Below are 55,645 nucleotides of genomic sequence, written 5' to 3'. Positions count from 1 at the left end.
AGTCGCAGCAAGGCGCAATCGTCGAACATGATGGGAAACTACCGCACCAGCGTTGCGCTGTCAAGGACTATGATCCTATTTTTTGATCGCCGTCCGGTTTGCGGTCCGTCCGGCGCTCGGGATGAATCCTGATGCGAACCTATGTGGTCTTGCCTGGTGGCGCAAGAACAAATAAGGAACAACGGGGCCGACGAAGCGAAGCTGGGGAATAGTCCCCGAATTGCCGGCCGGCACCGTGACGCGGCGTCTGGAACATGGGAAGCGTCAGGCTGGATGTGAGCGCAAGGCGCCCCGGGCCATGGCTGCGGGGAAGGGGAGAACGACGATGGCAGGTAGCGTCAACAAGGTCATCCTGATCGGCAATCTGGGCCGCGACCCAGAGGTCCGCCGGCTGAACAACGGCGAGCAGGTATGCAACCTGCGCCTCGCCACCACCGAGACGTGGCGGGACAAGGCCAGCGGCGAGCGCAAGGAGCGCACCGAGTGGCACCAGGTCGTGATCTTCAACGACAATCTGACGAAAGTGGCCGAGCAGTACCTGAAGAAGGGCTCCAAGGTTTACGTCGAGGGCCAGCTCCAGACGCGCAAGTGGACGGACCAGGCAGGCGTCGAGAAATATTCGACCGAGGTGGTGCTGCAGCGCTTCCGCGGTGAGATGGTGCTCCTCGACAGCCGCGGCGGCGGTGGCGGCGGCGGTGGTGCCGATTACGGCGACGAGGGCTTCGGTGCGTCCGGCGGCTTCAGCGGTGGCGCCGTCGAGGGCCGTTCCAGCGGGGGGCGAGCGGAAGCGCCGCGGCGGTCCGCTGCGCCTGCGGGCGGTCGTCCGATGGACGATGACGAGATTCCGTTCTGACGTGCAGGGACAACGTGACCGGGCAACGGCGCAGCGCCCAGGCTGAAACGGGTTCGGTCCGCCTGCGGCGGGCCGAGGCCGGCGATCTCGATTTCGTCATCGCCACCGAACGCCTGCCCCACAATGAGCTGCGCATCAGCCAATGGCCGCGGGGGCGTCACGAGGCCTGTCTGGGCGATCCGGACTACGCCTATTGGCTGGTGCTCGATGATCAGGGCCGGCCTCTCGGCTACGCCATCCTGCGCGGCCTGACCGATCGCCACGGCAATATCGCGCTCCAGCGCATTTCGATCGCGACACCCGGCCAGGGCACCGGCCGTGCCTTCCTTGTCGCGCTCGCCGACTGGGCCTTCGCGGAAACGGCCTGCCATCGCTTCTGGTTCGACGTCTTCACCGACAATGCCGTCGCCCGCGCCCTCTATCGCGCCGTCGGCTTCATCGAGGAGGGGGTGCAGCGTGAAAGCATCGTCCGGGCCGACGGCCGAAGGGCGAGCCTCGCGCTGATGTCGACCCTGCGGCCGGAATGGCAGGCGCTGCGGGCTGCTGCGGTCTGACCTTCCGGGAGCACTGCAGCGGGCGCCTGACGAGACTTTTACGAGGGAAATGTAAAGCACATTGACATGCCGGATTATCAATGTAAAACACATTGATATCGCACCTGGACCCGACCATGACCCTCGCCCCGATCCTCGCAGCGTCCTTCGTCGTCCAGTTGCATGTGGTGACGGCTTTGGCCCTGATCCCGCTGACCGCCATCCAGTTCTGGCGCCCGAAGCGCGGTGACTGGCACCGCTGGATCGGTTGGGCCTGGGTCGTGCTCATGACGGTGACGGCGGTCTCGTCGTTCTGGATTCACGGCCTGAGGCTCGTGGGGCCGTTCAGCCCCATCCATGCGCTGTCGCTGTTCACTCTCGCGAACCTCTATCTCGGCATCCGGGCGCGGCGGCAGAACCGTATCATCGCGCACAGGTCCCACATGATCGGCATCGCCGCCGGCTGGGCCGTGGCAGGGCTCTTCACCCTGCTGCCGGGCCGCATCATGGGCCAGGCCGTCTTCGGCGGCTGAGCACCCGGCTTACGCGCGCAGCGCCGCCCTCACGCCGTCCATGACGAACTGCACCGCCAGCGCGGCGAGGATGATGCCGAGGAGGCGCGACACCACGGCGTTGCCGAGCGTGCCCAGCAGGGCGTTGACGGTCTCCGCCATGTTGAGGCAGGCCCACGAGACGAGGATGACCACGGCGAGCACGCCGATCAGCGCCGCCATCATCACCGTACTGCCGGCCGCCTGACCGGCGAGCAGCAGCGTCGCGGTGATCGCACCGGGTCCTGCCAGCAGCGGGATGGCCATCGGAAAGGCGGCGACATTGACGATGTGTTCCTTGTCGATGGCCTCGCGCGCCGTCTCGGTCTTGCGGCCCGCCCTCAGCCCGAACACCATCTCGAAGGCGATCCAGAATACCAGCAGGCCGCCGGCGATGCGGAAGGCGGGCAGCGAGATCCCCAGCATGCGCAGGAGCCAGTCGCCGAAGAAGGCGCAGGCCGCCAGGATCAGGAAGGCGATCAGGCAGGCACGCCAGGCGACCTGGCGACGCTGGGATGCCGAGAAGCCCGGGGTGACGGCCAGAAAGATCGGAACGAGGGCGATCGGCTCGACGATCACGAACATCGTGACGAGTGCGCTGGTGATGAATTCGACGGTCATGGGCGCCCCGTTTCGGTGTCCGGCGCCGACGATTGTGGGCGTTTGCGACCCGCGCCGTCCACAGTCCTGATGCCGATGCCGGCAAGACGTTGAATCTGCGAGATAATCCCGCGCGGGAATTCCGCCTTTGGGGTTGGAGATCAGCGCCGGAATCGGCTAGAACAGCCCATCCAGCGGGCGCCCCGCGCCCGCCCCACCGGAAGAGTTCTCTTGGCTGACGACGACGACAAGACGCCGGCGGGCGCGACGCCCACCGACCCGACCGAAATTCGCCCGATCTCGATCACCGACGAGATGCGGCGGTCCTATCTCGATTATGCGATGAGCGTCATCGTCAGCCGCGCCCTTCCGGACGCGCGCGACGGCCTGAAGCCCGTGCACCGGCGCATCCTCTATTCGATGCACGAGAACGGCTACGAGTGGAACAAGCCCTACCGCAAGTCGGCCCGCATCGTCGGCGACGTCATCGGTAAATACCATCCGCACGGCGACCAGTCGGTCTATGACGCCCTCGTCCGCATGGCGCAGGACTTCTCCATGCGGGTCGAACTCATCGACGGGCAGGGCAATTTCGGTTCGGTCGACGGCGATCCGCCGGCGGCCATGCGCTACACCGAGGTGCGGCTCGAGAAGATCGCCGACCAGCTCGTCTCCGACCTCGACAAGCAGACCGTCGACTTCCAGGACAACTACGACAATTCCGAGCGGGAGCCGAAAGTGCTCCCCGCCAAGTTCCCGAACCTTCTGGTCAACGGCGGCGGCGGCATCGCCGTCGGCATGGCGACCAACATCCCGCCGCACAATCTCGGCGAGGTGATCGACGCCTGCATCGCGACGATCGAGCGGCCGGAGATCGAGGTCGAGGAACTGATGGACTATGTGCCGGGTCCGGACTTTCCGACTGCCGGCATCATCCTCGGCCGCACCGGCATCCGGCAGGCCTATCTGACCGGCCGCGGCTCGGTCGTCATGCGCGCGCGCACCTCCATGGAGACGGTGCGCCGCGAGCGCGAGGCGATCATCGTCACCGAGATTCCCTATCAGGTGAACAAGGCGCTGATGCTCGAGCGTCTCGCCGAGCTGGTCCGCGAGAAGCGCGTCGAAGGCATCGCCGAGTTCCGCGACGAGAGCGACCGCGAGGGTATGCGTGTAGTCATCGAGCTGAAGCGCGACGCCGTCGCCGACGTCGTCCTCAACCAGCTCTTCCGCTTCACCGCCCTGCAGCAGAGCTTCGGCTGCAATTTCGTCGCCCTGAACGGCGGCCGTCCCGAGGTCATGAACCTCAAGGACCTGATCGTCACCTTCCTCGCCTTCCGCGAGGAGGTCGTCTCGCGGCGCACCAAGTTCCTGCTCGGCAAGGCGCGCGACCGCGCCCATGTCCTGTGCGGCCTCGCTATCGCGGTGGCGAACATCGACGAGATGATCCGCATCATCCGCACCTCCGCCGACCCCGCCTCGGCCCGTGAAGCCCTGATGGGCCGTGACTGGGATGCGCGCGACATCGCCCCGTTGATCCGCCTGGTCGACGATCCGCGCCATCCGCTCAACGAGGACGGCACCTACCGCCTGTCCGAGACCCAGGCGCGTGCCATTCTCGACCTGCCGCTGCGCCGCCTCACGGCCCTTGGCCGGGACGAGATCGGCGACGAGCTGAAGACGCTCTCCGATGAAATCCTCGACTATCTCGACATCCTGCGCTCGCGTCTGCGCATCATGGCGATCATCACCGACGAGCTGAAGGCTGTGCGCGACGAGTTCGCCACCCCGCGCAAGACCGAGATCGTCGACGGCATCGGCGAGTTCGAGGACGAGGATCTCATCGCCCGCGAGGACATGGTCGTCACCGTGTCCCATGCCGGCTACGTCAAGCGCGTTCCGCTCTCGACCTACCGGGCCCAGCGCCGCGGCGGCAAGGGCCGCTCCGGCATGCAGACGAAGGACGAGGATTTCGTCACCCGGCTCTTCGTCGCCAACACCCACACGCCGATCCTGTTCTTCTCCTCCAAGGGGCAGGTCTACAAGATGAAGGTCTGGCGCCTGCCGCTGGCGGCACCCCAGGCCCGCGGCAAGGCCTTCGTCAACATCCTGCCGCTCGAGCAGGACGAGCGCATCACCACCATCCTGCCGCTGCCGGAGGACGAGACCACCTGGGGCGATCTCGACGCCATGTTCGCGACGACCCGCGGCACCGTCCGGCGCAACAAGCTCTCCGACTTCGTCCAGGTGAACCGTGGCGGCAAGATCGCCATGAAACTCGACGAGGGCGAGGGCATCGTCGGCGTCGGCGTCTGCACGGAATCCGACGACGTGCTGCTGACCACGGCTCGCGGTCAGTGCATCCGCTTCGCAGTGCCGGAAGTGCGCGTCTTCAAGGGCCGCGATTCCATGGGCGTGCGCGGCATCACGCTGGCCGAGGACGACCGTATCATCTCGATGGCCATCCTTCGGCACTTCGATGCGGTGTCCGAAGAGCGCTCGGCCTACCTCAAGATGCGCCGCGCCATCGCGGGCGAGGCCAGTGCGGGCGAGGAGACCGGCGAGGACGAGGAGACGAACGGATCGGGCGAATTGGCCGCCGAACGCTATGCGGCCATGTCGGCGGCCGAGCAGGTCGTGCTGACCATCTCGGAAAACGGCTACGGCAAGCGGACCTCGTCGTTCGAGTACCGTATCACCGGCCGCGGCGGCAAAGGCATCGTCGCCATGGCGGTGAACGACCGCAACGGCCCCCTGGTGGCCTCCTTCCCCGTCGAGGACCGCGACCAGATCATGCTGGTGACCGATGGCGGCCAGCTCATCCGCTGCCCGGTCGCCGGTATCCGTGTCGCCGGCCGCGGCACCCAGGGCGTCATCGTCTTCGACACCGACGAGACCGAAAAGGTCGTCTCGGTCGAGCACATCTCCGACGAGGGCGAGGAGGAGGGCGACCTTCCCGAGGCCGAGGGCGAGGGCGGCGAGCCGGCTGCCACCTAGGGCGAAGGACGCGGCAAGTCGTGCGTTATGCCCGGGCTGGTCCCGGGCATCCGCGGTTCTGGATGCCCCTGCAAGGAGCTGCTGCCGAAAGCATTGGCAGCGGTGACCGGGGGCCTACTCCACCTGCGTCCGCAGGATGGCCAGCGCCATCGCCTGGGCCCGCGGCACGATGCTGTAGATCTCCAGATATTCCTCCACCGTATGGGCGTTGCCGCCGACCGGGCCGACGCCGCAGATGGTCGGTGTGCCGACACTCGCGGTGAAGCCGGAATCGGCGCAGCCGCCGGAGAACTCCCCGTCGAGCGTTGCAAGCCCCACATCGCGCGCCGCCGCCTGGTAAGCGGTGAAGATCGCCTTCGCCTCCGGCGTCTGGACGACGGGGAGGAACTCGCCCTTGATCTCCAGCTTGGCGGTGGTGCCGGCCACCGTCGGCGTGTCGATGATGCCGCGGATGGCATCGAGGGTTCGTGCCCTGTCGGCCGGATCGATATAGCGCAGATCGATCTGCCCCTCGGCGTGGGGAGCGGTGGTGTTGACCGACTGGCCGCCGGAGACCAGGCCGACATTCAGGGTGATGCCCTTGTCGAGATCGGTCAACGCGTGAATCTGAACCACCTTGTGAGCCAACTCTCCGATAGCACTGATACCGCTCGTGAAATTCCCGCCGGAGTGGGCGGCTTTTCCATAGACGTCGAAGCGCATGAAGACGCCGCCCTTGCGGCCGGTGGTGACGTTGCCGGAGGGTCGTCCCGGCTCGGAATTGTAGACCGCTCGCGATGCACGGCCCTCCCGTTCGATGATCGGCCGCGACGACGGCGAGGCGATCTCCTCATCCGAGGTGATGAGCACCCGGATCGGGCACGGCATGCCGCCCATCGCCTTGAAGGCGGCAGCGACGAAGACGTTCATCACCAGCCCGGCCTTCATGTCGGCGACGCCAGGTCCGTGGGCCCGGCCCCCCACGATGCTGAAGGACCGTCTTGAGACCTCACCTTTAGGAAAGACTGTATCACGATGGCCCATCAACAGAATCGGCTTCTCGTTTGATCCGGGTTCTGCGACCAGCGCATGGATCGCGTCACCATAGACGTCATGATGCTCCCGCCAGGCCGTGATGCCGTGTTCCTCGAAGAAGCGCTCGAACCGGGCGCCGACGGCGTCCACACCGGTCTTGTCGTAGGAGCCTGAATCGATGTCGACGACCTCGCGCAGCAGGTCGACCATGGCGTCCTTGTGCGCCGCGAGCCATTCGGTGATGCGGGTTTCGGTCGGTGCGGTCATGGCGTGTCCTCGACGAAGCGGCGGTGCAGGTGCCGCCATTCTTCCAGCCTCAGGCCTTGCGAGGCAACCGATCCGCCGCATGCGCCCCATGATGGACCACGTGTCCGCCTCGGGTTCGCTTGCGCCGGACCCCGGCCTTCGCTAAGCCTCGCCGGTCCTGTCGCGGCGGAGCCCCATGACGAAACGCATCGCGCTTTACACGGGTTCGTTCGATCCGGTCACCAACGGCCATCTCGACGTCATCCGCCATGCCTGCCGCCTCGCCAACGAACTGGTGGTCGGGGTCGGAGTCCATCCCGGCAAGGCGCCGATGTTCTCGTCTGACGAGCGTCTGGCCCTTCTCGAGACGGTTTGTGCGCCGATCGCCGCCGCCGAGGATTGCGGCTTCCGCACCATCACCTTCGACGATCTCGCGGTCTGGGCAGCCCGTCGTGTCGGCGCGAGCCTGTTCATCCGCGGCCTGCGCGACGGCACGGACCTCGACTACGAGATGCAGATGGCCGGCATGAACGCGGCCATGGAACCGGGCGTGCAGACGATCTTTCTACCGGCCTCGCCCACGGTCCGCCCCATCACCGCCACGCTCGTCCGCCAGATCGCATCCATGGGAGGCGACGTGACCTCCTTCGTTCCCCCTGCCGTGGCCGAGGCGCTCGGCGCCAAGATCAAGCGCCGCGCCTGACCGCGCGCGGTCCCGTTCCAACCGGAGAGACGTCCCTTGAAGCGCCGCACCTTCCTCGCCAGTTCGCTGGCCCTTGCCGCCGCCACTCCCGCCGCTGCCCAGGCCATCCGCCTGCCTGCCGGCGCCGACCCGGAAAACACGCTTGTTATCGAGCTGAAGGACGGGCCGGTCATCATCCGCCTGCGGCCCGACCTCGCGCCGCGCCACGTCGAGCGGATCAAGACACTCGCCCGCCAGGGCTTCTATGACGGCATCGTCTTCCACCGCGTCATCGAGGGCTTCATGGCCCAGACTGGCGACCCCCAGGGCACCGGCATGGGCGGCTCGCCGCTGCCCAATGTCCAGGCCGAGTTCTCGCGCGAACCCTTCGTGCGCGGCACGCTCGGCATGGCCCGGTCGCAGAGCCCGAACTCGGCCAACTCGCAGTTCTTCATCATGTTCGCCGAGGGCTCGTTCCTCAACAACCAGTACACGGTCTTCGGCAACGTCGTCTCCGGCATGGAGGCGGTCGACAAGATCAAGCGCGGCAACCCCTCCGCCAACGGCACCGTGACGCAGCCGGACCGCATGGTCCGCGTCCGCGTCGCCGCCGACATCCGCTGAATTTCTTCCCGCATACCAACACAGGAGGCCTGGATGGCCCTGGACGCAGAAAACACCATGATCCTGGAGACGACCAAGGGTCGCGTCGTCATCGCCATGCGCCCGGATCTGGCGCCCGGCCATGTCGACCACATCAAGAAGCTCGTCCGCGAAGGCTTCTATGACGGCATCGTCTTCCACCGCGTCATCGACGGCTTCATGGCCCAGACCGGCTGCCCGCAGGGTACCGGCACGGGCGGTTCGAAATATCCGGACCTGAAGGCCGAGTTCAACGCCGAGGCCCATGTCCGCGGCACCACCTCGATGGCCCGGGCACAGAACCCGAATTCGGCCAATTCGCAGTTCTTCATCTGCTTCGACGACGCCCGCTTCCTCGACAAGCAGTATACCGTCTGGGGCAAGGTCGTGGACGGCATGGACAATGTCGACGGCATCAAGCGCGGCGAGCCCGTGCGCGATCCCGACAAGATCGTCGTCGCCAAGATCGCGGCAGACGATGCCGCCACCTATGGCGAGATCATCGCCAAGCTCTGATTTCCCATGGTAGGGACGCGGCGCCCGGAGCGATCCGGGCGCCGTTTTCTTTTGGCAGGAGCCTCCGGCCCCGATGCGCGTCGACCTCTTCGACTTCGACCTTCCGGCCGAGCGGATCGCGCTCCGGCCAGCAAGCCCGCGCGATGCCGCGCGGCTGATGGTCGTCGGACCGGGTGGGGCGGTCGCCGACCGGATCGTCCGCGACCTGCCGGACATCCTGCGCCCGGGCGATGCGCTCGTCTTCAACGATACCCGCGTCATCCCCGCCCAGTTGGAGGGCATCCGCGAGCGGGCAGGGCAGGTCGCCTCGATTTCCGCCACCCTTCATCGTCGCCTGGCGCCCGATCGCTGGCTCGCCTTCGTCAAGGGCGCGAAGAAGCTGCATCCCGGCGACGTCGTCCGCTTCGGCGAGACGCCGGAGGCCTGCCTCCTCTCGACCGTCGACGCCAAGGTCCTGTCCAAGGATGACGATGGCGTGGTCTTCGCCTTCGAACTCGCCGGCGTCCATCTCGACGAGGCCATCGCCCGCGTCGGCCATATCCCGCTGCCACCCTACATCGCCTCGAAGCGGCCGGAGGATGCACAGGACCGGGCCGACTACCAGACCGTCTATGCCAGGGACGAGGGCTCGGTCGCCGCGCCCACGGCGGGCCTCCACTTCACCTCGGAACTCCTCGAGCGGCTCAAGGCACGCGGGGTCAGCCTGCACTTCCTCACCCTGCATGTCGGCGCCGGCACCTTCCTGCCCGTCAAGAGCGAGGACACGGCCGGCCACCGCATGCACCCGGAATACGGGCACGTGACGGCGGAGACCGCCGCTGCCCTCAACGCCGTGCGCGCCGCCGGTGGCCGCATCGTCGCCGTCGGCACCACGTCGCTGCGGCTCCTTGAAAGCGCCGCTGCAGAGGATGGCATGATCCATCCCTTCGCCGCCGAGACCTCCATCTTCATCACGCCCGGGTACCGCTTCCGCGCCGTCGACGTGCTGATGACCAATTTCCACCTGCCGCGCTCGACCCTTTTCATGCTGGTCTCGGCCTTCGCCGGGCTCGACACGATGAAGGCGGCCTATGCGCGCGCCATCGCCTCGGGCTACCGGTTCTATTCCTATGGCGATGGCTCGCTTCTCTTCCGCGAGGATGCGCGATGACCGGTTTTTCCTTCGCCATCGCGGCCCGCGACGGCGCCGCCCGCACCGGGACCGTGTCGACGCCGCGCGGGGCGATCCGCACGCCCGCCTTCATGCCGGTCGGTACCCAGGCGACGGTCAAGGGCATGTATATGGATCAGGTCAGGGCGCTCGGCGCCGACGTGATCCTCGGCAACACCTATCATCTCATGCTCCGCCCTGGGGCCGAGCGGATCGCGAAGCTCGGCGGCCTGCACCGCTTTGGCGGCTGGACCGGACCCATCCTCACCGATTCCGGCGGTTTCCAGGTCATGTCGCTGGCCAAACTGCGCAAGCTCACCGAACAGGGCGTGACCTTCTCCAGCCATGTCGACGGGTCGCGCTTCGACCTGACGCCGGAGCGCTCGGTCGAGATCCAGGGCCTGCTCGGCGCCGACATCCAGATGCAGCTCGACGAATGCGTGGCGCTTCCCAACGAGCGCGCCGCCATCGACAAGGCGATGCAGCTGTCGCTGCGCTGGGCCGAGCGCTCGAAGCGCGCCTTCGAGATGCAGCCTGAGGGCAGGGCGCTGTTCGGCATCGTCCAGGGCGGTGACCAGCCGGACTTGCGCGTGGCAAGTGCCAGGGCGCTCGCGGCCATGGACTTTCCCGGCTATTCCATCGGCGGCCTCGCGGTCGGCGAGCCGCAGGATGTCATGCTCGCCATGATCGAGGCGGTGATGCCGCACCTGCCGGACGAGAAGCCGCACTACCTGATGGGCGTCGGCACGCCCGACGATCTCCTCGCCGCCGTCGCCCGTGGCATCGACATGTTCGACTGCGTCATGCCGACGCGCAACGGCCGCCACGGCCAGGCCTTCACGCGTTTCGGCAAGGTCAATTTCCGCAATGCCCGCCACGCCGAGGATCCGCGGCCACTGGACGAGGCCTCGTCCTGCCCGGCGGCCCGCGACTATTCGCGTGCCTATCTGCACCACCTCGTCCGTACCGAGGAGATGCTCGGCTCGATGCTGATCACCTGGATCAACCTCGCCTATTACCAGAAGCTGATGGCCGGCGCCCGCGCCGCCATCGCGGCGGGGCGCTACGGCGACTACATGGCCGAGGTGAGGGACGGCTGGGCGCGCGGCGACATTGCCCCCTGGCAGGGCTGACCGCGCCCGTCACACGATTTTGAAATCCGAGGGTTTCCACGGCATTTTCGGATAGCTCGGATCCATCGTCTCCAGCGTGTCGCGGACGATCGCGGCGACGATCGCGTTGCGCGCCCATTTGCGGTCCGCCGGCACGATATGCCAGGGCGCGTGGGCCGTTGAACAGCGGGAGAGCGCGGTCTCATAGGCCTTCTGGTAGGCGCCCCAGAGCTTGCGGTCTTCGAGGTCGCCGGCGTTGAACTTCCAGTTCTTGGTCGGGTCGTCGAGCCGCTCCTGCAACCGCTCGGCCTGCTCCTCCTTCGAGATGTGGAGCATGAATTTCAGGATCACGGTGCCGTTCTGCGTCAGCATGCGCTCGAAAGCGTTGATCTGGTCATAGCGGGCTTCGATCACGTCCTTGGGCGCCAGGTTGCGCACCCGGCCCACCAGCACGTCTTCGTAGTGCGAACGGTTGAAGAGGCCGATCGTGCCCCGCCGCGGCGTCGCCATATGCACCCGCCAGAGGAAGTCGTGCGCCAGGTCCTCCTCGCTCGGACGCTTGAAGGCGGTGACGGTCACGCCGAGCGGGCCGGTGGCGTTGAAGACGCCGCGGATGGTTCCGTCCTTGCCCGACGTGTCGGTGCCCTGCAGAACCACGAGCAGCGCGCGCTTGCCTTCGCCGTAGAGGCGGTCCTGCAGGCGGTCGATGGCGTCGACATCCTCGGCGAGGCGGGCGCGCACTTTCGCCTCGTCACCGAGAAAATCGACCTGGCGCGGATCGATGGATTCGAGCGCCACCTCGTCGTCCGGAGACACGACGAGATGCTTCATGTGCTTCGGGCAGGAATGCGTCATGGTTCACCTTGCGAGAGGGGGGCGTAATGGTCCCGCGTCCGCCGCATCAGCGCAAGCGCACCGCGTGCATCCGCCGACGGGTCTTCCGGTGTTCCCCACCCGGGCGCGCCTTCGCGCGACAGGGAGAACGGATCATGCGCAAGACGATCGCAATCACCGCCACGGCGCTGGCTCTGACCATCGGGAACGCCATGGCGGCGGAGGACTACGCCTCATGGCCATTGCTGCGTGACCCCTTTCCCAGCACCGGCGGCGGCGGGATCATGATCGGCGGCTACGACCCTGTCGTCACCGACGGGCGCTGCACCACCGGCTTCACCGCCACCACGCCGGACGGCACGGTCTATCGGAACAGGGTGGAATTCGATGCCGAGCCGCACCAGGGCGGTATCCTCTGCACCAACGGCCGCTGGCGGTCGGAGGACGGCAGCGCCACGGGAACGACGCCCTTCCGCGTCTTCATCAGGGACGGCGTCCGACGGATGGCGATGGAATGATGGTCAGGCGCGCTCGGTCCTGATCCGCCGCCGTCGCTGGATCGGAGCGATCGCGGCGCGGCCGCCGAGCCAGCCGACGAGGAAGCCGATGACGGTGGTCACGAGCCCCTCCGTGGTCACCGGGACGGCGGGCTCGAAGTTCTGTGCGGCGCGGCGGGCGATCTCCGGCTCGTAGCTGCGGGCGAAGGTGGCGAGGCGCCAGAACGGCCCCGCCTCCTGATAGGACTGCAGCTGCAGTTCCAGGCGGGCCGCGCGGGCGGCATCGTCCCGGATCTGTTCGCCGCGCTGGCGGACGAAGATGTCGGGGTTGGCGAGGAGCCGGCCGAGCCCGGTGTCGCGGTCCATCTGCATGCGCGCCGCGTCGGCGTCGAACTCGCGGATGATGCGGTTGAGTTCGTCCACCGCACCGCCGAGCCTCTGGCGGTACTGCTGGGCGAATTCAGGCACCTGGGAGGCGACGACGCCGAGCACCAGCGCCAGGAAGAAAACGATTCTGCGGAGGATCATGCGGGTATCTCGGGTCTCTCCGTGACCAGCGGGGGCGGGCAGGGCGCCTGGCACATGAGCAGTGCCGGCAACTGAACAAATACCGTCGTCATGCGTTCCGGTTCTACCGCCAAGAGCGGCAAACGACTGCTTTCGCAATCGTCACGACCATCCAAGGAGAATCTCATGACCAGCAGACGAATGTTCTTCGGAACGATCGCGGGTTTCGCCGCCCTCGCCACCGCCGGCGGGCTGTCGGGCGTCGCCCATGCCGCCCCCTTCGAGGCCGCGCCGATTGCCGGCGCTCCGGTCGAGATGCAGTCCGAACAGACCCCGCGCGGCCGTGTGCTGCGCCGTCGCAGCCGCGGCGCCTATCGCCGTGACTGGCGCAACCGTCGCCAGCGCGGCCGCTACTGGCGCCGCCGTGCCTATCGTCGCGGCTGGTAACAGCCCATGCGAGGCTCGCGCCGACAGGCGCGGGCTTCGCCGTTCCGGGGCGGGCAGGGGGCGCATGCCTCCCGTCCGCGTCGCGATGCCACCCGCCGTTGACTTCGCCGCGGCAATCCGCCAAACCCCCCGCCGGATGGGCGGGTAGCTCAGCGGTAGAGCACGTGACTTTTAATCATGTGGTCGAGGGTTCGATCCCCTCCCCGCTCACCATCCGCCCTTTTTGAACCGCTGAGCCTCCGACCCTAGAGCGAGAAGCCGCCGTCGACGATGTGGATGGCGCCGGTCGTATAGGCTGCCTCGTCCGAGGCGAGATAGACCGCGAGCATCGCCACCTCCTCGGCCGTGCCGAGCCGCCCGATCGGCTGGCGGTCGATGAAGGCCTTCCGCGCATCGGCCTCCGACTGGCCGGTCGAGACCGCCAGCGCCTTGATCCGCTCGTCGAGCGAGGGCGACTGGATGGTGCCTGGGCAGATGGCGTTGGAGCGGATGCCGCGGCGGATATAGTCGATCGCCACGGATTTGGTCAGACCGATCACCGCCGCCTTCGACGCGCCATAGGCGTAGCGGTTGGGAACGCCGCGGACCGACGAGGCCCCCGAGGCGATGTTGACGATGCAGCCGGAGCCCTTCTCCAGCATGCCCGGCAGGAACGCCCGGATCGTCCGATGCATGGATTTCACGTTGAGATCGAAGGAGCGGTCCCAGTCCGCCTCGCTCGTGTCGAGGACGTTGCCGTGATGGACCCAGCCCGCGGCATTGATGAGGATGTCGATCGGCCCGGTCTTGGCCGCCAGCGCCTCGACGGCGCGGGTGGAGGTGACGTCGAGCCTCAGCTTCTTCGCCTTGGCGATTCCCTCGAGCTTGCCCTTGTCGAGATCAGTGGCGATCACCTGAGCGCCCTCGGCGACGAAAGCCGCCGCGATGGCCCGCCCGATCCCGTGTCCCGCCGCGGTGACCACCGCAACCTTGCCCGCCAGCCTCTTCGCCATGCCGTCCTCCCGTCGTCGCCGTTCTTTGCGGCTCAAATCGATTGAAGTCGTGGCATGCCGCCGGCGGCCCTGTCCAGCCGCCAGCTATCCGCCAAAACGCTGGGAGAGTTGCAGATCGAAGGTCCTGAGATCGCCGAGCACGCGCTCGAGCAGGGTCGGGTCGCGCAGGCGCAGTGCGGAATCGATCACGTCGAGTGCCGCGGCGATCGCCTCGGCCTGCCGGCGGAACTCGCCGTTTCCGATCGGGTCCAACGCCGCGAAGGCCTCGCAGCGGCGCAGCGCGAAGCGATAGACGGCTGCCTTGGCGATGATGTCGCCGCGCGTCTCGCCGCGGGACAGATCGGCGGGCTGGCGCCGGTGGACCATTAGCGCCTCGATGGCCTCGCTCGATTCCTCGAGGCATTCGATCAGCCCGTAAAGCCCGATGCTGCGGCGCATTCCGATCCATTCGCGCTTGAGCGGTGCCAGTTCCTCGAGCGCGCTGTCCGGTCGCCCCAGGGCCAGCACCTCGGCCGCACGGCGCAGACGGGCGCGTCCACCCTTCATCACCTCGGCGAAGAGGTTGACCCGCGCAGCGATCGGGGGCGGCTCGGCGGCCGTCAACGCGGCGGTCTCGTCCCACATCGCGATGAGTGCCTTGAGGGAAGCTGCGGCCTCCTCGGGGCGTCCGTTCCTCAGGCTGACCGTGGTTGAGCGATAGAGCAGTTGGGCCTGCGTGAGGCCATTGATCAGAGCCGTCGTCGTCCGCGCCTCCGCGAAGGTCGCGAAGACGATGAAACAAAGCCCGATCAGGGCAGATGACAGGCGGGAGCTGAAACTTGTCGACACGAGTTGCACCTTATCCCACATCTTCAGGTCCCGGCCAGCAGCGCGTCAACCTGGTCGCGGCGCGGCATGCCCTTGCGGCCGCCGAACACGGTGCATTTCAGTGCGGCCGCGGCATTGGCGAAGCGTACCGCCAAGGCGAGCGGTTGGCCTTCCGCCAGCGCCACGGCCAGAGCCCCGTGCCATGTATCACCCGCGCCCAGCGTATCGACAGACCGGACAGGGAAGGCCGGCTCGTGTCGGACCGATCCCCCGTCCATGTACCAGGCGCCGCGATCGCCGTCGGTGACGAGGAAGACGTTGGCGGCGTTGCGGGAGGCATGGGTGAGTGCGGCCGCCAGATCCTCCATGCCCGTCAGGTCGCGCAGGGCCGGCGCGGAAAATCCCACATGGGTCGGAAGGCCCAGCACCTCGGGGCGCGACGGCCGCCGGTCCGCGTCGAGGACGGAGGGCAGGCCCGCCGCGCGGGCCAGCGGCAGGAGCGCGAGCGCCGCCTCGATCCAGCGTGTTTCCGCATAGGCGGCATCCGCCCCGCGCAGAACCCCCGCGTCGATCCAGCTGGCATCCGAGGGGATGTCGGGGTCGGAATAGCTCACCACCAGCCGCTCGCCGTGGCGGTCGATGATCACGGCCGAGACCGGCGAGCGATAGCCCGGGCAACGGCGCACCAGCGCGCAGTCGACGCCGTCGCGCTCCAGCTCCTCGATCATCATCGCGGCGAAAGGATCATCACCCAACCGCGCGACCAGCGTCACGGCTGCGCCGAGCCTCGCACAGGCGGTGGCGGCATTGCCGGCGAGCCCGCCGCCCGAGGTCACCATGTGGCTGGAGCGGAATTTCAGCGGGACGGTCGGAATGGCGTCCAGCGCATAGATGATGTCGAGCGTGGTGATGCCGGCACAGACGATGCGCTTGGCGGGACCGGGCGTCATGCGTCGGGTCTCGTCCCGACATAGACGGCGCTCGCACCGATGGCGATGCCCGACACCGCGATGCCGATCGCCGGGGCTGTGAGCCAGACGAGGCCCCAGGACAGGCCCATGGAAACGATCGCGATCACCTTGTAGCGCGGAGCGATGGCGCCGCGCTCGCGCCAGGTCCGCACCTGCGGGCCGAAGCGGGGATGGTTGAGGATCCACCATTCGAAGCGCGGCGAGGAGCGGGCAAAGCACCAGGCCGCGAGGATCAGGAACACCGTTCCCGGCAGTCCCGGCAGGAAGACGCCGATCACGCCGATGACCGTGAACAGGCAGCCGGCGAGAAAGACCAGGAATCGGAGCGGTCGGGCGAGCATGTTCAGCCGGCCTTGATAAGGCGGATCGCCTCGTTGCGTCCGAACAGGTAAAGCAGATCACGCAGCGCCGCGCCACGGGGAGAAGCGAGGTCCGGATCGGTCTCGATCATCAGCCGGGCATCGTTGCGGGCCGTCTCCAGCAGGGGCCCGTGGTGCTCGAGCCGCGCCAGGCGGAACCCGGGCATGCCCGACTGCTTGGTGCCGAGGAGATCGCCTTCGCCGCGCAGGGTCAGATCCTCTTCGGCGATCCGAAATCCGTCTTCGGTCTCGCGCATGATGTCGAGACGACGGCGCGCCGTTTCACCCAGCGGCCCCCGGTAGAGCAGGATGCAGGTCGATGCCGCCGCGCCGCGGCCGATCCGCCCGCGCAGCTGATGAAGCTGGGCGAGGCCGAAATGTTCGGCATGGTCGATCACCATGATCGATGCTTCCGGCACGTCGACCCCGACCTCGATGACCGTGGTCGCGACCAGCAGCCGGCTCTCGCCTGCCGAGAACCGGGCCATGGCGGCATCCTTGTCGCCGCCCTTCATCTGGCCGTGGACGATGTCGACCGCCACGCCGAAACGCTCCTGCAGCATGGCGAATCGTTCCTCCGCCGCGGCGAGGTCCGGTGTGTTCTCGTCGGGCTCCTCGTTCTCGGCGACGAGCGGGCAGACCCAGTAGACCTGCCGGCCCGCATCGAGCGCCCGGCCGATCCCGTCCACCACCTCGGCGAGCCGCTCCATGCCGATGACCCTCGTGTCGACCGGCTTGCGTCCGGCCGGCTTTTCTCTCAGCTGGGAGGCTTCCATGTCGCCGAAATAGGTCAGGACGAGTGTCCGCGGAATCGGCGTCGCCGTCATCACGAGAAGGTCTACCGCCTCGCCCTTGGCCGCCAGCGCCAGCCGCTGCTGCACGCCGAACCGGTGCTGCTCGTCGATCACGGCGAGACCGAGATCGGCGAACCGGACATGGTCCTGGAACAGCGCATGGGTGCCGACGACGATGTGGATCGCCCCCGATGCGAGGCTGGCGAGGATCTCCTCGCGCTCGCGACCCTTTTCCCGGCCGGTGAGGATGGCGACTCTGAGGCCCGCCGCGGCGGCAAGCGGCGTCAGGGTCCGCGCATGCTGGCGGGCCAGCAGCTCTGTCGGCGCCATCAGGGCGGACTGCCGACCGGCCTCCGCCGCGGCCGCCATGGCCATCAGCGCCACGACGGTCTTGCCCGAGCCGACATCGCCCTGCAGCAGCCGCAGCATCCGTGTCGGTGCGCTCATGTCGGCGGCGATTTCGGCAATGGCCGTCGTCTGCGATCCCGTCAGCGTGAAGGGCAGGGCGCCGACGATCCCCGCGCGCAACGACCCGTCGCCGACGTTGCGCCGTCCGGCGGGGCGTTTCAGGTTGGCGCGCACCAGCCCGAGGGCGAGCTGGTTGGCGAGGAGTTCGTCATAGGCGAGCCGCGAGCGCGCCGGGCCATCCGGCGCGAAGGTCTCGGGGCTGTCCGGCTGATGCACCCGGCGCAGGGCGGTGGCGAAATCCTGCCAGCCCTCGCGCGCGAGCAGCCGCGCGTCCAGCCATTCCGACAGCGCCGGCAGGCGGGCAAGGGCCGCCTCGGCGGCGCGCCTGACATGGCCGGATCCCAGCCCCTCGGTGAGCGGATAGACCGGCTCCATCAGCGGCATCAGCGCCGCCTGGTCAGGCGCCAGCACCCGGTCGGGGTGCACCATCTGCCGTATCCCGTCAAAGAGCTCGATCCGGCCGGAGACGATCCGCGTCTCGCCGACCGGGCACATCTGCTCGATGCGGCTGCGATGGGCGTTGAACCAGATCAGCGTCAGGTCGCCGGTCTCGTCGGAGACCAGCACCTTGTAGGGCGCGCGCGACTTTCCCGGTGGGGCCGGGCGGTGCTTCTCGACGAGCACGGCGAGGGTCACGATGGCGCCCGGCACGGCTTCCGCCAGCGTCGGGCGGGCGCGGCGGTCGATCAGGCCGCTCGGCACGTGGAACAGGAGATCGACGACGCGCGGCGGCCCCTCCACGGCGAGAAGCTTCGCATAGAGGCCTTCGAGCTTGGCGCCGACACCTTTGAGGGTCGTCAGCGGCGCAAAGAGGGGATCGAGTCGGGCGGGACGCATCGCGGCAATCTAGTCTGCGGCGGCCTTTGCTGACAGGCCGTGGCGCCGCGCGGCTTGTAAATCGCTCGCCGCCTTTGCTAGGGGTGCGCTGCACCGGGTTTCGTCCGAAAGGGCCTGCCCGGCTTTTGCCGTTAGCTGCCCTGCATTCGCGCCTGCTCCGGGCCCGCCTGCGGAGCGTAGAAGCGCTGCAACCCGATACGAGGCCCTGTCGATGACCGGAACCACCCGTTCCTCCGCCGATCTCGATCCGCGCCGCCGGAAGATCCTCTTCCGGTCCTGGCACCGCGGCACGCGCGAGATGGACCTGATCATGGGCCGTTTCGCCGACGTCCATATCGGCGATTTCACCGAGGCCGAGCTCGACGATTTCGAGCGGCTGATCGAAGTGCCTGACCGCGATCTTTTCGCCTGGGTCACCGACAAGGCCGATACGCCCGGCAATTACGACACCAGCGTCTTCCGCGCCCTCAAGACCTTCCATTCCGAGGGCCGAGGAGCCTGGGTCGGCTGATGGCCAAATCTCCTACAGCGAGCGGTCGTTCGCCTGCCGACGTCGTCGCCTCGCGCGGCCGCCTTACGCTCGCCGGCGTCCCGCCGGGCTATGACGCGCTCGTCATCTCCGACCTCGCCCGCCAGCTCCACGCCAAGGGCAACCAGGCCTCGCCGGAACTCCTGGTGATCTGTCACGACGGCCCGCGCATGCAGGCGATGGAGACGGCGCTCGCCTTCTTCGCTCCCGGTATCGAGATACTCTCTGTCCCCGCCTGGGATTGCCAGCCCTATGATCGCGCCTCGCCGAATGGCGCGGTCATGGCGCGGCGGATGCTGACGCTGTCGCGCCTCGCGCGCACGACCGGCCGCGCGACCCCCGCCATCGTCCTGACAACGGTCAACGCGGCGCTGCAGCGCGTGCCGGCGCGCGCGGTCCTGGCAAAACAGTCGCTGTCGGCGGCGCCCGGCAACGTCATCGCCATGGCCGACCTGCAGGTCTGGCTGAAGACCAACGGCTATCTGCGCACCTCGACCGTGCGCGAGATCGGTGAATATGCGGTGCGCGGCGGCATCCTCGATCTCTTCGCGCCGGGTCTCGATGCACCGATCCGCCTCGATTTCTTCGGCGACACGCTGGAATCGATCCGCTCATTCGATCCCGAAACCCAGCGCACCACCGGCAACCTGCGGCGCCTCGATCTCGTGCCGACGGCGGAAATGCAGATCACCACCGAGACCATGGTAAAGTTCCGCCTGTCCTATGTCCGCGCCTTCGGCGGCTCGACCAAGGGCGACGCGCTCTACGAGGCGGTGTCGGAAGGCCGCCGCCATCCCGGTGTCGAGCACTGGCTGCCGCTATTCCACGACCGCCTCGACACGCTCTTCGACTACCTGCCCGATTCAGGAATCGTCCTCGACGCCCAGGTCGAGGAGGCCGCCCGCGAACGTCTGACGACGATCGCCGACTATTACGACGCCCGCAGATCCGCGCTGGAACAGGATTCCAGCGCTTCCTACAAGCCGCTGCCCCCTGACGCACTCTATCTGACGGCGCAGGACTGGGACCGCCAGCGCGGCGGCGAGGCGGTGGTCAAGCTCTCGCCCTTCGCACTCGCCGGCGCCTCCGACGGGGCGATGATCGATCTCGAGGGCCGGCGCGGCCGCTCCTTCGCCGCCGAGCGGGCCGACGAGAACGCCAATGTCTTCGACGCCGTCGCGGCCCATGTGGCGTCGCTGCGCAAGGACAAGAAGCGCGTCCTCGTCGCCGCCTGGTCGGAAGGCTCGCGCGAGCGCCTGCAGCCCATTCTCGAGGATCACGGCCTGAAGGCCCTGCGGCCGGTCGCCAGTTGGTCGTCGGCACAGGCGTTGCGCGGCGACGAGATCGCGCTTGCCGTGCTCGGCGTCGAGGAGGGGTTCGAGACGCCGGATCTCGTCGTCATCGGCGAGCAGGACATTCTCGGTGACCGTCTCGTCCGCGCCCAGAAGCGCCGCAGGCGGGCGCAGGATTTCCTCTCCGACGTGACCAGCCTGTCGGCCGGTGACCTCGTCGTGCATGTCGACCACGGCATCGGGCGCTTCATCGGCCTGAAGACGGTGTCCGCGGCCGGTGCGCCGCACGACTGTGTCGAGCTCCACTATGCCGGCGGCGACAAGCTATTCCTGCCCGTGGAGAACATCGAGCTCCTGACCCGCTACGGGTCCGAGGATGCCGAGGCGCAGCTCGACCGGCTCGGCGGCGGTGCCTGGCAGTCGCGCAAGGCGCGCCTCAAGAAGCGCATCCTCGAAATGGCCGCCGGCCTCATCAAGATCGCCGCTGCCCGGGCGCTGCGCGAGGCGCCCAAACTGGTGCCGCCGGACGGTGCCTATGACGAATTCGCCGCCCGTTTCCCCTACGAGGAGACCGAGGATCAGGCGGGCGCCATCGACGCCGTGCTCGAGGACATGGGGTCGGGACGCCCGATGGACCGTCTCGTCTGCGGCGATGTCGGCTTCGGCAAGACCGAGGTGGCGCTGAGGGCCGCCTTCGCCGCGGTGCTGAGCGGCAAGCAGGTCGCGGTGGTGGTGCCGACGACGCTGCTCGCCCGCCAGCACTTCAAGACCTTTGCCGAGCGCTTCAAGGGTCTGCCTGTGACCGTGGCCCAGGCCTCGCGCATGGTCGGTGCAGCCGATCTCGCCGCCGCCAAGAAGGGCCTGACCGACGGCACTGTGGACATCGTCGTCGGCACCCACGCGCTGCTCGGCAAGGCGATCGCTTTCAAGGATCTCGGCCTCGTCATCGTCGACGAGGAGCAGCATTTCGGCGTGGGCCACAAGGAGCGGCTCAAGGAACTGCGCGCCGAGGTCCATGTCCTGACCCTGACCGCGACGCCGATCCCGCGCACCCTGCAACTCGCCATGACCGGCGTGCGCGACCTGTCGATCATCGCGACACCGCCGGTCGACCGCCTGGCGGTGCGCTCCTTCGTGACGCCCTTCGATCCGCTCATCATTCGCGAGGCGCTGCTGCGCGAGCGCTACCGCGGCGGTCAGGCCTTCTTCGTCTGCCCGCGGATCGAGGACCTCGCCGAAGCCGAGGCCTTCCTGCGCGAACATGTGCCCGAGGCGAAATTCATCGTTGCCCATGGCCAGATGGCTGCCGGCGACCTCGAAGACCGGATCGGCGCCTTCTACGACGGCAAGGTCGACATCCTGCTCTCCACCACGATCGTCGAATCCGGCCTCGACATCCCGCGTGCCAACACGCTGATCGTCTGGCGTGCCGACATGTTCGGCCTCGCCCAGCTCTACCAGCTGCGCGGCCGCGTCGGCCGGGCGAAGACCCGCGCCTATGCCCTGTTCACGCTGCCCGAGAAGAAGCCGGTGACGCCGCAGGCCGAGCGGCGCCTGAAGGTGCTGCAGTCGCTGGACACGCTCGGGGCGGGATTCCAGCTCGCCTCGCACGACCTCGACATCCGCGGCGCCGGCAATCTCCTTGGCGACGAACAGTCCGGCCATATCCGCGAGGTCGGCTACGAACTCTACCAGCAGATGCTGGAAGAGGCGGTGTCGATGATGAAGGCCGGCCTCGTCGATGAGATCGTCGAGGACAAGTGGTCGCCGCAGATCACGGTCGGCACGCCCATTCTCATTCCCGAGACCTATGTGGAAGACCTCGGGCTGCGATTGTCGCTCTACCGGCGCCTCGGCGACCTCGACACCGACGAGGCGATCGACGCCTTCGCCGCCGAGATGATCGACCGCTTCGGGCCGCTGCCGCCGGAAGTCGAGCATCTGATCAAGGTCGCGGTCATCAAGGCCTATTGCCGCCGCGCCAATGTCGAGAAGGTCGATACCGGACCGCGCGGCATAGTGATGGCTTTCCGCGACCAGAAATTTGCCAATCCGGCGGGTCTGGTCCGCTATATCGGCGAACAGGGATCGCTGGCCAAGGTCCGGCCGGACCAGAAGATCGTCTTCATCCGCGACTGGCCGCGGGCCGACGATCGCCTCAAGGGTACGGCCGTCATCCTGCGCAACCTCGTCAAGATTGCCGAAACCAAGAAGGCGGCGTGAAGGTGCCTTTATCAGATCAGGGCGGCCTGAGGCCGTCGGGACGGCGGCGTCGGTGGGATCGTCAGGGCTTTGTCCACCACCACTGGCAAGACCGTGCCCGCGCGCCTATTTTGGGGCTAGCCTCCAGCGGTATGGCTCGGCATGATTCCCGCAGTGCAGGCGTCCATATCCGCCATGGAATGGACATGGATCGAACCGGCTATTCAGGCGTGGCGTCAATGCGGCACGAATTCACGACAATGACACGAGACGCAAGAGCGGGCAGGGGCATGACGGGGGTGGTCTCGCAAGGCGCCGCCACCGTCGCGATGGCCGGAAAACGCGACGAGCGCGATCAGGACCCCGGCGGGCCGGGCACCTCGGTCATCGCCAAGACGCGCCCGCAGACCAAAAAGCCGAGCCTCTACCGGGTTCTGCTGCTGAACGACGACTACACGCCGATGGAGTTCGTCGTGCACATCCTGCAGAAATTCTTCAACAAGAGCACCGACGACGCGACGCGCATCATGCTCCACGTGCACCAGCACGGCGTCGGCGAATGCGGCGTCTACACCTACGAGGTGGCGGAGACCAAAGTGACCCAGGTCATGGACTTCGCTCGCAAGAACCAGCATCCGCTGCAATGCGTGATGGAAAAGAAATGAGTTTTGTGAGCGCCGGTTTTCCGGCACTCTTGGGCGCTTCGGCGCACAGCGAAAGTTGACGAGGTTCCTTTGCCTTCATTCTCCCGCAGCCTTGAACAGTCGCTTCATCGGGCTCTCGCGCTCGCCAACGAGCGTCGCCACGAATATGCGACTCTCGAGCATCTCCTGCTCGCCCTGGTCGACGATCAGGACGCCGCGGCGGTGATGAAGGCTTGCAGCGTCGACCTCGAGAAGCTGAAGAAGAGCCTCGTCGGCTATGTCGACGCCGAGCTCGAAAATCTCATCACCGATGGGTCGGAGGATTCCAAGCCCACCGCCGGCTTCCAGCGCGTCATCCAGCGCGCCGTCATCCACGTCCAGTCCTCCGGCCGCGAGGAGGTGACCGGTGCCAACGTGCTGGTCGCGATCTTCGCCGAGCGCGAGAGCCACGCCGCCTATTTCCTGCAGGAGCAGGACATGACCCGCTACGACGCGGTCAACTACATCAGCCACGGTATCGCCAAGCGGGCGGGGCTGTCCGAGGCGCGGGCGCCGAAGGGCGCCGACGAGCCGGAAGAGGCCAAGGAAAAGGCAACCGACGGCGACAAGAAGAAGGGTGACGCCCTCGACACCTACTGCGTCAACCTCAACAAGAAGGCGCGGGAAGGCCGTATCGACCCGCTGATCGGTCGGGACAACGAGATCAGCCGCACCATCCAGGTGCTCTGCCGCCGCCAGAAGAACAATCCGCTGCTCGTCGGCGACCCCGGCGTTGGCAAGACCGCCATCGCAGAGGGTCTCGCCAAGCGCATTGTCGAGAACGACGTGCCGGAGGTCCTGAAGGACGCGACCGTCTTCTCGCTGGATATGGGCACGCTGCTTGCCGGCACCCGCTATCGCGGCGATTTCGAAGAGCGGCTGAAGCAGGTGATCAAGGAGGTGGAGGCCCACCCCAACGCCATCATGTTCATCGACGAGATCCATACTGTGATCGGCGCCGGCGCCACGTCGGGCGGGGCTATGGACGCCTCCAACCTGCTGAAGCCGGCCCTCGCGCAGGGCACGCTGCGCTGCATCGGCTCGACCACCTACAAGGAATACCGTCAGTATTTCGAGAAGGACCGGGCGCTCGTCCGGCGCTTCCAGAAGATCGACGTCAGCGAGCCGACGGTGGAGGATTCCATCGAGATCCTGAAGGGCCTGAAAACCACCTTCGAGACCTATCACAAGCTGCGCTACACCAACGAGGCCATCAAGGCGGCGGTGGAACTGTCGGCGCGCTACATCCACGACCGCAAGCTGCCGGACAAGGCGATCGACGTGATCGACGAGAGCGGCGCGGCCCAGATGCTGGTGCCCGAGAACAAGCGCAAGAAGACGATCGGCATCAAGGAGATCGAGGCGACGATCGCCACCATGGCGCGCATTCCGCCGAAGACCGTCTCGAAGGACGACGCCGAGGTTCTGCGCAACATCGAGACGACCCTCAAGCGGGTGGTCTATGGCCAAGACAAGGCGATCGACGCGCTCTCGGCCTCGATCAAGCTCGCCCGCGCCGGCCTGCGCGAGCCGGAAAAGCCGATCGGCAATTATCTCTTCTCCGGCCCGACCGGCGTCGGCAAGACCGAGGTCGCCAAGCAGCTCTCGAAGGTTCTCGGTATCCAGCTGCTGCGCTTCGACATGTCGGAATACATGGAGCGGCACACGGTCTCGCGGCTGATCGGCGCGCCGCCCGGCTATGTCGGCTTCGACCAGGGCGGCCTGCTCACCGACGGCGTCGACCAGAACCCCTATTGCGTGCTGCTGCTCGATGAGATCGAGACGGGCCCTCCGGACCTTTTCAACTTCATGCTGCAGATCATGGACCACGGAAAGCTGACCGATCACAACGGCAAGCAGGTCGATTTCCGCAATGTCATCCTGATCATGACGACCAATGCGGGCGCCGCCGATCTCGCCAAGCCGGCCATCGGTTTCACCCGCAACAAGCGGACCGGCGACGATTCGGAAGCGATCAACCGGCTCTTCGCGCCTGAATTCCGCAACCGCCTCGACGCCGTCATCGCCTTCGGCCACCTCTCCAGCGAAGTCATCGGCAACGTCGTCGAGAAGTTCGTCCTCCAGCTCGAGGCCCAGCTCGCCGACCGTCAGGTGACGATCGAGCTGTCGCCCGACGCCAAGGAATGGCTGATCGAGCGCGGCTATGACGAGCAGATGGGTGCGCGGCCGATGGCCCGCGTCATCCAGGAATATGTCAAGAAGCCGCTCGCCGAGGATCTTCTCTTCGGGCGCCTGAAGAACGGCGGCCATGTCAGGGTCATCGTCTCCAAGGACGAGGAGGGCTTCCCGATTCTCTCCTTCGACTACCCGGCAGGCCCGGTCACCCCCAAGGCCGAACCGGTGGCGCCCGATGTCCGGCGCATCGCCAAGCGCGCGGCGGCCAGGAAGGCCGCCGCGTCGAAAGCGAAGCGCAAGCCGAAGGGCGGCGGCGGGGCTCCCGCGCCGTCCGAGCCGCGGCGACCGTCCGGTTCCGTGCCGAAGGTCCCGCTCAAGGCGGATTGACCCGCCACACAGGCGCATCCGGAGCCCGGCCTGGTCCCATCGACCGCGCCGGGCTCTGTCGTTCGGCAGGGTGAATGCCCCGCATGCGTCATCGCTCTTGCCATGAGCCGGCGTCTGGTCGAGTGATCGATGCCTGATGGACCCTGAACGCGCCCTTTCGCCACCGCTGACCCAGGGCGCCTATTACCGCCGCGGGCTGCGCGCGGCCGTGGCGCTTCCAGCCGTTATCCTCGCCGCCACCTTCATCGGCATCGGGTCGGTCTGCGCCGATTACGGCATGCCGCTCGCCTGGGCGGTCCTCGCCACCGTCCTGATCTGGGCCGGTCCGGCCCATCTCATCCTCGTCGGTGGTCTCGGCTCGGGAGCGTCCTGGCTCGCGATCGCCCTCACCGTCGGGCTTTCCTCCGTCCGTCTGCTGCCGATGGTCGTCTCGTTGCTGCCCTATCTGAGGCTGCAGAACCGCCATCCCGTCATGGCGATCGTCTGCGCGCATCTGGTCGCCATCTCGATCTGGGTGGAGAGCTTGCGCCTGCTGCCCCAGATCGACGGCGAGGGCCGCGTCCCCTTCTTCCTCGGTCTCGGCACCGGCCTGCTCGCCTCCGCGACCACGGCGACGGTCGTCGGCTATGGCCTGGCCGGGATCATCCCGCACGCCTTCGCGGCCGGGCTGCTGTTCCTGACGCCGATCTTCTTCCTGCTGTCACTCTTCGCCACGGCCCGCGTGCTCTCCGACCAGCTCGCCATCGGCTTCGGCTTCTTCGGCCTGCTGCTGGGAGCGCTGGCGGGTGACGGACTCGAACTGCTCTATGCCGGTCTGGGCGGCGGAACGCTCGCCTATGGGCTCGCCCGGCTCAAGCGGGCGAGGGACGCCGCTTGACCCTCTTCGGCTCGGATCTCACGCCCTATATCGCCCTCATCCTCGTCGGCTTCCTGCCGAGCGAGATCTGGCGCTGGATGGCGCTGGTCGTCGGCCGCGGCCTCGACGAGAACTCCGAGATCCTGATCTGGGTGCGGGCGGTGGCCACGGCGACGCTCGCCGCCGTCGTCGCCAAGCTCGCCTTCTTTCCCGCCGGCGCCCTTGCGACGCTGCCGCTCGGCTGGCGGATCGGGGCCTTTGTGGCCGGGGTGGCGGTCTACTGGATCGGCCGTCGCTCGGTCCTGTTCGGGGTGCTCGCCGCCGAACTCGTCATCGTCGGCGGCGCCATGTGGCTGGGGCTGAGATAATCACCCGCCCGCCTGCATGGCCTCCAGCGCCGCCCGGATGGTGGCGGCATGGGTGGCCAGCACTTCGGCATTCTCCATCGCGCCGGTATGCGGCCGGAGCGCGACACCCGTCCAGCGCGGCAGCACGTGGACATGGATGTGGAAGACCACCTGTCCGCCGGCGCTCTCGTTGAACTGCTGGATGGTCAGTCCGTCGGCCGCCATGGCGCGCTTCACGCCCTTGGCGACGAACTGCACGGCGCGGGAGAGATCGGCGAGATCGTCGGGATGGATGTCGAGGATGTTGCGGGCCGCCGTCTTGGGGATCACCAGCACGTGGCCGTCGGCGCGCGGCATGATGTCCATGAAGGCCAGCACCTTGTCGGTCTCGTAGACCTTCTGGGCCGGCATCTCGCCACGCAGGATCTTGGCGAAGACGTTGTTGGGATCGTAGGCGGTGGACGACATGAAAACACCCTCGCGAACCGGTCCGCGAGGGTGTCGCAATCGCGAGGCGCGGCGTCAAGCCGCGCGACCGGTCACCAGTAGTAGCGCCGAACGAAGCGGCGGCGCACGAAGCGACGGCGGACGAAGTAGACGCGGCGCGGGCGGTAGACGAAGCGGCGACGCCGGCGGACGATGTAATACTGCATTTCGGTGGGCTGCCCGGCGGCGGGCGCCACCGCGGCAGCGGCCGTGGCAGCAACTGGAGCGGCCTGCGCGGCGCTGCCGGCGGCGGCGACCGCGACGGCCCCTGCGGCCGCAGCGAAGAACGTACGACGGTGAATCATGGTCAATCCTCCTGGCAAAGTGTCACTGCGCAACGGTTTGGAGCGGTGCGCGCGATTGACGATACGTCAACTCGCTTCGTTTCCAGAATTGTCAGGCGACTGTTTCTGAATGTCGACGCCCGGCGACGGTGGTCGTGTCGCCGGGCGACTGGACGGCGGTCAGCTCCGGCGACGGGCGCGGCGAATGACGCGGCGGGCCCGGCGGCGCGGACGACGCACCACACGGCGGACGCGGCGGTGGGCGCGGCGGCGCATTTCGACCGGCTCGCCGACACCGGGGAGGGCGGCGGCTGCTTCCGGCGCAACCGAAGCCGTCACCATATCGGCGAGCGGAGCAGCCTGGGCGGCGGCGGCGAGCGTGGTGGCGGCGACGCCTGCTGCGAGGGCGGCGAAGAACGAGCGGCGATGCATCATGGGACCTTCTCCTTGTGGACCTGTTCGAACCGTCTCGACCGGTTCGAACAGCATCCTGGTCCCCGCGACCTGAACTGCCGATATCGGCGGGTTTAGGCGGCGTTCACAATGCGGCATGAACAGCCATCGCGTCACATTGCGCACAACGGGCCGCCATCGGACGGAAACAGGGCCCGGCGAGACTGATGAGGACGCACGCACGTCGTCGCGGCGATCTCGCACGGGCGGCGCGCTGCTCCACCCTCTGGGTTTCGCAGGAGACCATCATGGCGATTGATCCCCAGTCCGCGGCGACGAGCGCCGGTGCGCTGACCAACGCGCAGGACGCCGAGCAGAAGAAGGCCGATCAGCCGGCTTCCGACGCCGGCGGATGGTTCGATATCGCCGCGACAGTCATTGACGTCGTCGGCAGCGCGGCGACATCGGTCGGGCAGGCTACGGCATCTGCCGCCGCTACCGTCACCGAGACGGCAGGCACATTGACGTCGAGCGCCTTCGAGACCGGCGGCGCCATCGCGTCGGGCGCGATCGAGACCGCCGGATCGATCGCCTCCGGCGTCGCCGACGTGGTGGGAAACATCGGCGAAGGGCTCGGCGGCCTCGACCTGTGAGCCTGCCCGGCGAATCCTGCCCGCCTCAGTCCTGCTCTTCCATGGCATCGCGTCGGAACGGCGTCATCGTGCCGAGCTCATCGATGGCCTCGGCGATATAGCTGCGTTCGCGGGCGAGATAATCGTCCACGGCCCGGCGCAAGCCGCGATCGGCGATGAAATGGGCCGAATGGGTTTTCACCGGCCTGTAGCCGCGCGCCAGCTTGTGTTCGCCCTGGGCGCCGGCCTCGACCCGCTTCAGGCCATGGGCGATCGCATAGTCGATGGCCTGATAGTAGCAGACTTCGAAATGCAGGAAGGGATGCTCCTCGACCGCTCCCCAGTGGCGCCCGTAGAGCACCTCTTCGGCGATGAAATTGATCGCGCCGGCGATGTAGCGTCCATCCCGTTCGGCCATGACCAGCAGGATGCGGTCGGCCATCCGCGCGCCGATCAGCGAGTAGAACGCGCGGGTCAGGTAGGGCCGGCCCCATTTGCGCGAGCCGGTATCCATGTAGAACTCGTAGAACCGGTCCCAGACCGCCTCGGTCAGATCGGCGCCGGTCAGCCAGCGGATGGTGATGCCGCGACCCTCCAGTGCCTCGCGCCTCTCGCGCCGGATCACCTTGCGTTTGCGCGAGGAAAGGGCGGCGAGAAAGTCGTCGAAGCCGGCATAGCCTTCGTTCTCGAAATGGAACTGTGTGTCGTTGCGCTGCAGATAGCCGGCCGCAGCCATCAGCTCCCATTCGTCCTGCCGGCAGAAGGTGACGTGGAGCGAGGAGACGCCCGCCTGCACGGCGACCTGGGCGGCGCCCTGGACGAGGGCGGTGCGGGCGAGATCGGCCTCGGGTCCCGGGCGCACCAGGAGGCGCCGACCGGTCGCGGGCGTGAAGGGGACGCTCGCCTGAAGCTTGGGGTAGTAGCGCCCGCCGGCGCGCTCATAGGCATCGGCCCAGCCGCCGTCGAAGACATATTCGCCGCGCGAATGGCTCTTCAGGTAGCAGGGCATGATCGCCGCCACCACGTCGTCGCGCTCGAGGATCAGGTGATGACCGAGCCAGCCGGTCTCGCGCACGGCGGAACGCGACTCCTCAAGGCTGAGGAAGAAGGCATGGTCGAGGAACGGATCGACGCTGCCCGATGTCTCGGCGGCGCAGGCGTTCCACACGGCGGACGGGATGTCCGCGACGCTGGTCGCGACGCGGAGCGTGAAGGGCGTGGAACTCATGGACGGGAGCTTAGGCGAGATAGCCCTCGAAGGTCACCTGATCCGCATGGCGGGCGGCGATCAAACGCTCGTCATCCGTCCGGACGGTCCAGCAGATGACGGGCCGCTTCAGCGAGCCGCGATAGCGTTCGGTGGCGACGCTCGGAAGGTCGGCAACCCGCCAGGAGAGGAAATCGGGATCGGTCCGCTCCATATGCGCGAAAGTCGCCAGTTCGGCACGCACGGCCGGCGGCAGGCCCGCCCAGTAGGCGCCGGCATAGTGCGATTCCGCGACGATCCCGCGGACGAGATCGGGCGCGTTGGCCTTCAGCCAGGCGATCGGCTCGGGATCGAAGGACATCAGTGCCACCGGGCCGGCATAAGCTGCCGCTAGGCCTGCGACCCGCCGGGTGAGGGCGAGCTTGCCGTCGAAATCCGACTTGATCTCCACCACCAGCGGCACCTGGCCGGCGACCAGCGCGAAGAGCTCGGCGAGGGTCATCATCCGGTCGTCGGTCGTCTTGAAGGCGAGGCGCTTCAGCGCCGCAGCATCATGTGCATCGACCCGGCCCGTCGCCTGCGTCAGGCGGTCGAGCGTGGCGTCGTGGAAGACGATCGCATCGCCGTCCGCCGTCGGCTGCACGTCGCATTCGATCGCATAGGCACCGGCGATCGCCGCCGCGAAGGCGCGCGGGCAGTTCTCGATGACGCCGGGTGCGAGACCGTGCAGCCCGCGATGGGCGATGGGCCGCGCGGTCAGCCAGCCGATGTCGCTGCGGCCCGCCATCAGGCGATCTCGACCATCGCCTCGACCTCGACTGCGGCATTGGCGGGCAGGGCCGCGACGCCGATCGTCGAACGGGCGTGGCGTCCCTTGTCGCCGAACACCTCGACCATCAGGTCGGACGCGCCGTTCATGACCTTCGGCGCGTCGACGAAATCCGGCGTGCAGTTGATGAAGCCGCCGAGCCGGACGATGCGGATGACGTTGTCGAGATTGCCGACCGCGGACTGGATCTGGGCGATGACGTTGAGGGCGCACTGCCGCGCCGCCTTCTGCCCCTCTTCGATGGAGACGCCGCCCCCGAGCTTGCCGGCCATCAGCCCGTCGGGGCCGAGCGAAATCTGGCCGGAGACGACGAGCATCGCACCCGACCGCACGAAGGGCACGTAATTGGCGATCGGCGCGACGGGGTTCGGCAGGACGATCCCGAGTTCGGCGAGACGGGCGGCAATGGTGGACATCTTGAACCTCGGGCGGATGGGGTGGGTGCGGCGGAACCTGCCCCAATGCGTCCGTCGGAGCAAGGGACGGGCGCGCGACACGTCCATGCCGCGTTGTCGCCCTTCCGCGGCCTCTCTATGGTGCGATGCCGAAGGCTGGGGCGCGGTCGAATCCCGCAAACCACCGCAAGGAGTTCCGCCCGATGACCGTCATTCGCACCGCGCTCGCCGCCGCCGTCGCCGGCCTGGTCCTTGCCGGGTCAGGCGGTGCCTCTGCGCCGGGCCAGACGGCCGCCCCCGCGGCCCTCTCGCCACACCGGGCGGTCTACGACCTCAGCCTCGACCCGCGGCGGCCCGCCCGTGGCCTCGACCAGGCCCGCGGCCGCATCCTGTTCGAGACCGGCGGCAACCGCTGCGAGGGCTTCACGACGTCCTTCCGCCAGGTGGTCGAACTGAGCATGAACGGTGATCGGGTCGTCATGGACGTCCGCACCGCGCATTTCGAGGAAGGCGACGGCAGCGGGTTCCGCTTCACCTCCCAGTCGAGCCAGAACGGCGCCGCCAAGGTCGAGACGGACGGCACAGCGACGCGCGGGCCGGACGCGGTGAGCGTCGTCGTCCGGCGGCCCCGCCCCCTGAACAAGCAGATCGACCGCGCCGCGATCTTTCCGACCGAACATCTCATCCGCCTGGTCGAGGCGGCGCGCGAGGGCCGCACCATTCTTGAGGCGAAGGTCTATGACGGCGCCGAGACCGGCGAGAAGCTCTACAATGCGACGGCGATCATCGGCCGGCGGATCGCACCGGGCGCTGGCGAGGTCGAGGCCGCCGCCCGCGATACCAAACTGGCGGCTCTCGCCCGCTGGCCGGTGACGATCAGCTATTTCGAGGAAGGCCGCGACAGCGTCAACCCGGTCTATTCCATCGCCTTCGAGCTCTATGAGAACGGCGTGGCGCGCCAGCTCGCCATCCATTACGGCGAATTTTCCCTGCGCGGCGACCTCGCGAGCCTCGAGTGGCAGCCGGAAGCCGCCTGCGCGCGCCCCTGAACGTGTAGTCGGCCTCAATCGTCGAAGGTGATGCCCTTGACGACGGCCGCCTTGCCGAAACGGGTCCTCAGCGCGTCGACCGCGCCCTCGACCTTGACGCTGCGCGCGATGGAGGGATCGACGAGGTCGGCCGGATCGGCACGTCCGGGATCGGTGAGTTCGGACATGCCGATGCCGATCAGCCGAAAGGCGGTCCCATCCGCCTCCTTCATCAGCATGTCGCGGCCGGTCTCGAACAGACGGGTGGCGAGCAGCGTCGGCGAGGGCAGGGCGCGCGAGCGCGTGCGGATCCTGAAGTCGGCAGTCTTTAGCTTCAGCGTCACCGTCGTTCCGGCGAATCCAAGAGCCTTGGCCCGCGCCGAGACCTTCTCGCAGAGCAGGAACAGCTTCTTCTCGAGGGTGCGCGCGTCGCGAATGTCGGTGTCGAAGGTCGTCTCGGCCGAAATCGACTTGGTTTCCTCATCCGGCGAGACACGCCGCTCGTCGATGCCCCGGCTCAGCCGCGACAGCCTCAGCCCCATGGCGCCGAAGCGGCGCATGAGGTCGCCCTCGTCGAGCCGCCGGAGATCGGCGATCAGCCTGAACCCCTCACGCTCCAGCGCCTCCTGCGTGGCGCGGCCGACACCCCAGATCAGCGAGACGGGCTTCGATCCGAGAAAGTCCAGCGCCTCGGCACGTCCGATGACGGCGAAGCCGCGCGGCTTGTCCATGTCGGAGGCGATCTTGGCGAGGAACTTGTTGTAGGACAGCCCGACCGAGACCGTGATCCCAATGTCGCGCTCGACGCCCCTGGCGAAGCGGGCCAGCACCTCGGCGGGAGCGGCACCATGCAGCCGCTCGGTGCCGGTCAGATCGAGAAAGGCCTCGTCGATCGACAGCGGTTCGACCAGCGGGGTCAGCGCCAGCATCGCCTGGCGCACCTGACGCCCGACGCCGGCATATTTCTCCATGTTCGGCTTGATCACCACGGCGTCGGGACAGAGCTGCAGCGCCTTGAACATCGGCATGGCGGAACGCACGCCGTGGATGCGCGCCACGTAGCAGCAGGTCGAGACGACGCCGCGCCGGCCGCCGCCGATGATCACCGCCCGGTCGACGAGGCTCGGATCGTCGCGCTTCTCCACCGCCGCGAAAAAGGCGTCGCAATCGACATGGGCGATGGAGAGGTCGGCGAGTTCGGCATGCCGGGCGATCCGCGGCGATCCGCAGGCCTGGCAGCGCAGGGCGCCCGGCGCGGCTTCGGTCAAACAGTCGCGGCAGAAGGCGAGGGCGGCCATGAACCGACCGTGGACGCGATGGGGTGCCTCATCAAGAGGGCTTTTGGCATCAGGCGAAATCCCGCTCCCAGGGACCGGCACCCAGCACATGAGCGGCGCGCACCACCGCCTCCGGCTTGACCCCGGCATGGGCGGCGAAGGCGACGAGCAGCGGCTCGTCGCCCATCAGGTGGTCCATCACCGCGGTAAGGAATTCCGGCTGTCCGGCGATGTCCCTGATATGTCCGAGGTCGATTCCGGCCAGCGCGGCGAAGCGCTGCAGGCGATCGTCGTCGCCGGCGAGGAAGGCCAGGGCCTCGCCGGCCATCTGCTCCGCTCCGGCCCGGTTTTGTTCACTCCGGCGCAACATCATGGTTCGTCCTTTTGAAAGGATTTGCCGTTACCTTCTGCGCGATCCGTCAAGGTCCGGCAACCATCCGCGGCCATCCGGGACATGCGAGTGGTGATGTCGAAAACCGTCATGATCGTGGAAGACAACGAGCTCAACATGAAGCTCTTCCACGATCTATTGGAAGCCAACGGCTATCGGACGATCCAGACGCGCAACGGCACCGAGGCGCTGTCGCTGGTCCGCGAGCACCGACCCGACCTCATCCTCATGGATATCCAGTTGCCCGAGGTCTCAGGCCTCGACGTGACGCGCTGGATCAAGGAGGACGAGACGATCCGGCATATTCCCATCATCGCCGTCACCGCTTTCGCGATGAAGGGCGACGAGGAACGAATCAGAGCGGGCGGCTGCGAGGCCTATCTGTCCAAGCCCATCTCCGTCACCAAGTTCATCGAGACCGTCCGGCACTTTCTCGGCACGGCCTGAGGAGCAACGACCAGCCATGACCGCCCGTGTTCTCGTCGTCGATGACATCCTCGCCAATGTGAAGCTGCTGGAAGCGCGGCTGTCGGCGGAATATTTCGACGTGGTCACGGCGAGTTCGGGCATGGAGGCGCTGTCCATCTGCGAGCGTGCCCAGTGCGACATCGTCCTCCTCGACGTGATGATGCCGGGCATGGACGGTTTCGAGACCTGCCGGCGGCTCAAGGCCAATCCGGCGACCCACCACATCCCCGTCATCATGGTCACGGCGCTGGACCAGCCGGCCGATCGGGTGAGGGGCCTGGAGGCGGGAGCCGACGACTTCCTGACCAAGCCGGTCAACGATTTCGCCCTGGTGACGCGCGTGCGTTCCCTCGTCCGGCTGAAGATGATGCAGGACGAGCTGCGCATGCGCGCCGTCACCTCGCGCGAGATCGGCATGCGCGACGCCCTGTCGGAGGCGGCCGCCGAAACCGGCCTGAACGGCCGCATCCTCGTCGTCGACGATCGCGCCTCGTCGCATGAGCGGATCGTCCAGGCGCTGCGCAACCAGCACCATGTCGAGGTCGAGACGCGCCCCCAGGAGGCCCTCTTCAAGGCGGCCGAGAACGACTACGACCTCGTCATGGTCTCCCTCAGCCTCGCCGATTTCGACCCGCTGCGTCTGTGTTCCCAGCTCCGCACGCTCGACCGTACCCGTGGCCTGCCCATCCTGGTCGTGGCGGAGCCGGAGGACGACGCCCGGCTGCTGCGCAGCCTCGACATCGGTGCCAACGACTATCTGATGCGCCCCATCGATCGGAACGAGATGGCGGCACGCGTGCGCACCCAGGTGCGCAAGAAGCGCTACACCGCCCGCCTCAGGGATAATGTGCAGCAATCGATGGAAATGGCCATCACCGACGGGCTCACCGGCCTGCACAACCGCCGCTACATGGAAAGCCACCTCGGCACCCTCGTCGAACAGGCCTCCATGCGCGGCAAGCCGCTGTCGGTCCTCGTGCTCGACATCGACTACTTCAAGGCCGTCAACGACACCTATGGCCACGATGCCGGCGACGACGTGCTGCGTGAATTCGCCCAGCGGCTGCGCAAGAGCGTGCGCGGCATCGACCTCGTCTGCCGCCTCGGCGGCGAGGAGTTCGTCGTCATCATGCCGGACACCGATGCCGGCGTCGCCTCCATCGTCGCCGAACGGATCCGCAGCCGCGTCGCGAGCGATCCCTTCGCCGTGCACAAGGGCGCCCGCGCCATCGACGTCACCGTCTCCATCGGCATGGCCCAGCGCCAGGGCAGCGACGCCGATGCAGACGTCATCCTGAAGCGCGCCGACCAGGCGCTCTATCGCGCCAAGCGCGACGGCCGCAACCGGGTCGTGCTCGACGCCGCCTGAGCGGACACACGTTTACCTTGCCGGTAAACCGCGTTTGTTGAGGTTAAGGAACGGTATATCGACATATTCGGTCTGCGGATATTGTCGCTTTCCCGCCCGGTCTCTAGGGTCTCGCCAGATCAGGCCGTGATCTCCTTTACGGGACATCTGCGTCGGTCTGATCGACACCCTGCGTGCACTCAGGTCCGCCGCATCTCCTGGGACCGTGGGGCAGGCCGGTCGGGTTCGGCGCGGATGGCCTCTCCGCTTTGCCGTTGGCCCGGCCGGCCACCTTGTTTGTGTAATTCAGTTCTACAAAGAAAACCGTAGCGAGTCGCGAACGGCGGATTCGATGCTGTCGTTGCGGACAGGACGGCAATTTTGGTTAAGACGCCCATCTGAGAAGTTTGGCGCTGTTCTTCCAACGGCCGATAAAAACAACCATAGGAACCTAAGGAGACGGGCGACCAAACATCATGTTTTCAGAGCTGAGGACAAAGCGCGAGTTTCGGAACGCACTCAGTTCCTTCACGAGCGGTTGGCTTTTCCGGTACAGGACTCTGGCCTATCAACAGTATGGGTAAAACGGCGAGTGACAGTGTCTACGTAAATTTTGACTGCGGCGCTATTAATGTGTTTGCCTACTACAGAATGGTCGTTAGCTTGTGAGTGAAGCACTTGGGACATTTGCATTGCGAGCCAACCCCTATTTGGCTGTGGCATGGCAGTTTCTCCCGTAATTTCCTGCATATTCTCAGCGATTCACGCTAGCAATTAGTTAACGCCAAGTCACCCAAAAAGTGTCACCCTCAAGAAAATAAAAGCTGGATAGACCAATGGCACAAAATAAGATCACTAGGCCAGAGCTATTTTTTTGTCTGGCAGGGCCAGTCGGCGTAGATCTTGATGCAATAAATCAGCGATTTGAAACTCAGTTACAGCAATACAATTATAAGGCAGTGCACATCCACATCACCGAACTTCTTCCCCTCATAAAAGAAAGCCTCGGAGGGCCATTTGATACGCTCGCTGAGCGTTACGATCGCCTCATATCGGGCGCAAACGAACTTCGCAAAAGCCTCGATGACGACCGCCTCATGGCAATCCTATCTCTATTTCAGATTCGCGCTGAGCGCGCAAAACTCGCGGAACAGAGAGACGGGCGCGCCGAAGGCGATCGTCCTGGCATTGCATATATTATCCGACAGCTGAAGCGTCCGGAAGAAATCCGATTCTATCGCCAACTGTACGGCAAGCAGGTCTTTCAGGTGTCGGTGTGGGCCGATCCTGAGCAGCGGCGCTCACGCCTCGCGAGGAAAATGCGGGACCATGATCGCACAAAAACCCGAGCAATAGACTTTGCACCTAGCGCGTTGGAACTTGTTAATCGTGACGAGAGTGAAACGGCGCTCTTGCACGGGCAGCGGGTTGTGGATGTGTTTCCGCTTGCCGACGTATTCATTGACGCAACGTCAAACGAGACAATTAGCAAGACAACGGAACGCTTCCTGCGTCTTGTCTTTGGCCACAATTTTCATTCTCCAACTCGCGAAGAGTATGGGATGTACATCGCAAAGTCGGCATCTTTGCGCTCTGTTGATTTATCGCGTCAGGTCGGCGCGGCAGTCTTCTCTAAGTCGGGCGAAATTCGGGTGTTAGGTTGCAATGAGGTCCCGAGCCCCTTCGGGGGCACGTATTGGGAGGGAGATCAAGGTGACGCGCGCGAATTCGTTACAGGAGCCGATACAAACGACGAGTTCAAACACCGTATTTTTGGGGATATTATTAGGAAGCTGTGTGAGGCGGACTTGCTTCCAAAAGAATATGCGAAATTAGGGTCCCGAGAATTTATTGCAAAAGTGGAACATGAAAAGGGGGTGGATCTAAACCGAAAACTACTGATGATGGATATTATTGAGTATGGGCGTATCATACATGCGGAAATGAACGCCATTACAGATGCGGCCCGCAAAGGAGTGTCGCTTGACGGAACGACATTGTTCTGCACGACGTTTCCGTGTCATTTGTGTGCAAAACATATAATCTCGTCCGGAATAGATCGGGTTGTCTATATTGAACCATACCCTAAAAGCTACGCTCACGAGCTTTATCGGGACGACATTGTTCTTACTCGCCAAGACACTCCGCAGAAGGGGAAAGTGTCGTTTGAGCCGTTCATTGGCATCGCGCCATTTAGGTACCGCGACCTTTTTGAGAAAAATCGCCGAAAAGATACAACCGGTGTTGCTATGGAATGGCAGGCGAAGATCCCGCTGCCTTGCCTAGAAGTGTACGGCGACTCGTACGTTGCTGATGAGGTTAACCACTTAAAAGAACTGATTGCCAAGTTCGCAGACAAGAAGGTGATGTTACCGGGCTCGATGCTTGAAGGCATAATGGAAACGCCGCACCCTACGGCCGAACAGGCAACTGAATCTCCACCAGGCAGGAAACGCCGCAGCGCGACCAGGATGGTCAAAGGCAAACCGAGGCTGCCGAACAGCAGAACAAAGTGACTGCCGAAGGTGCCTGGAACGAAAAACGGCCCCCGAAGGGGCCGTTCCAGTCACTGATCGGCCATGCCGACCGTGACGATCACTTGATCTTGGCTTCCTTGAACTCGACGTGCTTGCGCGCGACCGGGTCGTACTTCTTCATGGACAGCTTGTCCGTCATGGTGCGCGAGTTCTTCTTCGCGGTGTAGAAGTAGCCGGTGTCGGCGGTCGAGATCAGCTTGATCTTGATGGTGGCGGCTTTGGCCATGGCAAGTCCTCGCGAAAGGTCGTTGGATCGGGTCGTGCCTTGGGGACAGAGGGCTTACGCCCGCCGCGTCGCCGACGGCTGGTTGCGGCGGATGTGACAGGTCGATGCCGCCTTGTCAAGGCAAAGCCCGGGTCCGGACCCACCGTTTCAATAGACGTCGGCCTGGTAGCGCCCGGCCTTCTTCATCGCCTGGACATAGGCCACTGCCGCCTCGGGGCTGCGGCCGCCATGGGTCGCGATGACGTCGACCAGCGCCGCCTCCACGTCCTTGGCCATGCGCTTGGCATCGCCGCAGATGTAGAAATGCCCGCCCTGGTCGAGCCAGCGCCAGAGCTCCGCGCCGGTCTCGCGCATCCGGTCCTGCACATAGACCTTCTCGCTGCCGTCACGCGACCAGGCGAGCGACAGGCGCGTCAGCACGCCGGAGGCCTTCAGCGCCGCGAGTTCATCGGCATAGAAGAAGTCGGTCGCCTGTCGCTGGTGGCCGTAGAAGAGCCAGTTCGGCCCCGGTGCCTTGTCGGCCGCCCGGTCCTGCAGGAAGGCGCGGAACGGGGCGATGCCGGTGCCCGGTCCCACCATGACGACCGGCACGGCCGGGTCGTCCGGCAGGGCGAAGCCATGGGCGCGCTGGACATAGACCCTGACTGCGGCGCCGGGCTCGGTACGTTCGCCAAGAAAGGTGGAGGCGACACCGAGCCGGCGGCGCTTGCCGACGACGTAGCGCACCGCGTCGACGGTGAGGGAGACGCGGCCCGGTTCGGCCTTCGGCGAGGAGGAGATCGAATAGAGCCGCGGCTGCAGCGGCTCCAGTGCCTCCACGAAGGCCTCGGGATGGGGCCGGATCCCGGCGAACTTGGTCAGAACGGCGAGAACATCGAGGACCTCCGCATCGCCGTCCGGATCGTCGCCGCGCGCCAGGGCCCGTGCCTTCTGGCGCTGGTCACCGCCGGTGAGGAAGGAGATCAGCTCGAACAGGCCGTCGGGCGCCGGGGCCAGCGAGACTTCTTCGGCGAGAACAGCGCGCAACGTCCGGCCACGCACAGGCGTGACATGGGAGGCCCCCAGCATGGCGATGATCTGGTCGACGAGACCAAGGTCATTGGTCGGAAAGACGCCAAGGGCGTCGCCCGCGACATAGTCGAGGCCGCAAGCCGTCAGGTCGAAGACGACGTGATGGGTTTCCTTCTGCGATCCATCGCCGGTCAGCCGGCGTCGCGACAGGAAGGGGACGGCGACCGGCGCCTCGCGCGAGCGGCCCGGGAGCGGGGCCGGTATGGCAGCGGCAGGCTCGGTGGCGCCGCCACTATGGCTGCTGGTGGCAACCTCGCCCGCCACCACCTTGAGCATGCGCAGCGTCTCCTTGCCGCCGGGCACGCAGAGATTGAACCGCTCCTCGCTCTTCACCGCCAGTGCATTGGCATAATCGGCGCAGTTGTAGCCGCATTGACCGCAATCCTGCTGGGCCATGGCCGCCATAAGGCGCGGCGCGAGGGGCTTGCCATCGGCCAACGCCATGCGGTCGGCAAGCGGCATGGCCGGGTCGTGCCAGGGCGCATCGTCGTTGGAGGCGAGGTCGGCGGACGGCGCTGTCGCCGCGCCGCTGCCGGGGCCGCCGACGGGTGCCAGCGGCCCGAGGGCCGCGGCGAAGAAGCCGGACAGCCATTGCCGCTGTTCGGCACTGAACGGCGCGTTGTCCGGGATCAGCGAGAAGGTGGCGGAGGGCGGCTGCACGCTCATTCCGCTGCCTCCCGGAGCGGGGTGAGATGGGGCGCGACGAGGGATTCGAGCGTTGCCGCATCATGCCGGATGGTGAAGGCCTGGAAGCTCTCCATCGGGCTGTCGCGCTGGCTCAGATAGGCCTTCAGCAGCGCCTCGACATGGCGCGGCGCGTCCTCCGCCGTGATGCCTGTCCAGAGGGTCCGCCCGATCCGGGCATTCTCGGCAAATCCGCCGCCGACCGCGATGTCGTAGCCCTCGACGGTGTCGCCCTCCGCATTCACCGGCACGCGCGCGCCGATCAGGCCGATATCGCCGATATAGTGCTGGGCGCAGGAATGGTGGCAGCCGGTCAGGTGAATGTTGACCGGCACGTCGATGGCCACCCGCGCCTCGACGTGGTCGGCGATCTCCATCGCGTGGCGCTTGGTGTCGGAAGCGGCGAATTTGCAGCCGGCACTGCCGGTGCAGGCGACGAGCCCGGCGCGGATCGGGGTGACGGTCGTCGACAGGCCGAGGGCGGCGATGCGTGCCTCCGCCTCCGCCACAAGACCGTCAGGCACGCCGGACAGGATCAGGTTCTGCCAGACGGTCAGCCTGACATCGCAGTCGCCGCATTCGGCCGCGATGGCCGCGAGCCCTTCCGCCTGTCGGCGCGTCAGTTTGCCGACCGCCATCACCACGCCGATCCAGTTCAGGCCAGCCTGCTTTTGCCGATGGATGCCGACATGGGCGTAGCGGTCAGTCGGCAGGCGCGGCGCCACGTCACTTTCCGCGATCCGGGTCAGCTTGCGGCCGAGCTTGTCCTCGACGGCTGCGAGGAAGCGTTCGAAGCCCCAGGAATCCAGCAGGTATTTCAGCCGCGCGCGGTTGCGGTTGGTGCGGTCGCCATGGTCGATGAAGACGCGGACGATGGCGTCGGCGATCTCAGTGGCCTCGTCCGGCCGGCAGAAGGCGCCCGTCGAGCGGGCGAGATCGTGATGGCCCGAAATGCCGCCCAGCACGATACGCAGCCAGAGACCGGGGGCCGCCGCGCCACCCTCCGGCACGCGGACTGCCTGGAAGCCGATATCATTGGTTTCCTCCAGGGCGGGTGACAGACCGGCGCCGTCGAACGAGACGTTGAACTTGCGCGGCAACCCGTAGAGCACCCGCGTGTTGAGGATGTGGAAGTGCCAGTCGCGCGCCAGTGGCCGGGTGTCGAGCAATTCCTGCGGATCGATGCCGGCGAGCGGCGATCCCGTGACGTTGCGGATATTGTCGGCCCCCGAGCCACGGGCGACGATGCCGAGATCCATCAGCTCTTCCAGCAAGGCCTTGGCATTCTCCGGACGGATCTCGCGCATCTGGAGGTTGGCGCGGGTCGTCACCGCCAGCACGCCGCCGCCATAGGTTTCCGCCAGCCGGCCGCAGCCGGCCAACTGGTGGGCATTGAGAATGCCGTTCGGCAGCCGCATGCGCAGCATGAAGCTGTCCTGCGCCGGAGCGACGTTGAACAGGCCGAAATAGCGCCAGCGGAAATTGTCGGCCGGTCCCGGCAGCTTGCCGGTCGCCGCCTCGCGGGTCAGCCGGCCATAGGCGTCGAGCGGGTTCTCGTCGCGCTTCCATTTCTCGGGATCGGCGATCTTGCCGCCGGCCTTGACCTGGACGTCCTGCGCCAGGAGATGCGCTGCGTCGGGCCCGGTCGGGACGGAGGCTGCCGCGGGCGCGGCGGCACCGACCGCCTGCGTGGCGGCCGCTCCGGCGACGAACCCTTCGAGATAGCGCTTCTGTTCCGCGCTGAAGTCCTGTGACATCCGTTCCCCATGCGAAAGGCGAGGGAGCCGGCGTCATTGGCGGCTAAGCAAGCTGGCTATGGTCATGCAAGGCGGGTGCCACCGCCGATCCATCCGCAACCGGCGACGTGCTGCGAAGGAGGGCGCCGGGCACGACGGCGACTGCAACCGGAATAGGCGCGGCGTCGCGCCGCGAGCCTATTTTTGCGGCGCCGGTTCGGGATCGGCAGGTTTCGGGTGGGGCAGGGCGGCGAGCAGCGCGATCAGCGCCCGGTCGTGCAGCACCAGCATGGCCTCGCGGCCGGACAGCCATTGCCGCGCATCCTCGATCGACTGGGCATCGGTGAGTTTCGCCTCGGCGATGACCCGGTCGGTATCGACCTTGCCGCGGACCCGGGGCGGCGGCACCTGGATGATCTGCTGGTGCATGTCGCGGAACCCCGGATCGCCATGGACAAGGTCGAGCGCCTTGCCGTCCTCGAGCGCCAGGGCCTCGAACTCGCGCCCGAGCGCGAAGGCCCGCTCGGCGATGGCCGGCGGGCTCGATTCTTCGGGGATCAGCAGAAGCCTGAGGCGCCGCAGGCTCCAGCCGATCGCCGCCGAGGCCGAGGCCCAGGAGGTCGGGATGGCGAGCCAGAGCCCGATGATTGTCGGCGACATCCAGGCGAAGATATAGGGCGAGATCGAGAAGGCGGCGATCGCCGCGATGACGCCGAGCGCCGTATGCCGCCAGTGCCGCTGGACGATGGCACGGAAGGGAATGGACCCGTCGTCGCGCCGCTGCGTCTTCCAGCCGGTATCGCGGCCGGACATGATGGAAGACACCGAACTCGCCTGGATCAGCATCATGACCGGCGCGATCAGCGCCGAGAGGATGATCTCCAGAAGCGTCGACAGCGTCAGCATGATGGCGCCGCCGCAGCCGCGCCGCGCCGGCCCGTTCACCAGCGTTACGAACCAGCCGAACACCTTCGGCGCCAGCAGGATCGCCATGGTGAGCAGGAACAGATTGAAGGCGCGCTCGGAATCGAAGACCGGCCAGGCCGGGAAGAGGGTGAACTGGCTGGTGAAATATTCCGGGCGGATGAACGCCGCCTGCAGGGCGAGGAACAGTCCGATGAGCAGCTGGATCAGCCACAACGGGCTCGAAACATAGCTCATGATGCCGGTGGCCAGGTGCTGGCGCGTCGCCCAGTGCAGCCCCTTGGCGCCGATGACACGGCTGTGCTGCAGGTTGCCTTGGCACCAGCGCCGGTCGCGGATGGCGAGGTCCATCAGAGAGGGCGGGCTCTCCTCGAACGAGCCGTCGAGATGGGTGAGCATGTAGACCGCGTAGCCGCGCCGGCGGATGAGGCCGGCTTCGACGAAGTCGTGGCTCAGGATGTGGCCGCCGAAGGGTGGCCTGCCCGGCAGGTCCGGCAGCCCGGCGGACGAGGCGAAGGCCTCCATCCGGATGATGGCGTTGTGGCCCCAGTAGTTGCTGTCACGGCCCGACCAGACCGCCAGGCCCGCCGCACAGACCGGTCCATAGACGCGCGCCGCGAACTGCTGAAGGCGGGCGATCAGCGTGTTGCGGTTGATGAGACGCGGCAGGGTCTGGATGATGCCGGCATCCGGGTCCCGCTCCATGGCGTCGGCGAGCGCCACGATCGTCTCGCCGGTCATCAGGCTGTCGGCGTCGAGCACGATCATATGGGCGTAGTTGCCGCCCCAGTTCATGACGAAATCGGCGATGTTGCCGGCCTTGCGCGCCGTGTTCTTCGGCCGGTGGCGATAGTGGATGGCGATGTCCGGCAACCGCTCGCGCAACGCCAGATAGGACCGCTCCTCGGCGATCCAGATGTCGGGATCGGTGGTGTCGGACAGGAAGAAGAAGTCGAAGGCGGCCCCGTGACCGGTGGCCACGACGTCTTCGGCGATCGCCTGGACCGTGCCGAAGACCCGCGCCGGGCTCTCGTTGTAGATCGGCATGACCACCGCCGTCCGCTCCGCCAGGGTGGCGGGCAGCACCGGCTTGCGGTTGAGACCGTGGCGCAGAAGGTCGCCCAGCCCCAGCAGGCCCGTCGTGAAGGCCAGCGCGATCCAGGAGAAGTTGACCACGAAGAAGACGAGGAAGGCCCATTCCAGCAGCGTCACGCCGCCGGCCTCGACCACCTTGTACATCTGCCAGCCGCCCGCCGCGGTGATCGCCGCCATGCCGCCGAAGGCGACGAGGCGTGAGAACCACGGGGTGCGCCACAGGTCGGGAGCCTTCAGCGGACGCCTCTCGCTGTCCCGCCAGCGCCGCAGCGACTGCGCCGGCATGGCGAGCGGCGCCGGGGCAGGCATGGCCGTGCGGTCACGCTGCACCGGCGAAACCGCGGGCCGTTCGGTCAGGGCGTCCATCGATAGAGCCATGTCTCGCTTTGGGCCTGTCCCTCGCGCTCCAGCACGAGCCTGAGTTCCACCTGATTGCTGGTCTCGGGGTCGAGATCGAAGCTGACCCGGTAGAGCCTGAGCTCCGGCACGAGCCGGCCGTCGACCGCGCTGACGCGGCCGCGCTGGTGGGTGAGATTGGCCCGCAGTCCGCCGGCCCTGGCCGGATCGGCGAACTCGTCGGAGGAAAAATCGACGAGGAAGCGACGACGGCGCCCGCCGCCCTGGGCCCGGCCCGTGCGGCTCGACGAGACGAAGGCGAAGGGCGGCCGCTCCGGCGGCGACCAGCACCAGTGCATCCGGTAGGTGAAGAAGTGCTCGGCGCCGCGGGCGAGCGGTGTGCGCGGGCGCCAATAGGCCAGGATGTTGCGGTTCATCTCGTCGTTGACCGGAATCTCGACGAGTTGCACCTGACCCTGGCCCCATTCGCCGAGGGGCTCGATCCAGACGCTGGGGCGGCGCTCGAAGCGTGCGTCGAGGTCGTTGAACGCCTCGAACCGACGGTCGCGCTGCAGCAGACCGAAACCACGCGGGTTCTGGTCGACGAAGGCCGAGACCTGCAGCGTCTCCGGATTGGTCACCGGCCGCCAGATCCACTCGCCGTTGCCGTTCCAGACCTGCAGGCCCTGCGCTTCGTGGACGCCGCCGCGCACGTCGTCGATATTGGTCCTGTCGTTCGGCGCGAACAGGTAGTTGGCGGTCATCGGAGCGATGCCGATATGCTGCAGGTCGACGCGAGGGAACAGCGTCACCTCCACGTCGCATACCGTCGTGTCACCGGGCCGCACCGAGAAGCGGTAGAGGCCCGTGACGCTGTCCGAATCGAGCAGGGCATGGACGACAATGCTCGCCGCGCCCGGGCCCGGCCGCTCGATCCAGAAATGGCGGAACGCGGAATATTCCTCGCCCTGCGCTTCAGCGACGTTGAGCGTCAGGGCCCGCGCCATGATGCCGAAGACCTGGCCCTTGGCGAGGGCGCGGAACAGGCTGGCGCCCTGGAAGACGAGGGCCTCGTCCGTCGGCGTGTCGCCGTTGAGGGCGGTGAAAGCGCGGAACCCCGAATAGGGCACGACGGCATCGGCGGGCAGCGGCGGAACCTGGCCGAAATGATACTGATCGCCGGCAAAGCGGTTGTCACGAATGATGCCGCCGTCGACGGTGCGGATCGTCACCGGGTTGGTGAAGACGTTGCCGGTGGGCAGAAGGTCGAGGGTGAAGCCGCGATTCTCACCGGCCCAGATCCGCTGCTCCGGCTTCATGCGGATGTGGCGATACTGGTCGAGAGTGAGCTGGGTCAGCGCCCGTGGCACCTCGTTGCGCGGCGCCTGGTGCGCCACCCGCGACACCTCGCGGGCATAGGCCAGCAAAGCGTCACGCGAGATCGGCTGGCCGTCAGACACCGCGGCGAGGGACGCCTGCAGAGGCGACGACTGGGCATCCGCGTTTCGGGTCAGCGTCAAAGCTGCCGGCGCGGCCAGGAGAGATGCAAGGAGGGCGCGGCGGCTCGGCATGTTGTCGACGATCGGAGGGCGTTCCGGGCGGATGAAGGTTCGGGAGTAAACCGTGAGAGTGCACGGCCTTATAGCCCAAATTAGGGCGTTGACGAGGGGGGAGGAACGCTCTCCTGCACGACAAATTTGCGCCGGAAGGTCTGCCGGGCCATGACGACGATATCCTGCGGGACGGTGGCGGCCACCAGCCCAACGAGGACGAGGGCCATGCCGGCGAAATGGTGGGGCTGCAACGCCTCGCCGAGGAAAAGCACGGACAGCCCGACACCATAGACGGGCAGCAGATAGAGAAAGCACGAGGTCACCGCAGGCCCGACGATCTTGACGCCGTACTGGTAGAGCGAGAAGGCGCCCACCGCCGAGAACAGGGCGAGCCCGAAAACGCCGGCCCAGAGCCAGACCGTGCGGGGTGAACCGCCGACCATTGCGAGTTCGGCAGCCGAGAACGGCGCCAGTGCGACGACGCCGGCTATCGCGATGGCGGTGAAGAGCGGCATGGTCGGAAGGGTCGCCAGCCCGTCGTTCCGCAGCACCAGCGAATAGACCGCCCAGGCAAGCGCCGCTGCGGCGATGCCGAGATCGCCGAGATTGAGGTCGAGCCGGGCGAGGGCGGAGGGATCGCCCTTCAGCACGATGACGGTGACGCCGGCGACGGCGATGAGAACACCGGCGAGCCGCAGCCATGACAGGGGCTTGCCGTGGATGAAGCGCTCGATGAGCAGCACGAGCACCGGCGAGGTCGTATAGATCAGCGTTCCGTTCGTCGCCGTGGTCAGTCCGAGTGCCCAATAGACACCCGCGCCGCAGATCCACATGCCGAGAAAACCGAGCAGGGCGATTCGTCGCCAGTGCAGGGCCAGCGTCGCGGCGTTATGGCGAAGCCCGTCGATGGTGAAGGGCAGGAGGATGAGCACGGCGACGCCCCAGCGCAGCAGGGCGAGGGTGAAGGGCGGTACCGCATCACCCATGGCGCGGGCGATGACGAGATTGGAGGAAAAGAACAGCGGCATGGCGAGCAGCAGCCAATAGGCGCGTCTGGCCTCGCTCGATGTCGCCATGGAAAATGCTCCGGCCGAGCGTTCCGCCCCGCACGACACTGTCAGCACGGAAGGCCGAAACGGGCAAGCGCAGCCCCGACATGGGACGCGGTGAAAGTGGAAAAACGTGACGGGCTCTTGTGACCGAAGCCGGCTCAGCATGCCGTCCGGATCTCACTCCGCAGTTCCGCTCGGGAAAGTTTGCCGACGGTGGTCTTGGGGAGCGCGTCGCGGAACTCGAGCGCCTGCGGCATCTCGTGGCGTCCGACCTTGTCCTTGAGAAAGGCCTGGAGGTCTTCGAGCGAAAACGGGCTGGCCCCAGCCCGCAGGGTGACGAAGGCCTTGGCGGTCTCGCCCCGATAGGTGTCCGGCACGCCGAGGACAATGACCTCCGCCACGGCCGGATGCTCGTAGACGGCCTGCTCGATCATCTGCGGATAGACGTTGAAGCCCCCGGAGATGATCATGTCCTTCTTGCGGTCGACGATGAAGAAGAACCCGTCCTCATCCATGTAGCCGATGTCGCCGGTGAGGAACCACCCGTCGGCATAGGAGGCAGCGGTCTCCTCCGGCCGGTTCCAGTAGCCGCGCGTTACATTCGGGCCCCGGATGCGGATCTCGCCGATCTCGCCGGTCGGCAGCACCTTGTGCGGGTCGTCCAGGGCGCAGATGTCCATCTCCAGGCCGGGCAGCGGCAGGCCGATCGTGCCAGGCTTCGGCATTCCGTAATTCGGCACGTTGGTGCCTGAGGGCGAGGTTTCGGTCATGCCCCAGCCGCCGGTCAGGCGGAAACCCGCGCGCTCCTCGAACCGCCGGGCGATCTCGACCGGCAGCGGAGCGCCGCCCGACGCGGCATAGATCAGCGAGGAAAGGTCGGCGGTCACGAAACGCGGATGGTTGACCAGAGCGATCCACATGGTCGGCACGCCGGGAAAGATCGTCGCCCGCCGCTTCTCGAAATCGTCGAAGGTCTGGTCGGGGTCGAATCGCATGCGCAGCAGCATGCAGGACCCCCGGGTGATCTGGCGCAGCATGACGCTGGTCAGCGCGTAGATGTGAAACAGCGGCAGGACCAGGATAACCCTGTCCTTGGCCGGATCGCCGGAGGGGAGCGCTGCCTGCCAGGCGTCGTAGATCGACACGGCGGAGGTGATGTTCTTGTGGCTCAGCATGGCGCCCTTGGGCATGCCGGTCGTGCCGCCGGTGTATTGCAGCAGCGCCACGTCTTCCGGCGCGACCTCCGGCCATGCGTCCGGCTGGGTGGCGCCGGCGACGAAATCGGCGAAGGTCACGACGCCCGGTTTGTCGGGGATCGGCAGGGTGGCGAGGCCCGACGTGCCGAAGTCCGCATCCTCGACGACGATCAGCCGGTCGATCAGGCCCTGCTCGTGCAGCTTCAGCGCCATGCCGAAGAGCGGCGCGATGTTCGAGGTGACGAGCGTGCGCGCCCCGGCGTCGCGCAGCTTGTAGGCGAGGACGCGCTCGGCATCGAGCGGTGAGAGATGGACCAGCCGGACGCCGGCCTTGGCCGCGCCGAAGAAGCTGATCGGATGGGTCGGCATGTTCGGCAGGTAGAGCGCGATGGTGTCGCCTGCACCGAGCCCGGCGCCGAGCAGCGCCGCCCCGAACCCGCGGACACGCTCTCCGAGGTCGCGGTAGGTGATGACACTGTCACGGAACTCGAAGGCGGCACGCTCGGCGAAGCTATCCGTCGCCTCGTCAACCAGCCGGCCGAGGGTCGTGATCTTGATCGGCGTGTCCCACCGGACGCCGTCTGGGTAGGACTTTTCCCAAGCGAAAGGCCTGGATGCCATGCGAATTCCTCCCTGACGGCAGACTTGCACGGCCGGGCCGCTGTCCGCTCTTCGGATATGGATGCGATGAGGCAGCCCGTCGGGCCGCCGCCTGTGCCTGTCAGCGCAGAGCCAGTCTTTGTCCGTCGAAAACCGTCGGTTTGCAATTCACCCCTGCGAGGGAGAGCGTCGCGCAGAGCCGCGCCGCGGCATTGGCGTTGGACAGGGGGCCTGCGACGAGCCGGAGTTCGAGCCCGCCGGTGCCGCCGCCTTCCTGGATGGAGACGACCGGCCGAAGGCCCTCGAGAACCGGCCCGTGCTGGGCGCGCAATTGCTGCCAGCGGCTCCGCAGCCCGTCGATCGAGGGGTCGCCGGCGAGGTCGACCCCGAATTCGGTCCGGATCGCGGTCGAGTCCTGAGCCTCGGGCGGCATGGTTACGGCAGGTGCTGCTGCGATCGGCGGGGCCGGCGGTGTCGCAGGCGCCAGCGGCGAGGGCACCGGCACCGGTGCGCTCGACAGCGCCGCAGAAACTGTCACAGGCGGCGACGACAAGGAGCCTGATGCGGCGGTGCCGGCTGACACCGAGGCGCTGGAAACCGGACCGGTCGCCGGCAGAACCGTGGGTGCGGCCGGAGCAATGACCCGAACGCCGGGGCGCGGCGCGCCGGTCGCCTCGACGCGGGGAATGGAGGCCGTCACGTCGCGGGGAATGGACGCCGTCACATCGCCGACCGTGCGCTCGACGCTGGCGAGCCGATCCATCAGGGTTTCGCGTTCCGCCGCGAGGACGCGGATCTGGTCGGCGAGCCGGCGCGTCTCATAGACTAGCAGCGGATCGGAAGCGGCGGGACGCGGCGGTTCCGTCCGGGCTTGCTGCACGAACGGAGCCGGTCCTCCCAGCCGGGCGAAGCGCTCGATGCCGGCATCGGTGCGCGCCGCGAGAAGGGCGGCGGAAACGGCGAGCAGGGCGACCCCCGCCCATGTCAGGAGGCGTGCGTAATTGGGCGGCGGAGGCTCGTCGGTCAGCCCGTCGAGCCTCACCGGAAGATCGGGAGCATCCTGGTCGCGTTTTGCCTTCAGCATGACGGACCAGCTTTCGCTGATTCGACCCGTCGGCGTCCATCGGATCAGAGGTTGTAGCGGACCCCCGGTACGGAAAATCGTGCTGAAAAGTCAATTCCCTAGCGTTACGTCGGGGCTCCGGAGCCGGCTTCGGCCCCGGCGTTCACCCCCGCCCGCGGTAGGGCGCCACGCCCTGGTCGGGAAGCCAGACGCCGTCGAGCGGCGCGCCGGTCTGCCAGAACACGTCGATGGGAATGCCGCCGCGCGGGTACCAGTAGCCGCCGATGCGCAGCCAGCGGGGGCCGAGCAGGTCGCGCAGCCGCTTGCCGATCGCCACGGTGCAATCCTCGTGGAAGGCGCCGTGGTTGCGGAACGCCGAGAGGTAGAGCTTCAGCGACTTCGACTCGACCAGCCAGTCGCCCGGCACATAGTCGATAACGAGATGGGCGAAGTCGGGCTGCCCCGTCACCGGGCAGAGCGAGGTGAATTCCGGCACGACGAACCGCGCTACGTAATAGGTGTCGGGGTGCGGGTTCGGCACCCGGTCGAGGTCGGCTTCCTCCGGAGAGGCGGCAATGCCGACGGTCTTGCCCAGCATCAGATCGGCCATGGTCGTCGTCCTGTTCGGCCCAGCGATCGGCGGGCCATCGGGTGTTCGGCAGGCGTGATAGCAGATCGGCCGGCACGATGGAAAACCCGGCGGCGAGGGCGCCCGGCAGCCATGACGCGCCGCGCCGCTTGAACCGGACGCGCCATGCTGTAGAAGGCCGGCATTCCCACCGCCGCTTGCCGGAGAGGCTGCCATGACCGCCATCGTCGACATCATCGCCCGCGAAATCCTCGACAGCCGCGGCAACCCGACGGTGGAGGTCGACGTGCTGCTCGACGACGGCGCGAAGGGGCGGGCGGCGGTGCCCTCTGGCGCCTCTACGGGCGCGCACGAGGCGGTCGAACTGCGCGACGGCGACAGGAAGCGCTATCTCGGCAAGGGCGTGACCAGGGCGATCGACGCGGTCAACGGCGAGCTCTTCGACGCACTTTCTGGCCTCGATGCCACCAACCAGGTGCAGATCGACCAGACGATGATCGCCCTCGACGGTACCGAGAACAAGTCGCGGCTCGGCGCCAACGCCATCCTCGGCGTCTCGCTTGCCACCGCCAAGGCGGCGGCCATCTCCCGCGAACTGCCGCTCTACAAATATGTCGGCGGCGCTTTCTCCCACGTCCTGCCCGTGCCGATGATGAACATCGTCAACGGCGGCGCTCATGCCGACAATCCGATCGACTTCCAGGAATTCATGATCATGCCGGTGGGGGCCAAGACCTTCGCCGAGGCCGTGCGCATGGGCTCCGAAGTGTTCCACACGCTGAAGGCGGCGCTGAAGGCCGACGGCCACAACACCAATGTCGGAGACGAGGGCGGCTTCGCCCCCAACCTGAAATCGGCCCAGGCGGCCCTCGACTTCGTCATGACCGCCATCGACAAGGCCGGCTACAAGGCCGGCGACGACATCGTCATCGCCCTCGACTGCGCCGCCACCGAGTTCTTCAAGGACGGCGCCTATGCCTACGAGGGCGAGCGCAAGACCCGCGACCCCAAGGCCCAGGCCAAATATCTCGCCAAGCTCGTCGCCGACTATCCGATCCTCTCCATCGAGGACGGCATGTCCGAAGACGATCTGGACGGCTGGAAGATCCTCACCGACCTCGTCGGCAGCAAATGCCAGCTAGTCGGCGATGACCTCTTCGTCACCAACACCAGGCGTCTGTCGATGGGCATCGACAAGGGCCTCGGCAACTCGATCCTGGTCAAGGTCAACCAGATCGGCACGCTGACCGAGACCCTGGCTGCGGTCTCCATGGCGCACAATGCCGCCTACACCGCTGTCATGTCGCACCGCTCCGGCGAGACCGAGGATTGCACCATCGCCGATCTCGCGGTGGCCACCAATTGCGGACAGATCAAGACCGGGTCGCTGGCACGCTCCGACCGCACCGCCAAGTACAACCAGCTCATCCGTATCGAGGAAGAGCTCGGACCCCAGGCGCGCTATGCCGGCCGCGGCGCCCTCAAGGTCAAGGCCTGAACCTTCGGCAGAGGCCCGGCGGGTCGGGTGTGTGATTGACGGCGGGCCTTGTGCCCGCCGTTGTCGTTCCAGCCGTTCAGGTGCGGCGCTCGCCTGGCACGTCGCCTGTCGATCCCTTGCCGCTCGGCTGGGGCTGCCCGGGGACGGCGGGCGTCAATCCAGGCGTCGTTGATCGCCCGCCACCAGGCATGCCGGGCGATAGCGACCGTCCCCCATTGCCGGCATCGGGGGCGGCCGGCGCATCGTTGCGCGGCGTGAACCGGTCGAAGGCGGTCAGCATGGTCTGGAAGGTCGCGACGGATTCGGACACGAAGCCGACGGTCACGCCGCCGTCGAAATCGACATCCCATTCCAGGATCAGGTCGCCGTCACTGTCGAGATAGGCCTTGGCGAAGCGCTTCTCGAGGTTCCAGGCATTGACGAAGGCGAGGGTGAACCGCTCGTGGCGTCGGAACACGGTCCGGTACTGGATCGACTGGCAGCCCTCGTCGGTGCAGGCATAAAAATGGACCGAGGTGCGGCGGTTGCCGACCTCCGTTCGGACGCGCGTCCGGTTGTTCTCCCTGATGACCTCCGCCGGATTGCCACGATCGCGCAGCACCGCCGCCATCTGGTCGGGCTGAATTCGCGCCAGCGTCGTGGCCGCCATGTCGGATCGCGGTGGGCGCTTCTGCGCCTGCGCACCGGTGGCGAAACCGGTCGCGGCGAGGATCGCGACCGTCGCCCACAGGGCGAGAGGCGACGTGGGTCGGGGCATGGTCGGCTCCTGGGCGCGGCTGCGCCTGACGGCGCGATCGGGCCAGGGTCGCCTGCCGGCATTTCCGCGCGGTGGCGCAGTGGCGGCCACCATGTTGCGTCAAGCGCCGGCGATGCGCTGGCCGACGCTGGCCGCCGGCGCACATGGTTGCGATGCACACAAACCCATTGCGGCAGCGCGATGGTTCGCCACAGGGTGTTCCGTGCCTGTGATCGCCCCCCGCCGCCTCGCCCTCCTTGCCATGTTCGCGGCCGTCACCATCTATGGCGGCCAGTTCGTCTCGGTGCGCTGGGGCCTGCAGTCCGGCCTCTCGGCCTACGACATGGCGGCGCTGCGCTTCATTTTCGCCGCGGCGGTGATGGCACCCTTCTTCGTGCGTGCGGGGATCGTCGACTGCGCCGGCCTCGGCTGGGGCAAGGGCCTCGCCCTGGCGCTGACCGGCGGCGTGCCGCTCACCGTGCTGTCCAATATCGGGCTGAACTATGCGCCGGCGGCCCATGCCTCCGCCATCCAGCCCGGAATGGTGGCAGTGACGGCGACGACGCTCGCCTATCTCGGCATGCGGGCGCGCGTGCCCTTCGGGGCGATGATCGGCTTCTCCATAGTCCTGTCGGGCCTCGCCGCCATCGCCGTCGCGGGCTCCTCCGGCCAGGAGGGACCGCTGACCGTGCTCGGCGACCTGATCTTCGTCTTCTGCGGCGTCGGCTGGGGCATCTTCACCTGGCTCTGCGGCCGCTGGCAGGTGCCGTCGGTGGTTGGCGCCTCCATCGTCTCGACCCTCTCGGCGGTCGCCTTCCTGCCCATCTATTTCGGCTTCCTCGAGCCGAGCCTCGACGCCGTGACCTGGCCGATCCTGCTCTTCCACGGGATCAACCAGGGCGTCCTCAACATCGCGCTCGGCCTGTTGCTGTGGACCTATGGCACCCGCACGCTCGGCGTCGCTGTCGCCGCCCGGTTCCCGCCGATGATTCCTGTCCTCGGCACGCTCATCGGCATTCCTGCCCTTGGCGAGATCCCGACGCCGCTCGCCGCCCTCGGCGTCGCCGGCATCGTCCTCGGTCTGCTGATTGCTGCCGTAGCCGGCACCGGCAAGGCCCGCCCTTCAGCAAGCGTTAACGCTCCCGAAACCGCCGATCGAGCATGATGCCGCCATGGTCGTGCGCACGAGACGTCAGCGGATTCTCCAGGCGATGGGGCTCTATGCAGCCGCCGCCGCGCTGATCGCCTATTTCGGCTTCCACGCCTATCACGGCGAGCGCGGTATCCACGCCAAGCAGCAGCTCATCGTCCAGATCGACGACCTCGGCGGCCAGCTCGCGACCCTGCGTAAGGAGAGGGCCGACGTCGCCCGCCGCGTCTCCCTGCTGCGCGCCGAAGCCATCGATCCCGACATGCTGGACGAGAGGGCGCGCGAGATCCTGAATTTCGTCGATCCCCGCGATCTCGTGCTGATCATGGGCCGGCGCTGAGCGTCTGGCCGCGTCGTGAACCGAAAATCGGTTGACGCCCATTCCTGAACCAACTTCCGGTTAAGTCCATGATTGCGTTGCAATGCCAATGGTTTGTGCATTGCACAACGGACCTGGCGGCGCCCTTCCCAGGGGGCGGGGGAGACGCTACATGTTGGGTCAGCACTCAATGCGAAGGGGACACCGATGGCTGCAACCCGGACCAAGGCCGCGCCCGCCGCCGTGAAAGCGGCGAGCAAGACATCGGAAGGTTCGGCCAAGGCGTCACGTCCACCGGCCGCCACCAAGGCCGCGGGCCGCGCGCCCTCGACGAAATCCGCGACGGCCAAGATGCCGGCCCTGACGAAGGACCAGGAGCTCTCCGCCTACCGCGAGATGCTGCTCATCCGCCGCTTCGAGGAGAAGGCCGGCCAGATGTACGGCATGGGCCTCATCGGCGGCTTCTGCCACCTTTATATCGGCCAGGAAGCGGTCGTGGTCGGCATGCAGATGGCATCGAAGGCCGGCGACCAGGTGATCACCGGCTATCGCGACCACGGCCACATGCTCGCCACCGGCATGAGCGCCAACGGCGTCATGGCCGAACTGACCGGCCGGCGCGGCGGCTATTCCCGCGGCAAGGGCGGATCGATGCACATGTTCTCCGCCGAGAAACATTTCTACGGCGGTCACGGCATCGTCGGCGCCCAGGTCTCGCTCGGCACCGGCCTCGCCTTCGCCAACCGCTACCGCGGCAACGACAACGTCTCGCTGACCTATTTCGGCGACGGCGCGGCCAACCAGGGCCAGGTCTACGAGAGCTTCAACATGGCCGCGCTCTGGAAGCTGCCGGTCATCTACATCATCGAGAACAACCGCTACGCCATGGGCACGGCGGTGAACCGCGCCTCGGCCCAGACCGACTTCTCCCGCCGCGGCCTGTCCTTCAACATTCCCGGCGAGCAGGTCGACGGCATGGACATCCGCGAGACCTATGCGGCGGGCCTTCGCGCCATGGAATGGTGCCGGTCGGGGAAGGGTCCCTACATCCTCGAGATGCAGACCTATCGCTACCGCGGCCATTCCATGTCCGACCCGGCCAAGTACCGGTCGAAGGACGAGGTGCAGAAGATGCGCACCGAGCACGACCCTATCGAGCAGGTGCGCGAGCGGCTGCTGCTGGAGTGGAAGATCTCCGAGGAAGAGCTGAAGAAGATCGATGCCGGCGTGCGCGACATCGTCGCCGAGAGCGCCGAATTCGCCACCAACGATCCCGAGCCGGATCCCTCCGAGCTCTGGACCGACATCCTGAAGTGAGGGGCCGGCGGGCATTCTCGACCGCCCGCGGCATCCTCATCGCATCGCCCTTTTGCTGACCTCCTGACCGGAAGCCTTTCATGCCAGTCAACATCCTGATGCCGGCGCTGTCGCCCACGATGGAGAAGGGCAACCTTGCCAAGTGGACCAAGAAGGAAGGCGACAACGTCAAGCCCGGCGACGTCATCGCCGAGATCGAGACCGACAAGGCCACCATGGAGGTGGAGGCGGTCGACGAGGGTATCCTCGCCAGGATCCTCGTCGCAGAGGGCACACAGGACGTCGCGGTGAACGAGATCATCGCGGTGCTGACGCAGGACGGCGAGGACGCCTCCGCCGGCAGTGCTCCGGCGCCGGCCGCCAAGGTGCAACCGGCCGCCGAGGCCG

At 66.9% G+C, this 55,645-nt stretch carries 54 protein-coding genes and 1 tRNA gene; 28 read left to right on the top strand and 27 right to left on the bottom strand.

The annotated features are described in order from the left end of the window. Positions 1-325 precede the first annotated feature (325 nt). The 3 genes from ssb (at position 326) to Q8O26_RS18945 (ending at position 1,919) form a co-directional block, all read left to right on the top strand. Positions 326-853 (top strand): single-stranded DNA-binding protein, encoded by a 528-nt coding sequence (gene ssb, locus Q8O26_RS18955; protein ID WP_305578462.1) that lies wholly within the window; start codon positions 326-328, stop codon positions 851-853. A 14-nt stretch (positions 854-867) separates the two neighbouring features. After that, positions 868-1,407 (top strand): GNAT family N-acetyltransferase, encoded by a 540-nt coding sequence (locus tag Q8O26_RS18950; protein ID WP_305578460.1) that lies wholly within the window; start codon positions 868-870, stop codon positions 1,405-1,407. A gap of 116 nt (positions 1,408-1,523) precedes the next feature. Then, a complete protein-coding gene (locus Q8O26_RS18945) occupies positions 1,524-1,919 on the top strand; it encodes a DUF2306 domain-containing protein (protein ID WP_305578458.1) in 396 nt (131 codons plus the stop codon). 9 nt (positions 1,920-1,928) lie between these two features. Here the strand turns inward: Q8O26_RS18945 and Q8O26_RS18940 are convergent, their stop codons facing one another. Then, the gene (locus tag Q8O26_RS18940) at positions 1,929-2,558 is read right to left on the bottom strand and encodes a MarC family protein (protein WP_305578456.1); all 630 of its coding nucleotides are present in this window, start codon (positions 2,556-2,558) and stop codon (positions 1,929-1,931) included. 294 nt (positions 2,559-2,852) lie between these two features. Between Q8O26_RS18940 and gyrA the strand changes: the two genes are divergently transcribed. Then, on the top strand, positions 2,853-5,531 hold the full coding sequence (gyrA, locus tag Q8O26_RS18935; protein WP_371134608.1) for a DNA gyrase subunit A: 2,679 nt from the start codon (positions 2,853-2,855) through the stop codon (positions 5,529-5,531). Positions 5,532-5,645: 114 nt separating this feature from the next. On the opposite strand, the gene Q8O26_RS18930 is transcribed toward gyrA, so the two are convergent. Further along, positions 5,646-6,812, bottom strand: coding sequence for a M20 family metallopeptidase (locus Q8O26_RS18930; protein ID WP_305578452.1), 1,167 nt, complete (start codon positions 6,810-6,812; stop codon positions 5,646-5,648). A 175-nt stretch (positions 6,813-6,987) separates the two neighbouring features. Here Q8O26_RS18930 and coaD point away from each other — a divergent pair, with 175 nt between their 5' ends. From coaD to tgt, 5 genes are all read left to right on the top strand, one after another. After that, positions 6,988-7,494 carry a pantetheine-phosphate adenylyltransferase gene (coaD, locus tag Q8O26_RS18925; protein WP_305578450.1) on the top strand — a complete coding sequence of 169 codons (507 nt, stop codon included), beginning with the start codon at positions 6,988-6,990 and terminating at the stop codon, positions 7,492-7,494. A gap of 36 nt (positions 7,495-7,530) precedes the next feature. After that, the gene (locus tag Q8O26_RS18920) at positions 7,531-8,097 is read left to right on the top strand and encodes a peptidylprolyl isomerase (protein WP_305578448.1); all 567 of its coding nucleotides are present in this window, start codon (positions 7,531-7,533) and stop codon (positions 8,095-8,097) included. Between the two features lie 33 nt (positions 8,098-8,130). Next, on the top strand, positions 8,131-8,631 hold the full coding sequence (locus tag Q8O26_RS18915; RefSeq protein WP_305578444.1) for a peptidylprolyl isomerase: 501 nt from the start codon (positions 8,131-8,133) through the stop codon (positions 8,629-8,631). A gap of 73 nt (positions 8,632-8,704) precedes the next feature. Next, positions 8,705-9,781, top strand: a complete 1,077-nt coding sequence (gene queA / locus Q8O26_RS18910; RefSeq protein ID WP_305578442.1) for a tRNA preQ1(34) S-adenosylmethionine ribosyltransferase-isomerase QueA — start codon at positions 8,705-8,707, stop codon at positions 9,779-9,781. Continuing rightward, positions 9,778-10,914: a tRNA guanosine(34) transglycosylase Tgt gene (gene tgt, locus Q8O26_RS18905; RefSeq protein ID WP_305578440.1), complete on the top strand. Its 1,137-nt coding sequence runs from the start codon at positions 9,778-9,780 to the stop codon at positions 10,912-10,914. The genes queA and tgt overlap by 4 nt, the downstream gene beginning before the upstream one ends. 9 nt (positions 10,915-10,923) lie before the next feature. Here tgt and Q8O26_RS18900 read toward each other — a convergent pair whose 3' ends face one another. Further along, complete coding sequence (locus Q8O26_RS18900) at positions 10,924-11,748, bottom strand: polyphosphate kinase 2 family protein (protein ID WP_305578438.1); 825 nt, start codon at positions 11,746-11,748, stop codon at positions 10,924-10,926. Between the two features lie 134 nt (positions 11,749-11,882). Here Q8O26_RS18900 and Q8O26_RS18895 point away from each other — a divergent pair, with 134 nt between their 5' ends. Next, complete coding sequence (locus tag Q8O26_RS18895) at positions 11,883-12,245, top strand: hypothetical protein (RefSeq protein ID WP_305578436.1); 363 nt, start codon at positions 11,883-11,885, stop codon at positions 12,243-12,245. Between the two features lie 3 nt (positions 12,246-12,248). Here the strand turns inward: Q8O26_RS18895 and Q8O26_RS18890 are convergent, their stop codons facing one another. Next, complete coding sequence (locus Q8O26_RS18890; RefSeq protein WP_305578434.1) at positions 12,249-12,752, bottom strand: DUF2937 family protein; 504 nt, start codon at positions 12,750-12,752, stop codon at positions 12,249-12,251. 165 nt (positions 12,753-12,917) lie between these two features. On the opposite strand from Q8O26_RS18890, the gene Q8O26_RS18885 reads away from it, so the two are divergent. Beyond that, entirely contained in the window at positions 12,918-13,178 is a 261-nt protein-coding gene (locus Q8O26_RS18885; RefSeq protein ID WP_305578432.1) for a hypothetical protein, read from the top strand. Positions 13,179-13,316: 138 nt separating this feature from the next. Continuing rightward, positions 13,317-13,391, top strand: a tRNA-Lys gene (locus Q8O26_RS18880). A 32-nt stretch (positions 13,392-13,423) separates the two neighbouring features. Here the strand turns inward: Q8O26_RS18880 and Q8O26_RS18875 are convergent. The 5 genes from Q8O26_RS18875 to recG form a co-directional block, all read right to left on the bottom strand. After that, entirely contained in the window at positions 13,424-14,170 is a 747-nt protein-coding gene (locus tag Q8O26_RS18875; protein ID WP_305578430.1) for an SDR family oxidoreductase, read from the bottom strand. Positions 14,171-14,254: 84 nt separating this feature from the next. Next, positions 14,255-14,998, bottom strand: coding sequence for a hypothetical protein (locus Q8O26_RS18870; RefSeq protein WP_305578428.1), 744 nt, complete (start codon positions 14,996-14,998; stop codon positions 14,255-14,257). A gap of 23 nt (positions 14,999-15,021) precedes the next feature. Continuing rightward, positions 15,022-15,927, bottom strand: a complete 906-nt coding sequence (locus tag Q8O26_RS18865; RefSeq protein ID WP_305578426.1) for a PfkB family carbohydrate kinase — start codon at positions 15,925-15,927, stop codon at positions 15,022-15,024. Beyond that, positions 15,924-16,289: a YbaN family protein gene (locus Q8O26_RS18860; protein WP_305578424.1), complete on the bottom strand. Its 366-nt coding sequence runs from the start codon at positions 16,287-16,289 to the stop codon at positions 15,924-15,926. Before Q8O26_RS18860 ends, Q8O26_RS18865 begins: the two co-directional genes overlap by 4 nt. A 2-nt stretch (positions 16,290-16,291) precedes the next feature. Further along, entirely contained in the window at positions 16,292-18,406 is a 2,115-nt protein-coding gene (gene recG, locus Q8O26_RS18855; RefSeq protein WP_305578422.1) for an ATP-dependent DNA helicase RecG, read from the bottom strand. Positions 18,407-18,617: 211 nt separating this feature from the next. Here recG and Q8O26_RS18850 point away from each other — a divergent pair, with 211 nt between their 5' ends. The 6 genes from Q8O26_RS18850 (at position 18,618) to Q8O26_RS18825 (ending at position 26,859) form a co-directional block, all read left to right on the top strand. Then, positions 18,618-18,917 carry a succinate dehydrogenase assembly factor 2 gene (locus Q8O26_RS18850; RefSeq protein WP_296578420.1) on the top strand — a complete coding sequence of 100 codons (300 nt, stop codon included), beginning with the start codon at positions 18,618-18,620 and terminating at the stop codon, positions 18,915-18,917. After that, entirely contained in the window at positions 18,917-22,450 is a 3,534-nt protein-coding gene (mfd, locus tag Q8O26_RS18845) for a transcription-repair coupling factor (RefSeq protein WP_305578418.1), read from the top strand. Before Q8O26_RS18850 ends, mfd begins: the two co-directional genes overlap by 1 nt. A 308-nt stretch (positions 22,451-22,758) precedes the next feature. Further along, complete coding sequence (gene clpS / locus Q8O26_RS18840; protein WP_296578500.1) at positions 22,759-23,094, top strand: ATP-dependent Clp protease adapter ClpS; 336 nt, start codon at positions 22,759-22,761, stop codon at positions 23,092-23,094. 69 nt (positions 23,095-23,163) lie between these two features. Then, positions 23,164-25,635, top strand: coding sequence for an ATP-dependent Clp protease ATP-binding subunit ClpA (gene clpA / locus Q8O26_RS18835; protein ID WP_305578416.1), 2,472 nt, complete (start codon positions 23,164-23,166; stop codon positions 25,633-25,635). A gap of 136 nt (positions 25,636-25,771) precedes the next feature. Further along, complete coding sequence (locus Q8O26_RS18830) at positions 25,772-26,512, top strand: AzlC family ABC transporter permease (RefSeq protein WP_305578414.1); 741 nt, start codon at positions 25,772-25,774, stop codon at positions 26,510-26,512. Then, a complete protein-coding gene (locus tag Q8O26_RS18825) occupies positions 26,509-26,859 on the top strand; it encodes an AzlD domain-containing protein (protein WP_305578413.1) in 351 nt (116 codons plus the stop codon). Before Q8O26_RS18830 ends, Q8O26_RS18825 begins: the two co-directional genes overlap by 4 nt. Here Q8O26_RS18825 and Q8O26_RS18820 read toward each other — a convergent pair whose 3' ends face one another. From Q8O26_RS18820 to Q8O26_RS18810, 3 genes are all read right to left on the bottom strand, one after another. Continuing rightward, positions 26,860-27,306: an HIT family protein gene (locus Q8O26_RS18820; RefSeq protein ID WP_305578411.1), complete on the bottom strand. Its 447-nt coding sequence runs from the start codon at positions 27,304-27,306 to the stop codon at positions 26,860-26,862. A 71-nt stretch (positions 27,307-27,377) separates the two neighbouring features. After that, positions 27,378-27,629: a hypothetical protein gene (locus tag Q8O26_RS18815; RefSeq protein ID WP_305578409.1), complete on the bottom strand. Its 252-nt coding sequence runs from the start codon at positions 27,627-27,629 to the stop codon at positions 27,378-27,380. Positions 27,630-27,788: 159 nt separating this feature from the next. Next, positions 27,789-28,043, bottom strand: a complete 255-nt coding sequence (locus Q8O26_RS18810; RefSeq protein ID WP_305578407.1) for a hypothetical protein — start codon at positions 28,041-28,043, stop codon at positions 27,789-27,791. 266 nt (positions 28,044-28,309) lie between these two features. On the opposite strand from Q8O26_RS18810, the gene Q8O26_RS18805 reads away from it, so the two are divergent. Beyond that, on the top strand, positions 28,310-28,654 hold the full coding sequence (locus tag Q8O26_RS18805) for a hypothetical protein (protein WP_305578405.1): 345 nt from the start codon (positions 28,310-28,312) through the stop codon (positions 28,652-28,654). A 25-nt stretch (positions 28,655-28,679) separates the two neighbouring features. Here the strand turns inward: Q8O26_RS18805 and Q8O26_RS18800 are convergent, their stop codons facing one another. The 3 genes from Q8O26_RS18800 to Q8O26_RS18790 are packed head-to-tail and all read right to left on the bottom strand — an operon-like array spanning position 28,680 to position 31,085. Then, on the bottom strand, positions 28,680-29,861 hold the full coding sequence (locus Q8O26_RS18800; protein WP_305578403.1) for a GNAT family N-acetyltransferase: 1,182 nt from the start codon (positions 29,859-29,861) through the stop codon (positions 28,680-28,682). Positions 29,862-29,871: 10 nt separating this feature from the next. Continuing rightward, entirely contained in the window at positions 29,872-30,627 is a 756-nt protein-coding gene (locus tag Q8O26_RS18795) for a glycerophosphodiester phosphodiesterase family protein (RefSeq protein WP_305578401.1), read from the bottom strand. After that, the gene (locus Q8O26_RS18790) at positions 30,627-31,085 is read right to left on the bottom strand and encodes a RidA family protein (RefSeq protein ID WP_305578399.1); all 459 of its coding nucleotides are present in this window, start codon (positions 31,083-31,085) and stop codon (positions 30,627-30,629) included. The genes Q8O26_RS18795 and Q8O26_RS18790 overlap by 1 nt, the downstream gene beginning before the upstream one ends. Before the next feature lie 182 nt (positions 31,086-31,267). Here Q8O26_RS18790 and Q8O26_RS18785 point away from each other — a divergent pair, with 182 nt between their 5' ends. Beyond that, a complete protein-coding gene (locus Q8O26_RS18785) occupies positions 31,268-32,113 on the top strand; it encodes a cell envelope integrity EipB family protein (protein ID WP_305578397.1) in 846 nt (281 codons plus the stop codon). A gap of 14 nt (positions 32,114-32,127) precedes the next feature. On the opposite strand, the gene Q8O26_RS18780 is transcribed toward Q8O26_RS18785, so the two are convergent. Next, positions 32,128-33,390 (bottom strand): DNA polymerase IV, encoded by a 1,263-nt coding sequence (locus tag Q8O26_RS18780; protein WP_305578396.1) that lies wholly within the window; start codon positions 33,388-33,390, stop codon positions 32,128-32,130. Positions 33,391-33,439: 49 nt separating this feature from the next. Then, the gene (locus Q8O26_RS18775; RefSeq protein WP_305578395.1) at positions 33,440-33,697 is read right to left on the bottom strand and encodes a DUF3572 domain-containing protein; all 258 of its coding nucleotides are present in this window, start codon (positions 33,695-33,697) and stop codon (positions 33,440-33,442) included. Positions 33,698-33,835: 138 nt separating this feature from the next. On the opposite strand from Q8O26_RS18775, the gene Q8O26_RS18770 reads away from it, so the two are divergent. The 3 genes from Q8O26_RS18770 to Q8O26_RS18760 all read left to right on the top strand — a co-directional run bounded on the left by Q8O26_RS18770 (position 33,836) and on the right by Q8O26_RS18760 (position 38,092). Beyond that, complete coding sequence (locus Q8O26_RS18770) at positions 33,836-34,207, top strand: response regulator (protein ID WP_305578393.1); 372 nt, start codon at positions 33,836-33,838, stop codon at positions 34,205-34,207. A gap of 16 nt (positions 34,208-34,223) precedes the next feature. Continuing rightward, positions 34,224-35,597 (top strand): PleD family two-component system response regulator, encoded by a 1,374-nt coding sequence (locus tag Q8O26_RS18765; protein WP_305578391.1) that lies wholly within the window; start codon positions 34,224-34,226, stop codon positions 35,595-35,597. Positions 35,598-36,412: 815 nt separating this feature from the next. After that, positions 36,413-38,092, top strand: coding sequence for an anti-phage dCTP deaminase (locus Q8O26_RS18760; protein WP_305578389.1), 1,680 nt, complete (start codon positions 36,413-36,415; stop codon positions 38,090-38,092). A gap of 79 nt (positions 38,093-38,171) precedes the next feature. Here Q8O26_RS18760 and rpmG read toward each other — a convergent pair whose 3' ends face one another. From rpmG to queF, 9 genes are all read right to left on the bottom strand, one after another. Next, complete coding sequence (gene rpmG, locus Q8O26_RS18755) at positions 38,172-38,339, bottom strand: 50S ribosomal protein L33 (RefSeq protein ID WP_296578373.1); 168 nt, start codon at positions 38,337-38,339, stop codon at positions 38,172-38,174. A gap of 147 nt (positions 38,340-38,486) precedes the next feature. After that, positions 38,487-40,076 carry a sulfite reductase subunit alpha gene (locus tag Q8O26_RS18750; RefSeq protein ID WP_305578385.1) on the bottom strand — a complete coding sequence of 530 codons (1,590 nt, stop codon included), beginning with the start codon at positions 40,074-40,076 and terminating at the stop codon, positions 38,487-38,489. Continuing rightward, positions 40,073-41,851 (bottom strand): NirA family protein, encoded by a 1,779-nt coding sequence (locus Q8O26_RS18745; RefSeq protein WP_305578383.1) that lies wholly within the window; start codon positions 41,849-41,851, stop codon positions 40,073-40,075. Before Q8O26_RS18745 ends, Q8O26_RS18750 begins: the two co-directional genes overlap by 4 nt. Before the next feature lie 177 nt (positions 41,852-42,028). After that, positions 42,029-44,227 carry a glucans biosynthesis glucosyltransferase MdoH gene (gene mdoH, locus Q8O26_RS18740; RefSeq protein ID WP_305578381.1) on the bottom strand — a complete coding sequence of 733 codons (2,199 nt, stop codon included), beginning with the start codon at positions 44,225-44,227 and terminating at the stop codon, positions 42,029-42,031. After that, complete coding sequence (locus Q8O26_RS18735; protein WP_305578379.1) at positions 44,203-45,756, bottom strand: glucan biosynthesis protein; 1,554 nt, start codon at positions 45,754-45,756, stop codon at positions 44,203-44,205. The genes mdoH and Q8O26_RS18735 overlap by 25 nt, the downstream gene beginning before the upstream one ends. 80 nt (positions 45,757-45,836) lie before the next feature. Beyond that, a complete protein-coding gene (locus Q8O26_RS18730) occupies positions 45,837-46,814 on the bottom strand; it encodes a DMT family transporter (RefSeq protein WP_305578377.1) in 978 nt (325 codons plus the stop codon). Positions 46,815-46,948: 134 nt separating this feature from the next. Beyond that, positions 46,949-48,607 carry a dicarboxylate--CoA ligase PimA gene (pimA, locus tag Q8O26_RS18725; RefSeq protein WP_305578375.1) on the bottom strand — a complete coding sequence of 553 codons (1,659 nt, stop codon included), beginning with the start codon at positions 48,605-48,607 and terminating at the stop codon, positions 46,949-46,951. 100 nt (positions 48,608-48,707) lie between these two features. Continuing rightward, positions 48,708-49,670 carry a hypothetical protein gene (locus tag Q8O26_RS18720; RefSeq protein ID WP_305578373.1) on the bottom strand — a complete coding sequence of 321 codons (963 nt, stop codon included), beginning with the start codon at positions 49,668-49,670 and terminating at the stop codon, positions 48,708-48,710. Positions 49,671-49,812: 142 nt separating this feature from the next. Further along, entirely contained in the window at positions 49,813-50,259 is a 447-nt protein-coding gene (gene queF / locus Q8O26_RS18715) for a preQ(1) synthase (protein ID WP_305578371.1), read from the bottom strand. Between the two features lie 193 nt (positions 50,260-50,452). Between queF and eno the strand changes: the two genes are divergently transcribed. Beyond that, positions 50,453-51,736, top strand: a complete 1,284-nt coding sequence (eno, locus tag Q8O26_RS18710) for a phosphopyruvate hydratase (protein WP_305578369.1) — start codon at positions 50,453-50,455, stop codon at positions 51,734-51,736. Positions 51,737-51,812: 76 nt separating this feature from the next. Here eno and Q8O26_RS18705 read toward each other — a convergent pair whose 3' ends face one another. Next, positions 51,813-52,493: a YbjN domain-containing protein gene (locus tag Q8O26_RS18705; protein WP_305578367.1), complete on the bottom strand. Its 681-nt coding sequence runs from the start codon at positions 52,491-52,493 to the stop codon at positions 51,813-51,815. Positions 52,494-52,695: 202 nt separating this feature from the next. On the opposite strand from Q8O26_RS18705, the gene Q8O26_RS18700 reads away from it, so the two are divergent. The 4 genes from Q8O26_RS18700 to Q8O26_RS18685 form a co-directional block, all read left to right on the top strand. Further along, positions 52,696-53,637 (top strand): DMT family transporter, encoded by a 942-nt coding sequence (locus tag Q8O26_RS18700; RefSeq protein WP_305578365.1) that lies wholly within the window; start codon positions 52,696-52,698, stop codon positions 53,635-53,637. A 7-nt stretch (positions 53,638-53,644) separates the two neighbouring features. Further along, a complete protein-coding gene (locus Q8O26_RS18695; protein ID WP_305578363.1) occupies positions 53,645-53,962 on the top strand; it encodes a septum formation initiator family protein in 318 nt (105 codons plus the stop codon). 330 nt (positions 53,963-54,292) lie between these two features. Beyond that, positions 54,293-55,258, top strand: a complete 966-nt coding sequence (pdhA, locus tag Q8O26_RS18690; protein ID WP_305578467.1) for a pyruvate dehydrogenase (acetyl-transferring) E1 component subunit alpha — start codon at positions 54,293-54,295, stop codon at positions 55,256-55,258. A gap of 80 nt (positions 55,259-55,338) precedes the next feature. Beyond that, positions 55,339-55,645, top strand: a 307-nt coding sequence (locus tag Q8O26_RS18685; protein WP_305578361.1) for a biotin/lipoyl-containing protein, incomplete at its 3' end; no start/stop codon positions are given.

Origin of the sequence: Phreatobacter sp., from assembly GCF_030691135.1 — a bacterium.
Taxonomy (GTDB): Bacteria; Pseudomonadota; Alphaproteobacteria; order Rhizobiales; family Phreatobacteraceae; genus Phreatobacter.
The sequence above is the reverse complement of the archived record's forward strand: the minus strand, read 5'-3'. Positions and strand labels throughout refer to the sequence as shown.

Bases quoted from the DNA above. Each gene is read 5' to 3' on its own strand.
- Q8O26_RS18830 (WP_305578414.1), top strand. From the start codon at position 25,772: ATGGACCCTGAACGCGCCCTTTCGCCACCGCTGACCCAGGGCGCCTAT.
- Q8O26_RS18940 (WP_305578456.1), bottom strand. From the start codon at position 2,558: ATGACCGTCGAATTCATCACCAGCGCACTCGTCACGATGTTCGTGATC.
- Q8O26_RS18875 (WP_305578430.1), bottom strand. From the start codon at position 14,170: ATGGCGAAGAGGCTGGCGGGCAAGGTTGCGGTGGTCACCGCGGCGGGA.
- Q8O26_RS18805 (WP_305578405.1), top strand. From the start codon at position 28,310: ATGGCGATTGATCCCCAGTCCGCGGCGACGAGCGCCGGTGCGCTGACC.
- Q8O26_RS18695 (WP_305578363.1), top strand. From the start codon at position 53,645: ATGGTCGTGCGCACGAGACGTCAGCGGATTCTCCAGGCGATGGGGCTC.
- tgt (WP_305578440.1), top strand. From the start codon at position 9,778: ATGACCGGTTTTTCCTTCGCCATCGCGGCCCGCGACGGCGCCGCCCGC.
- coaD (WP_305578450.1), top strand. From the start codon at position 6,988: ATGACGAAACGCATCGCGCTTTACACGGGTTCGTTCGATCCGGTCACC.
- pimA (WP_305578375.1), bottom strand. From the start codon at position 48,607: ATGGCATCCAGGCCTTTCGCTTGGGAAAAGTCCTACCCAGACGGCGTC.
- gyrA (WP_371134608.1), top strand. From the start codon at position 2,853: ATGCGGCGGTCCTATCTCGATTATGCGATGAGCGTCATCGTCAGCCGC.
- Q8O26_RS18765 (WP_305578391.1), top strand. From the start codon at position 34,224: ATGACCGCCCGTGTTCTCGTCGTCGATGACATCCTCGCCAATGTGAAG.
- Q8O26_RS18795 (WP_305578401.1), bottom strand. From the start codon at position 30,627: ATGGCGGGCCGCAGCGACATCGGCTGGCTGACCGCGCGGCCCATCGCC.
- queF (WP_305578371.1), bottom strand. From the start codon at position 50,259: ATGGCCGATCTGATGCTGGGCAAGACCGTCGGCATTGCCGCCTCTCCG.
- Q8O26_RS18900 (WP_305578438.1), bottom strand. From the start codon at position 11,748: ATGACGCATTCCTGCCCGAAGCACATGAAGCATCTCGTCGTGTCTCCG.
- Q8O26_RS18915 (WP_305578444.1), top strand. From the start codon at position 8,131: ATGGCCCTGGACGCAGAAAACACCATGATCCTGGAGACGACCAAGGGT.
- Q8O26_RS18850 (WP_296578420.1), top strand. From the start codon at position 18,618: ATGACCGGAACCACCCGTTCCTCCGCCGATCTCGATCCGCGCCGCCGG.
- Q8O26_RS18895 (WP_305578436.1), top strand. From the start codon at position 11,883: ATGCGCAAGACGATCGCAATCACCGCCACGGCGCTGGCTCTGACCATC.
- Q8O26_RS18860 (WP_305578424.1), bottom strand. From the start codon at position 16,289: ATGCTCGCCCGACCGCTCCGATTCCTGGTCTTTCTCGCCGGCTGCCTG.
- queA (WP_305578442.1), top strand. From the start codon at position 8,705: ATGCGCGTCGACCTCTTCGACTTCGACCTTCCGGCCGAGCGGATCGCG.
- Q8O26_RS18770 (WP_305578393.1), top strand. From the start codon at position 33,836: ATGTCGAAAACCGTCATGATCGTGGAAGACAACGAGCTCAACATGAAG.
- Q8O26_RS18735 (WP_305578379.1), bottom strand. From the start codon at position 45,756: ATGCCGAGCCGCCGCGCCCTCCTTGCATCTCTCCTGGCCGCGCCGGCA.
- Q8O26_RS18810 (WP_305578407.1), bottom strand. From the start codon at position 28,043: ATGATGCATCGCCGCTCGTTCTTCGCCGCCCTCGCAGCAGGCGTCGCC.
- pdhA (WP_305578467.1), top strand. From the start codon at position 54,293: ATGCCGGCCCTGACGAAGGACCAGGAGCTCTCCGCCTACCGCGAGATG.
- mfd (WP_305578418.1), top strand. From the start codon at position 18,917: ATGGCCAAATCTCCTACAGCGAGCGGTCGTTCGCCTGCCGACGTCGTC.
- Q8O26_RS18885 (WP_305578432.1), top strand. From the start codon at position 12,918: ATGACCAGCAGACGAATGTTCTTCGGAACGATCGCGGGTTTCGCCGCC.
- ssb (WP_305578462.1), top strand. From the start codon at position 326: ATGGCAGGTAGCGTCAACAAGGTCATCCTGATCGGCAATCTGGGCCGC.
- Q8O26_RS18785 (WP_305578397.1), top strand. From the start codon at position 31,268: ATGACCGTCATTCGCACCGCGCTCGCCGCCGCCGTCGCCGGCCTGGTC.
- Q8O26_RS18890 (WP_305578434.1), bottom strand. From the start codon at position 12,752: ATGATCCTCCGCAGAATCGTTTTCTTCCTGGCGCTGGTGCTCGGCGTC.
- Q8O26_RS18820 (WP_305578411.1), bottom strand. From the start codon at position 27,306: ATGTCGTCCACCGCCTACGATCCCAACAACGTCTTCGCCAAGATCCTG.
- Q8O26_RS18815 (WP_305578409.1), bottom strand. From the start codon at position 27,629: ATGATTCACCGTCGTACGTTCTTCGCTGCGGCCGCAGGGGCCGTCGCG.
- Q8O26_RS18705 (WP_305578367.1), bottom strand. From the start codon at position 52,493: ATGCCCCGACCCACGTCGCCTCTCGCCCTGTGGGCGACGGTCGCGATC.
- recG (WP_305578422.1), bottom strand. From the start codon at position 18,406: ATGCGTCCCGCCCGACTCGATCCCCTCTTTGCGCCGCTGACGACCCTC.
- eno (WP_305578369.1), top strand. From the start codon at position 50,453: ATGACCGCCATCGTCGACATCATCGCCCGCGAAATCCTCGACAGCCGC.
- Q8O26_RS18750 (WP_305578385.1), bottom strand. From the start codon at position 40,076: ATGAGCGTGCAGCCGCCCTCCGCCACCTTCTCGCTGATCCCGGACAAC.
- rpmG (WP_296578373.1), bottom strand. From the start codon at position 38,339: ATGGCCAAAGCCGCCACCATCAAGATCAAGCTGATCTCGACCGCCGAC.
- Q8O26_RS18745 (WP_305578383.1), bottom strand. From the start codon at position 41,851: ATGTCACAGGACTTCAGCGCGGAACAGAAGCGCTATCTCGAAGGGTTC.
- Q8O26_RS18945 (WP_305578458.1), top strand. From the start codon at position 1,524: ATGACCCTCGCCCCGATCCTCGCAGCGTCCTTCGTCGTCCAGTTGCAT.
- Q8O26_RS18730 (WP_305578377.1), bottom strand. From the start codon at position 46,814: ATGGCGACATCGAGCGAGGCCAGACGCGCCTATTGGCTGCTGCTCGCC.
- Q8O26_RS18790 (WP_305578399.1), bottom strand. From the start codon at position 31,085: ATGTCCACCATTGCCGCCCGTCTCGCCGAACTCGGGATCGTCCTGCCG.
- Q8O26_RS18775 (WP_305578395.1), bottom strand. From the start codon at position 33,697: ATGGCCGGCGAGGCCCTGGCCTTCCTCGCCGGCGACGACGATCGCCTG.
- Q8O26_RS18760 (WP_305578389.1), top strand. From the start codon at position 36,413: ATGGCACAAAATAAGATCACTAGGCCAGAGCTATTTTTTTGTCTGGCA.
- Q8O26_RS18800 (WP_305578403.1), bottom strand. From the start codon at position 29,861: ATGAGTTCCACGCCCTTCACGCTCCGCGTCGCGACCAGCGTCGCGGAC.
- mdoH (WP_305578381.1), bottom strand. From the start codon at position 44,227: ATGGCTCTATCGATGGACGCCCTGACCGAACGGCCCGCGGTTTCGCCG.
- Q8O26_RS18720 (WP_305578373.1), bottom strand. From the start codon at position 49,670: ATGCTGAAGGCAAAACGCGACCAGGATGCTCCCGATCTTCCGGTGAGG.
- Q8O26_RS18780 (WP_305578396.1), bottom strand. From the start codon at position 33,390: ATGGCCGCCCTCGCCTTCTGCCGCGACTGTTTGACCGAAGCCGCGCCG.
- clpS (WP_296578500.1), top strand. From the start codon at position 22,759: ATGGCCGGAAAACGCGACGAGCGCGATCAGGACCCCGGCGGGCCGGGC.
- Q8O26_RS18865 (WP_305578426.1), bottom strand. From the start codon at position 15,927: ATGACGCCCGGTCCCGCCAAGCGCATCGTCTGTGCCGGCATCACCACG.
- Q8O26_RS18930 (WP_305578452.1), bottom strand. From the start codon at position 6,812: ATGACCGCACCGACCGAAACCCGCATCACCGAATGGCTCGCGGCGCAC.